The 57,671-nt window shown below is 40.8% G+C and carries 52 protein-coding genes, 15 tRNA genes, 4 pseudogenes and 1 riboswitch (1 of these 72 running past the window's edge); of the genes and pseudogenes, 60 read left to right on the forward strand and 11 right to left on the reverse strand.

From position 1 onward, the window contains the following. Positions 1-41 precede the first annotated feature (41 nt). The 15 genes from HT711_RS01860 to HT711_RS01930 all read left to right on the forward strand — a co-directional run bounded on the left by HT711_RS01860 (position 42) and on the right by HT711_RS01930 (position 1,370). Positions 42-114 (forward strand) — tRNA-Lys (locus HT711_RS01860). Between the two features lie 5 nt (positions 115-119). Then, positions 120-201: transfer RNA gene (locus HT711_RS01865), tRNA-Leu, on the forward strand. A gap of 18 nt (positions 202-219) precedes the next feature. Beyond that, positions 220-292, forward strand: a tRNA-Thr gene (locus tag HT711_RS01870). A gap of 22 nt (positions 293-314) precedes the next feature. After that, positions 315-386 (forward strand) — tRNA-Gly (locus tag HT711_RS01875). A 7-nt stretch (positions 387-393) separates the two neighbouring features. After that, positions 394-479, forward strand: a tRNA-Leu gene (locus tag HT711_RS01880). Positions 480-488: 9 nt separating this feature from the next. Further along, positions 489-562, forward strand: a tRNA-Arg gene (locus HT711_RS01885). Between the two features lie 15 nt (positions 563-577). After that, positions 578-651 (forward strand) — tRNA-Pro (locus HT711_RS01890). A 5-nt stretch (positions 652-656) separates the two neighbouring features. Further along, positions 657-730 (forward strand) — tRNA-Met (locus HT711_RS01895). A gap of 13 nt (positions 731-743) precedes the next feature. Next, positions 744-817 (forward strand) — tRNA-Ile (locus HT711_RS01900). Positions 818-827: 10 nt separating this feature from the next. Continuing rightward, positions 828-917 (forward strand) — tRNA-Ser (locus HT711_RS01905). Positions 918-927: 10 nt separating this feature from the next. Further along, positions 928-1,001: transfer RNA gene (locus HT711_RS01910), tRNA-Met, on the forward strand. Between the two features lie 3 nt (positions 1,002-1,004). After that, positions 1,005-1,077 (forward strand) — tRNA-Phe (locus HT711_RS01915). A gap of 19 nt (positions 1,078-1,096) precedes the next feature. Further along, positions 1,097-1,167: transfer RNA gene (locus HT711_RS01920), tRNA-Gly, on the forward strand. A 35-nt stretch (positions 1,168-1,202) separates the two neighbouring features. Beyond that, positions 1,203-1,276 (forward strand) — tRNA-Ile (locus tag HT711_RS01925). A gap of 6 nt (positions 1,277-1,282) precedes the next feature. Then, positions 1,283-1,370: transfer RNA gene (locus HT711_RS01930), tRNA-Ser, on the forward strand. A 125-nt stretch (positions 1,371-1,495) separates the two neighbouring features. Here HT711_RS01930 and birA read toward each other — a convergent pair. After that, positions 1,496-2,431 carry a bifunctional biotin--[acetyl-CoA-carboxylase] ligase/biotin operon repressor BirA gene (birA, locus tag HT711_RS01935; protein ID WP_173233281.1) on the reverse strand — a complete coding sequence of 312 codons (936 nt, stop codon included), beginning with the start codon at positions 2,429-2,431 and terminating at the stop codon, positions 1,496-1,498. Further along, positions 2,428-3,288 (reverse strand): AraC family transcriptional regulator, encoded by an 861-nt coding sequence (locus tag HT711_RS01940; RefSeq protein ID WP_112445783.1) that lies wholly within the window; start codon positions 3,286-3,288, stop codon positions 2,428-2,430. The genes birA and HT711_RS01940 overlap by 4 nt, the downstream gene beginning before the upstream one ends. A gap of 107 nt (positions 3,289-3,395) precedes the next feature. Between HT711_RS01940 and HT711_RS01945 the strand changes: the two genes are divergently transcribed. From HT711_RS01945 to HT711_RS01995, 11 genes are all read left to right on the forward strand, one after another. Further along, positions 3,396-5,558, forward strand: coding sequence for an alpha-galactosidase (locus tag HT711_RS01945; protein WP_173233279.1), 2,163 nt, complete (start codon positions 3,396-3,398; stop codon positions 5,556-5,558). Positions 5,559-5,592: 34 nt separating this feature from the next. Continuing rightward, complete coding sequence (locus tag HT711_RS01950; RefSeq protein ID WP_173233277.1) at positions 5,593-6,852, forward strand: extracellular solute-binding protein; 1,260 nt, start codon at positions 5,593-5,595, stop codon at positions 6,850-6,852. Positions 6,853-6,865: 13 nt separating this feature from the next. Next, entirely contained in the window at positions 6,866-7,732 is an 867-nt protein-coding gene (locus tag HT711_RS01955) for a sugar ABC transporter permease (protein ID WP_173218721.1), read from the forward strand. A gap of 13 nt (positions 7,733-7,745) precedes the next feature. Beyond that, the gene (locus tag HT711_RS01960; protein ID WP_112445791.1) at positions 7,746-8,579 is read left to right on the forward strand and encodes a carbohydrate ABC transporter permease; all 834 of its coding nucleotides are present in this window, start codon (positions 7,746-7,748) and stop codon (positions 8,577-8,579) included. Between the two features lie 319 nt (positions 8,580-8,898). Further along, positions 8,899-10,341, forward strand: coding sequence for a sucrose phosphorylase (gtfA, locus tag HT711_RS01965; RefSeq protein ID WP_173233274.1), 1,443 nt, complete (start codon positions 8,899-8,901; stop codon positions 10,339-10,341). A 137-nt stretch (positions 10,342-10,478) separates the two neighbouring features. Next, positions 10,479-11,672: an O-antigen ligase gene (locus tag HT711_RS01970; protein WP_173233271.1), complete on the forward strand. Its 1,194-nt coding sequence runs from the start codon at positions 10,479-10,481 to the stop codon at positions 11,670-11,672. A gap of 682 nt (positions 11,673-12,354) precedes the next feature. Beyond that, entirely contained in the window at positions 12,355-14,343 is a 1,989-nt protein-coding gene (locus HT711_RS01975) for a peptide ABC transporter substrate-binding protein (protein WP_173233269.1), read from the forward strand. Positions 14,344-14,409: 66 nt separating this feature from the next. Beyond that, the gene (locus HT711_RS01980; protein ID WP_112443790.1) at positions 14,410-15,906 is read left to right on the forward strand and encodes an ABC transporter permease; all 1,497 of its coding nucleotides are present in this window, start codon (positions 14,410-14,412) and stop codon (positions 15,904-15,906) included. Continuing rightward, positions 15,906-16,832, forward strand: coding sequence for an oligopeptide ABC transporter permease OppC (gene oppC, locus HT711_RS01985; protein ID WP_000103703.1), 927 nt, complete (start codon positions 15,906-15,908; stop codon positions 16,830-16,832). The genes HT711_RS01980 and oppC overlap by 1 nt, the downstream gene beginning before the upstream one ends. 8 nt (positions 16,833-16,840) lie before the next feature. Beyond that, entirely contained in the window at positions 16,841-17,908 is a 1,068-nt protein-coding gene (locus HT711_RS01990; RefSeq protein WP_000159551.1) for an ABC transporter ATP-binding protein, read from the forward strand. Positions 17,909-17,918: 10 nt separating this feature from the next. Further along, positions 17,919-18,845 (forward strand): ATP-binding cassette domain-containing protein, encoded by a 927-nt coding sequence (locus HT711_RS01995; protein ID WP_173233264.1) that lies wholly within the window; start codon positions 17,919-17,921, stop codon positions 18,843-18,845. A 414-nt stretch (positions 18,846-19,259) separates the two neighbouring features. On the opposite strand, the gene HT711_RS02000 is transcribed toward HT711_RS01995, so the two are convergent. Both HT711_RS02000 and HT711_RS02005 read right to left on the reverse strand, forming a co-directional pair. Next, complete coding sequence (locus tag HT711_RS02000) at positions 19,260-20,138, reverse strand: LysR family transcriptional regulator (RefSeq protein WP_164226982.1); 879 nt, start codon at positions 20,136-20,138, stop codon at positions 19,260-19,262. A gap of 127 nt (positions 20,139-20,265) precedes the next feature. Continuing rightward, positions 20,266-20,616, reverse strand: a complete 351-nt coding sequence (locus HT711_RS02005) for a helix-turn-helix transcriptional regulator (protein WP_164226984.1) — start codon at positions 20,614-20,616, stop codon at positions 20,266-20,268. 358 nt (positions 20,617-20,974) lie between these two features. Here HT711_RS02005 and HT711_RS02010 point away from each other — a divergent pair, with 358 nt between their 5' ends. The 19 genes and pseudogenes from HT711_RS02010 to HT711_RS11195 all read left to right on the forward strand — a co-directional run bounded on the left by HT711_RS02010 (position 20,975) and on the right by HT711_RS11195 (position 35,952). After that, a complete protein-coding gene (locus HT711_RS02010) occupies positions 20,975-22,600 on the forward strand; it encodes a malolactic enzyme (protein ID WP_173219688.1) in 1,626 nt (541 codons plus the stop codon). A gap of 76 nt (positions 22,601-22,676) precedes the next feature. Beyond that, positions 22,677-23,624, forward strand: coding sequence for an AEC family transporter (locus HT711_RS02015; RefSeq protein ID WP_173219685.1), 948 nt, complete (start codon positions 22,677-22,679; stop codon positions 23,622-23,624). A 33-nt stretch (positions 23,625-23,657) separates the two neighbouring features. Next, the gene (gene mprF / locus HT711_RS02020) at positions 23,658-26,171 is read left to right on the forward strand and encodes a bifunctional lysylphosphatidylglycerol flippase/synthetase MprF (RefSeq protein WP_188111561.1); all 2,514 of its coding nucleotides are present in this window, start codon (positions 23,658-23,660) and stop codon (positions 26,169-26,171) included. Between the two features lie 103 nt (positions 26,172-26,274). Then, a pseudogene (locus tag HT711_RS02025) lies at positions 26,275-26,394 on the forward strand (IS630 family transposase); the annotation flags it as partial. Positions 26,395-26,785: 391 nt separating this feature from the next. Continuing rightward, positions 26,786-27,763 carry an ABC transporter substrate-binding protein gene (locus HT711_RS02030; RefSeq protein ID WP_173233259.1) on the forward strand — a complete coding sequence of 326 codons (978 nt, stop codon included), beginning with the start codon at positions 26,786-26,788 and terminating at the stop codon, positions 27,761-27,763. An 11-nt stretch (positions 27,764-27,774) separates the two neighbouring features. Next, positions 27,775-28,504 (forward strand): annotated as a pseudogene (locus tag HT711_RS02035) (ABC transporter permease). Positions 28,505-28,516: 12 nt separating this feature from the next. After that, positions 28,517-29,320 carry an ATP-binding cassette domain-containing protein gene (locus HT711_RS02040; protein ID WP_000157661.1) on the forward strand — a complete coding sequence of 268 codons (804 nt, stop codon included), beginning with the start codon at positions 28,517-28,519 and terminating at the stop codon, positions 29,318-29,320. Positions 29,321-29,334: 14 nt separating this feature from the next. After that, positions 29,335-29,490 (forward strand): annotated as a pseudogene (locus tag HT711_RS02045) (alpha,alpha-phosphotrehalase); the annotation flags it as partial. Positions 29,491-29,630: 140 nt separating this feature from the next. After that, positions 29,631-29,879: a YneF family protein gene (locus HT711_RS02050; RefSeq protein ID WP_000364990.1), complete on the forward strand. Its 249-nt coding sequence runs from the start codon at positions 29,631-29,633 to the stop codon at positions 29,877-29,879. Positions 29,880-30,077: 198 nt separating this feature from the next. After that, on the forward strand, positions 30,078-30,872 hold the full coding sequence (gene racE, locus HT711_RS02055) for a glutamate racemase (protein ID WP_000370371.1): 795 nt from the start codon (positions 30,078-30,080) through the stop codon (positions 30,870-30,872). After that, the gene (locus HT711_RS02060) at positions 30,869-31,840 is read left to right on the forward strand and encodes a nucleoside-triphosphate diphosphatase (RefSeq protein ID WP_164226032.1); all 972 of its coding nucleotides are present in this window, start codon (positions 30,869-30,871) and stop codon (positions 31,838-31,840) included. The genes racE and HT711_RS02060 overlap by 4 nt, the downstream gene beginning before the upstream one ends. Beyond that, positions 31,816-32,337: a metallophosphoesterase gene (locus HT711_RS02065; RefSeq protein ID WP_164226033.1), complete on the forward strand. Its 522-nt coding sequence runs from the start codon at positions 31,816-31,818 to the stop codon at positions 32,335-32,337. Before HT711_RS02060 ends, HT711_RS02065 begins: the two co-directional genes overlap by 25 nt. Further along, entirely contained in the window at positions 32,334-32,795 is a 462-nt protein-coding gene (gene cbpB, locus HT711_RS02070; protein WP_004260968.1) for a cyclic-di-AMP-binding protein CbpB, read from the forward strand. Before HT711_RS02065 ends, cbpB begins: the two co-directional genes overlap by 4 nt. Next, positions 32,792-33,526, forward strand: coding sequence for a site-specific tyrosine recombinase XerD (gene xerD / locus HT711_RS02075; protein WP_316043873.1), 735 nt, complete (start codon positions 32,792-32,794; stop codon positions 33,524-33,526). The genes cbpB and xerD overlap by 4 nt, the downstream gene beginning before the upstream one ends. Next, entirely contained in the window at positions 33,526-34,254 is a 729-nt protein-coding gene (locus HT711_RS02080; RefSeq protein ID WP_173219670.1) for a segregation/condensation protein A, read from the forward strand. Before xerD ends, HT711_RS02080 begins: the two co-directional genes overlap by 1 nt. An 18-nt stretch (positions 34,255-34,272) precedes the next feature. After that, entirely contained in the window at positions 34,273-34,842 is a 570-nt protein-coding gene (scpB, locus tag HT711_RS02085; protein WP_064275926.1) for an SMC-Scp complex subunit ScpB, read from the forward strand. After that, positions 34,829-35,551 carry a pseudouridine synthase gene (locus tag HT711_RS02090; protein ID WP_001222230.1) on the forward strand — a complete coding sequence of 241 codons (723 nt, stop codon included), beginning with the start codon at positions 34,829-34,831 and terminating at the stop codon, positions 35,549-35,551. The genes scpB and HT711_RS02090 overlap by 14 nt, the downstream gene beginning before the upstream one ends. Next, positions 35,551-35,787, forward strand: coding sequence for a membrane protein insertion efficiency factor YidD (gene yidD / locus HT711_RS02095; protein WP_049512981.1), 237 nt, complete (start codon positions 35,551-35,553; stop codon positions 35,785-35,787). The genes HT711_RS02090 and yidD overlap by 1 nt, the downstream gene beginning before the upstream one ends. Before the next feature lie 6 nt (positions 35,788-35,793). Continuing rightward, positions 35,794-35,952, forward strand: coding sequence for a chlorohydrolase (locus HT711_RS11195; protein ID WP_240148979.1), 159 nt, complete (start codon positions 35,794-35,796; stop codon positions 35,950-35,952). Positions 35,953-36,079: 127 nt separating this feature from the next. Here HT711_RS11195 and galE read toward each other — a convergent pair whose 3' ends face one another. Then, positions 36,080-37,078, reverse strand: a complete 999-nt coding sequence (gene galE, locus HT711_RS02100; RefSeq protein ID WP_173219667.1) for a UDP-glucose 4-epimerase GalE — start codon at positions 37,076-37,078, stop codon at positions 36,080-36,082. 293 nt (positions 37,079-37,371) lie between these two features. Between galE and pepA the strand changes: the two genes are divergently transcribed. The 6 genes and pseudogenes from pepA to HT711_RS02130 all read left to right on the forward strand — a co-directional run bounded on the left by pepA (position 37,372) and on the right by HT711_RS02130 (position 42,362). Next, on the forward strand, positions 37,372-38,436 hold the full coding sequence (gene pepA, locus HT711_RS02105; RefSeq protein ID WP_173233253.1) for a glutamyl aminopeptidase: 1,065 nt from the start codon (positions 37,372-37,374) through the stop codon (positions 38,434-38,436). Between the two features lie 19 nt (positions 38,437-38,455). After that, on the forward strand, positions 38,456-38,752 hold the full coding sequence (locus HT711_RS02110; RefSeq protein WP_057487917.1) for an enterocin immunity protein: 297 nt from the start codon (positions 38,456-38,458) through the stop codon (positions 38,750-38,752). A 685-nt stretch (positions 38,753-39,437) separates the two neighbouring features. Then, a complete protein-coding gene (locus HT711_RS02115) occupies positions 39,438-39,881 on the forward strand; it encodes a MarR family transcriptional regulator (protein ID WP_173233251.1) in 444 nt (147 codons plus the stop codon). Positions 39,882-39,915: 34 nt separating this feature from the next. Next, positions 39,916-40,107 (forward strand): annotated as a pseudogene (locus tag HT711_RS02120) (polyketide cyclase); the annotation flags it as partial. Between the two features lie 13 nt (positions 40,108-40,120). Continuing rightward, on the forward strand, positions 40,121-40,849 hold the full coding sequence (locus tag HT711_RS02125) for an ABC transporter ATP-binding protein (protein WP_112443807.1): 729 nt from the start codon (positions 40,121-40,123) through the stop codon (positions 40,847-40,849). Next, entirely contained in the window at positions 40,842-42,362 is a 1,521-nt protein-coding gene (locus tag HT711_RS02130; RefSeq protein ID WP_112443808.1) for an ABC transporter permease/substrate-binding protein, read from the forward strand. Before HT711_RS02125 ends, HT711_RS02130 begins: the two co-directional genes overlap by 8 nt. A 149-nt stretch (positions 42,363-42,511) precedes the next feature. Here the strand turns inward: HT711_RS02130 and HT711_RS02135 are convergent, their stop codons facing one another. Beyond that, entirely contained in the window at positions 42,512-43,048 is a 537-nt protein-coding gene (locus HT711_RS02135; RefSeq protein ID WP_173219655.1) for a TetR/AcrR family transcriptional regulator, read from the reverse strand. A gap of 132 nt (positions 43,049-43,180) precedes the next feature. Here HT711_RS02135 and HT711_RS02140 point away from each other — a divergent pair, with 132 nt between their 5' ends. Then, entirely contained in the window at positions 43,181-44,038 is an 858-nt protein-coding gene (locus HT711_RS02140) for a cation diffusion facilitator family transporter (protein WP_173213145.1), read from the forward strand. A gap of 61 nt (positions 44,039-44,099) precedes the next feature. On the opposite strand, the gene galR is transcribed toward HT711_RS02140, so the two are convergent. Then, on the reverse strand, positions 44,100-45,104 hold the full coding sequence (galR, locus tag HT711_RS02145; RefSeq protein ID WP_173219652.1) for a DNA-binding transcriptional regulator GalR: 1,005 nt from the start codon (positions 45,102-45,104) through the stop codon (positions 44,100-44,102). 163 nt (positions 45,105-45,267) lie between these two features. Between galR and HT711_RS02150 the strand changes: the two genes are divergently transcribed. The 3 genes from HT711_RS02150 to HT711_RS02160 all read left to right on the forward strand — a co-directional run bounded on the left by HT711_RS02150 (position 45,268) and on the right by HT711_RS02160 (position 48,420). Further along, on the forward strand, positions 45,268-46,446 hold the full coding sequence (locus tag HT711_RS02150) for a galactokinase (RefSeq protein WP_173219649.1): 1,179 nt from the start codon (positions 45,268-45,270) through the stop codon (positions 46,444-46,446). 18 nt (positions 46,447-46,464) lie between these two features. Then, entirely contained in the window at positions 46,465-47,946 is a 1,482-nt protein-coding gene (locus HT711_RS02155; protein WP_173233291.1) for a UDP-glucose--hexose-1-phosphate uridylyltransferase, read from the forward strand. A 69-nt stretch (positions 47,947-48,015) separates the two neighbouring features. Beyond that, complete coding sequence (locus tag HT711_RS02160) at positions 48,016-48,420, forward strand: PaaI family thioesterase (RefSeq protein ID WP_173233247.1); 405 nt, start codon at positions 48,016-48,018, stop codon at positions 48,418-48,420. A 32-nt stretch (positions 48,421-48,452) separates the two neighbouring features. Here the strand turns inward: HT711_RS02160 and HT711_RS02165 are convergent, their stop codons facing one another. The 4 genes from HT711_RS02165 to HT711_RS02180 form a co-directional block, all read right to left on the reverse strand. Continuing rightward, positions 48,453-49,715, reverse strand: coding sequence for a nucleobase:cation symporter-2 family protein (locus tag HT711_RS02165; RefSeq protein WP_004256021.1), 1,263 nt, complete (start codon positions 49,713-49,715; stop codon positions 48,453-48,455). Beyond that, complete coding sequence (locus HT711_RS02170) at positions 49,715-50,296, reverse strand: xanthine phosphoribosyltransferase (protein ID WP_000770415.1); 582 nt, start codon at positions 50,294-50,296, stop codon at positions 49,715-49,717. The genes HT711_RS02165 and HT711_RS02170 overlap by 1 nt, the downstream gene beginning before the upstream one ends. Positions 50,297-50,622: 326 nt before the next feature. Continuing rightward, positions 50,623-50,718, reverse strand: a riboswitch (purine riboswitch). A 215-nt stretch (positions 50,719-50,933) separates the two neighbouring features. Continuing rightward, entirely contained in the window at positions 50,934-51,320 is a 387-nt protein-coding gene (locus HT711_RS02175; protein ID WP_112443817.1) for a VOC family protein, read from the reverse strand. An 11-nt stretch (positions 51,321-51,331) separates the two neighbouring features. Further along, positions 51,332-52,159 carry an exodeoxyribonuclease III gene (locus HT711_RS02180; RefSeq protein WP_173233245.1) on the reverse strand — a complete coding sequence of 276 codons (828 nt, stop codon included), beginning with the start codon at positions 52,157-52,159 and terminating at the stop codon, positions 51,332-51,334. Between the two features lie 133 nt (positions 52,160-52,292). Here HT711_RS02180 and HT711_RS02185 point away from each other — a divergent pair, with 133 nt between their 5' ends. From HT711_RS02185 to HT711_RS02205, 5 genes are all read left to right on the forward strand, one after another. Continuing rightward, positions 52,293-52,748, forward strand: coding sequence for a DUF3290 family protein (locus HT711_RS02185; protein ID WP_173233243.1), 456 nt, complete (start codon positions 52,293-52,295; stop codon positions 52,746-52,748). Next, positions 52,745-53,380 (forward strand): DUF421 domain-containing protein, encoded by a 636-nt coding sequence (locus HT711_RS02190; protein WP_173233241.1) that lies wholly within the window; start codon positions 52,745-52,747, stop codon positions 53,378-53,380. The genes HT711_RS02185 and HT711_RS02190 overlap by 4 nt, the downstream gene beginning before the upstream one ends. Positions 53,381-53,587: 207 nt before the next feature. Next, positions 53,588-55,333 (forward strand): ABC transporter transmembrane domain-containing protein, encoded by a 1,746-nt coding sequence (locus HT711_RS02195; RefSeq protein WP_173233239.1) that lies wholly within the window; start codon positions 53,588-53,590, stop codon positions 55,331-55,333. Then, positions 55,323-57,065, forward strand: coding sequence for an ABC transporter ATP-binding protein (locus HT711_RS02200; RefSeq protein ID WP_173249711.1), 1,743 nt, complete (start codon positions 55,323-55,325; stop codon positions 57,063-57,065). Before HT711_RS02195 ends, HT711_RS02200 begins: the two co-directional genes overlap by 11 nt. Before the next feature lie 183 nt (positions 57,066-57,248). After that, a protein-coding gene (locus HT711_RS02205) for a sugar transferase (protein WP_000922211.1) crosses the window boundary here: on the forward strand, positions 57,249-57,671 show its 5' portion. Its footprint extends 270 nt past the window's final position; 423 of the gene's 693 nt are visible here — the first part of the coding sequence; the start codon lies at positions 57,249-57,251; its stop codon lies off the right edge, out of view.

Genomic DNA, 57,671 nt, shown 5'->3' on the forward strand with positions numbered 1-57,671 from the left:
GATTCCCGTCGGGACCGTTTAAGATAACAGAAGTTATTTTAGACTCGTTAGCTCAGTTGGTAGAGCAATTGACTTTTAATCAATGGGTCACTGGTTCGAGCCCAGTACGGGTCATATCTGCGGGTTTGGCGGAATTGGCAGACGCACCAGATTTAGGATCTGGCGCTTAACGGCGTGGGGGTTCAAGTCCCTTAACCCGCATTAAGATATAATAAATGAGCCGGCTTAGCTCAGTTGGTAGAGCATCTGATTTGTAATCAGAGGGTCGCGTGTTCAAGTCATGTAGCCGGCATTTTTAGATAGAAGAAAACAGTGCGAACGTAGTTCAGTGGTAGAACACCACCTTGCCAAGGTGGGGGTCGCGGGTTCGAATCCCGTCGTTCGCTTAGAGAGGCCGGGGTGGCGGAACTGGCAGACGCACAGGACTTAAAATCCTGCGATTGGTAACGATCGTACCGGTTCGATTCCGGTCCTCGGCATAATATGGAGCACCCTTAGCTCAACTGGATAGAGTACCTGACTACGAATCAGGCGGTTAGAGGTTCGACTCCTCTAGGGTGCATTTTTCTATTTAACTCGGGAAGTAGCTCAGCTTGGTAGAGTACTTGGTTTGGGACCAAGGTGTCGCAGGTTCGAATCCTGTCTTCCCGATACATGGCGGTGTAGCTCAGCTGGCTAGAGCGTCCGGTTCATACCCGGGAGGTCGGGGGTTCGATCCCCTTCGCCGCTATAATGATCTTGTTGGACCTTTAGCTCAGCTGGTTAGAGCTCTCGGCTCATAACCGAGTGGTCGTAGGTTCAAGTCCTACAAGGTCCATTTGAATATTGGAGGATTACCCAAGTCCGGCTGAAGGGAACGGTCTTGAAAACCGTCAGGCGTGTAAAAGCGTGCGTGGGTTCGAATCCCACATCCTCCTTTTATATTAACGCGGGATGGAGCAGCTCGGTAGCTCGTCGGGCTCATAACCCGAAGGTCGTAGGTTCAAATCCTGCTCCCGCAATAAGGCTCGGTAGCTCAGTTGGTAGAGCAATGGATTGAAGCTCCATGTGTCGGCGGTTCGATTCCGTCTCGCGCCATTTTATTGATAGTATTTATGCGGGTGTAGTTTAGTGGTAAAACTACAGCCTTCCAAGCTGTTGTCGCGAGTTCGATTCTCGTCACCCGCTTTGAACTTTGTTCAAATTACCAAGTTTTTTAACTTGGGCGCGTAGCTCAGGTGGTTAGAGCGCACGCCTGATAAGCGTGAGGTCGGTGGTTCGAGTCCACTCGTGCCCATTAATTGGAGAATTACTCAAGAGGCTGAAGAGGACGGTTTGCTAAATCGTTAGGTCGGGTAACTGGCGCAAGGGTTCGAATCCCTTATTCTCCGTTTTAATGAGAGTTTGTAACTCTCTTTTTTACTTTTAGAAACAATAAAACTTCAGATCTGTAAAACTTAATTGAATTACTAATCTGAAGTTATTTTTATATCGTTTATATTATAATTGTGTTATTTTACTTCCAACTATTGAGAGAAATTTCTCCGCTATTGAGCCAGATTTCTTTTCCATTATCACATTGAATTAAAAGTTTTCCATTTTCTGAGATGTCTTTAGCAAGTCCCTTGTGGTCTTTTTGATCTAGTGTGAAAGTAACTTCTTTTCCTAGAACGAATGACTGTTTTTTATATAGGTATAATAGCTCCTCTGCTGGTGTTTCGAAGAAAGCACGCCAGATTTCTATGATCAATTCATTCCTTGTTATAGGAGCTGTAGTTTTAAATAAGCTAGCAGCTTTTTCTTTTAATTCCTGAGGGAAGTCTTTAATGGTGAAATTGATACCTACTCCAATAATGATATCTGTGACTAAGCCTGTTTCTACAGAGGTCATTGCTTCAGTGAGAATTCCTCCAATTTTATGATTGCTTAGATAGATATCATTGACCCATTTTATGTCGACATCTATTAAAGTTAGGTTCTTAATGGCTTTGTAGATAGCTCCAGCTACAAGTAGTGTGTAGGATGGTAATTTGTCATAGGGGAGATTTGGTTTAAGATGGAGTGTCATATAAATACCACCTTGCGGTGAGTAGAAGGAACGTTGAAAACGGCCTCGGCCTGCTGTTTGATAGGAAGCTAGATAGAGGGTATTTGCTTCATGGCCTAAATCAATTGCTTCTTTTGCATCTAGTTGTGTTGATTTTGTTTCGGGTTTAAAGCTGACTTTAATTGGAAGGTTTTCTTCTAGAATCTCTGGAAGAATAAGGTCACCATTCATCAGTTTATATCCTTTGTTTTTGATACTATCAATTTCAATGCCTTCTTGTTCTAGCCGCTTGATGGCTTTCCAAATTGATGTTCGACTGAGGGATAGTTCTTCTGCGATTTTTTCTCCGCTGATATAATCGGTTTCTTTAGCTAGAATTTGGTAGACAGCTTGGTAGGATTTCATAGTGTTTCCTTTCTCACTAGTTGGTGTTGAGAATATTCTTTTCTTGTTTGACTTGGAGTCTGATTAAAGTATTGTTTATAAGCTTTAGAAAAATGTAGTGGATCTGAAAAACCTACCGAATATGCAATTACCTTGATAGACTCTTGGGTATTTTCGAGAAGTTGTTTAGCTCGGTGCATTCGAACGTAAAGTAGGTATTCTTTGGGTGATAAGGTGTTAAATTCTTTGAATACACTTGATAAGTAGCTTCTGTGAACGGATAGTTCTTTTGCTAAATCTTGAATTGTAAGTGATTGAGGATAGTGGCTATCAATTAATCGTTTGCATTCAAGATAGAGTTGGTGGGTTGATGAAATATTCTTTTTTTTCTGATTGGGAGCAATAGTTCCCAGATGAAACATCAGTTCATGGAGTTGTCCCATGATATGGAGTTGAGCTAATTCATTTGATTTGGTAATCTGAGCGAAGCGGACAATGTCTGAGATGAGTCTTGCAGTAGTCTGGGTATGACAAGTTTCAGATTGGATGAGATAGGATTGATTAGAAATTTGAGAAAGAGCAAAATAATCAGGAGCTTTCCCTCCAGTGATTCCTAACCAGTAGTAGGCCCAAGGCTCTTTACTATCTGCTTGATAAAAGGTTAATTCATCTGGTTTTAATAGAAAGAAATCTCCTTCTTTTAAATCAACAATTTTACCATTGTAATGAAATTTTCCTTGTCCTTTACTAATGTAATGTAGAACGTATGTATCACGAATGGCTGGACCAAAAGAGTAATTAGGTGTGCATTCCTCATATCCATAAAAGCTTAGGGAAAGGTCGATTGTTCCAGTCTGGTATTCTGAAAAAACTAACATGTGCTACCTCCTACCTAACATTTTACCATATTCTTGAGACATTTTTCTATTTCGGAAAGCGATTTCAGATGATAAAATAGAATCATTAAAGTGATGAGGTGAAGTAAATGGGAGTTAGGATAGAGAATAATCTATTTTATGTTGAGAGTAAAAATTTAAGTTTGATTATTGAAAATCGAAATGGGTACTTACTTTTGAAACATTTAGGAAAGACTATTAAGAACTATAAAGGTTGCAATAGTGTTTATGAACGAGACCATGCCTTTTCAGGAAATCCAACGGCTCATAATCGAACCTTTAGTTTAGATACTCAGCGACAGATTTTTGGGCAACATGGCTTAGGAGATTTTAGGAAACCAACTATACAGGTTCAGCAGGATGCAACTGAGGTAACAGATTTTCGTTTTATAGAAGCAAAGATTTTAAAAGGTCAAAATGGTCCACAGGGTTTACCTTCCCCACATAGCATGGATGGTACAGAGACTCTTGCCTTGATTTTAGAAGATTCTAAGGCTCAACTTAGTCTGACTTTATATTATACTGCTTTTGATAATGATGCGACAATTGCTAGCTACAGTAAATTGGAGAATAAGAGTAATCAGGAAGTTATCATCCATAAGGACTTTTCTTTTATGGCTGATGTTCCAGCTGCAGATTACGAAATCGTAACTTTTCAGGGAGCTTATGCTCGTGAAAAGACTGTCAGACGTCAACAGGTAGAACAAGGAATCTTTTCGATTAGTTCGAACCGTGGAGCTTCTGGTCATGCTCAAACACCAGCTCTTCTACTATGTGATCAAGGAGTCACAGAGGATGCTGGGAATGTGTTTGCTATTCAATTAATGTATAGTGGAAACTTTGAAGCTTTTGTTCAAAAGAATCAATTGAATGAAGTTCGGCTGGCTATTGGGATTAATCCGGAAAACTTTTCTTGGAAGTTAGACCCTGAGGAATACTTCGAAACACCGGTAGCTTTAATGACCTATTCAGATAAGGGATTAACTGGTATTAGTCATGAAAGTCAGAATTTTGTACTGAAGCACATTATGCCAAGTAAATTTTCTACAAAAGAACGCCCAATTCTAATCAATAACTGGGAAGCTACTTACTTTGACTTTCAGAGAGAAAAACTGTTAGAGCTAGCTGATGAAGCTAAGAAAGTTGGTATTGAACTTTTTGTATTAGATGATGGGTGGTTTGGTAATCGCTTTGATGATAATCGGGCTTTAGGTGATTGGGTTGTTAATGAGGAAAAACTGGGTGGAAGTCTTGAAAGTCTGATTTCAGCTATCCACGAAAGAGGTTTGCAGTTTGGGCTTTGGTTAGAACCTGAAATGATTTCTGTAGATAGCGATTTGTATCGTAAACATCCTGACTGGGCTATTCAGATTTCAGGATATGAGCATACCTATTCTAGAAATCAATTAGTACTTAATCTTGCCAATCCTCAGGTAGTAGAATACTTGAAAAATGTCTTAGATCAACTCCTATCTTATCATGCGATTGATTACATTAAATGGGATATGAATCGTAATATGACTAACCTGGGGAATGGATCGAACTATCTAGAGACACAGATGCAATCTCATCAGTACATGCTGGGGCTTTACGAACTCGTTTCTTATCTGACAGAGAAGCACAGCCATATTCTCTTTGAGTCCTGCTCTGGTGGCGGTGGACGAAATGATCTTGGTATGATGCGTTATTTCCCACAAGTCTGGGCTAGTGATAATACTGATGCTATTGCACGTTTACCAATTCAATACGGTTCATCCTATCTCTATCCAACCATTTCTATGGGGGCTCATGTTTCAGCAGTACCGAATCATCAGATGAGACGAACGACACCATTAGAAACACGTGGCCATGTAGCAATGATGGGAAATTTGGGCTATGAGCTTGATTTGACAAGTTTATCCGATGAAGAGAAAGCTGAGATTGCTAATCAGGTGAACTTGTATAAAGAATTACGACCAGTAGTTCAGTTAGGACAACAGTATAGACTCATTAACCCTGATACTGAATCCAATGAAGCAGCTGTACAATTTAATTACAAAAATCAAACGATTGTAACCTACGTTCGCGTTTTATCAGTTGTAGAGACCATGGAAACAACTTTAAAGTTAAAAGATTTGGTTGAAGAGGGACTGTATGAATTGCAGGAAAATGGAGTAGTTTACTCAGGTGCAGAACTCATGTATGCAGGTTTAACTGTTATCTTATCTCAAGGAGATTTTTTGAGTAAACAGTATATTTTTAAAAGACTATAATAAAAGTGTATAAATTTATAAAGGAGGCTTTCCAATGAAATGGTATAAAAAAATCGGACTTCTTGCAACTACAGGTTTAGCTTTGTTTGGGCTCGGCGCTTGCTCCAACTATGGTAAATCTGCGGATGGCACAGTGACCATCGAGTATTTCAACCAGAAAAAAGAAATGACCAAAACCTTGGAAGAAATCGCTCGTGATTTTGAGAAGGAAAACCCTAAGATCAAGGTCAAAGTCGTCAATGTACCAAATGCTGGTGAAGTATTGAAGACACGTGTTCTAGCAGGAGATGTGCCTGATGTGGTCAATATTTACCCACAGTCCATCGAACTGCAAGAATGGGCAAAAGCAGGTGTCTTTGAAGATTTGAGCAACAAAGACTACCTGAAACGCGTGAAAAATGGCTACGCTGAAAAATATGCTGTAAACGAAAAAGTTTACAACGTTCCTTTTACAGCTAATGCTTATGGAATTTACTACAACAAAGATAAATTCGAAGAGCTGGGCTTGAAGGTTCCTGAAACCTGGGATGAATTTGAACAGTTAGTCAAAGACATCGTTACTAAAGGACAAACACCATTTGGAATTGCAGGTGCAGATGCTTGGACACTCAATGGTTACAATCAATTAGCCTTTGCGACAGCAACAGGTGGAGGAAAAGAAGCCAATCAATACCTTCGTTATTCTCAACCAAATGCCATTAAATTGTCGGATTCGATTATGAAAGATGACATCAAGGTCATGGACATCCTTCGCATCAATGGCTCTAAGCAAAAGAACTGGGAAGGTGCTGGCTATACCGATGTTATCGGAGCCTTCGCACGTGGGGATGTCCTCATGACACCAAATGGGTCTTGGGCGATCACAGCGATTAATGAACAAAAACCGAACTTTAAGATTGGGACCTTCATGATTCCAGGAAAAGAAAAAGGACAAAGCTTAACCGTTGGTGCGGGAGACTTGGCATGGTCTATCTCAGCCGCCACCAAACATCCAAAAGAAGCCAATGCCTTTGTGGAATATATGACCCGTCCAGAGGTTATGCAAAAATACTACGATGTGGACGGATCTCCAACAGCGATCGAAGGGGTCAAACAAGCAGGAGAAGATTCACCGCTTGCTGGTATGACCGAATATGCCTTTACTGATCGTCACTTGGTCTGGTTGCAACAATACTGGACCAGTGAATCAGACTTCCATACCTTGACCATGAACTATGTCTTGACCGGTGATAAACAAGGCATGGTCAATGATTTGAATGCCTTCTTTAACCCGATGAAAGCGGATGTGGATTAGGAGTAGAGAGACTATGAAAAAAGTATTACAAAAATATTGGGCATGGGCTTTTGTGGTCATCCCTCTCTTGTTACAAGCAATTTTCTTCTATGTGCCGATGTTTCAAGGAGCCTTTTACAGTTTTACTAACTGGACAGGATTGACTTATAACTACAAATTTGTCGGCTTAAACAACTTTAAGCTCCTCTTCATGGATCCAAAATTCATGAATGCGATTGGCTTTACCGCAATCATTACGATTGCCATGGTGGTTGGTGAGATTGCACTCGGGATCTTCATTGCGCGTGTCTTGAACTCTAAAATCAAAGCCCAAACCTTCTTCCGTGCTTGGTTCTTCTTCCCAGCTGTTTTGTCTGGTTTGACAGTGGCTTTGATCTTCAAGCAAGTCTTCAACTACGGTCTTCCAGCGATTGGGCATGCCCTTCATATTGAATTTTTCCAAACCAGTCTTTTAGGGACTAAGTGGGGAGCGATCTTTGCGGCTGTCTTTGTCCTTCTTTGGCAAGGGGTGGCTATGCCCATCATCATCTTCCTAGCTGGTTTGCAATCTATTCCAACTGAGATTACAGAGGCAGCAAGGATTGATGGCGCGACTAGCAAGCAAGTTTTCTGGAACATTGAATTGCCTTACTTGCTACCAAGTGTCTCTATGGTCTTTATCCTATCCCTAAAAGGTGGGCTGACTGCTTTTGACCAAGTCTTTGCCATGACCGGTGGTGGTCCAAACAATGCCACAACTTCACTTGGGCTTTTGGTTTATAACTATGCCTTTAAAAACAACCAATTCGGTTATGCCAATGCCATTGCCGTAATCTTGTTCTTCTTAATTGTAGTGATTTCGATCATCCAATTGAGAGTATCTAAGAAATTTGAAATTTAAGAGGAGAAGCATGATGAAACAAGATGAAAGAAAAGACCTGATTGGCAAATACATTCTATTGATTCTAGGATCGGTTCTGATTTTAGTGCCGCTCCTTGCTACCCTCTTTAGTTCCTTCAAACCCACTAAGGATATTGTAGACAATTTCTTTGGCTTTCCAACCAACTTCACATGGGACAACTTTAGCCGTCTCTTAGCTGATGGGATCGGAGGCTATTATTGGAACTCTGTCGTCATCACTGTCTTGTCTTTACTTGCAGTAATGATCTTTATTCCGATGGCAGCCTACTCCATCGCTCGCAATATGAGTAAAAGAAAAGCCTTTACCATCATGTATATCCTCTTAATCCTCGGAATCTTCGTACCTTTCCAAGTCATCATGATTCCGATTACGGTTATGATGAGTAAACTCGGTTTGGCTAATACCTTTGGTTTGATCTTGCTCTACTTGACCTATGCGATTCCACAGACCCTCTTTCTCTATGTTGGCTATATCAAAATCTCGATCCCAGAAAGTCTGGATGAAGCAGCAGAGATCGATGGGGCTAATCAATTTACAACTTATTTCCGCATCATCTTCCCAATGATGAAACCGATGCATGCGACAACCATGATCATCAATGCCCTTTGGTTCTGGAATGACTTCATGTTGCCACTCCTTGTCTTGAACCGGGATTCAAAAATGTGGACTCTGCCTTTGTTCCAATACAACTACGCAGGCCAATACTTCAACGACTACGGGCCAAGCTTTGCCTCATACGTTGTCGGCATTATCAGTATCACCATTGTCTATCTCTTCTTCCAACGCCATATAATCGCAGGAATGAGCAACGGGGCAGTGAAGTAAGAAGAGACTAGAGAAGCTATAATTCCTGATACAGGGGAATAGTTCAGCTAGTTGACAATTTTATGTGAAAACAAGAAAGTAGTACTTAGTTTATTGAAGTCTATATTTAGTACGAGTTTGATGATAAACAGAGATTTAATACTCAATGAAAATCAAAGAGCAAACTAGGAAGCTAGTCACAGGTTGCTCAAAACACTGTTTTGAGGTTGCAGATAGAGCTGACGTGGTTTGAAGAGATTTTCGAAGAGTATAACATGAATTTGATTTACGAAGCCAAGTCATATGAGACTTGGCTTCAATTAGAAAAAGGAGAGTAATGATGCCAATTCAAAATAAAACCATGTTGATTACCTATTCAGATAGTCTGGGAAATAATCTTAAAGACTTATATGATAATTTGGAAGAGCATTTTGGAGATGCTATTGGGGGAGTTCACCTTCTACCATTTTTCCCATCAACAGGTGATCGTGGATTTGCGCCAGTTGACTACGACGAAGTGGACTCAGCTTTTGGTGATTGGGAGGATGTTAAGCGTTTAGGTGAGAAATATTATCTTATGTTTAACTTTATGATTAACCATATTTCTCGTCAATCTAAGTATTATAAGGACTATCAAGAAAAACATGAAGCCAGTGAATTTAAAGATCTCTTTTTAAACTGGGATAAGTTTTGGCCGGAAAATCGTCCGACACAAGCTGATGTAGACTTAATTTACAAGCGTAAGGATCGTGCACCAAAGCAAGAGATTGTCTTTGCAGATGGGTCAGTGGAACATTTGTGGAATACCTTTGGTGAGGAGCAGATTGATCTTGATGTGACCAAAGAAGTAACGATGGAATTTATCCGTAAGACCATTCAGCACTTGGCAAGTAATGGGTGTGATTTGATTCGCTTAGATGCCTTTGCTTATGCAGTGAAGAAATTGGATACCAATGATTTCTTTGTGGAACCAGATATTTGGGATTTATTGGACAAAGTTCGAGACATCGCTGCTGAGTATGGAACAGAGCTCTTACCTGAGATTCATGAACATTATTCGATTCAGTTTAAAATAGCGGATCACGATTACTATGTTTATGATTTTGCTCTTCCAATGGTGACACTTTATACTCTTTACAGTTCCAGAACAGAGCGTTTGGCTAAGTGGTTAAAGATGAGCCCAATGAAGCAATTTACGACGCTAGACACCCATGATGGGATTGGAGTAGTAGATGTCAAGGATATCCTGACTGATGAGGAAATTGACTATGCTTCAAATGAACTCTATAAGGTTGGAGCGAATGTCAAACGTAAGTACTCTAGTGCCGAGTATAACAATTTAGATATCTACCAAATCAATTCAACCTACTATTCTGCGCTTGGAGACGATGATGTCAAGTATTTTCTCGCTCGTCTAATTCAAGCTTTTGCCCCAGGTATTCCTCAGATTTACTATGTAGGTCTATTAGCAGGCAAGAATGACTTGAAATTGTTAGAAGAAACTAAAGAAGGTCGAAATATTAATCGTCATTACTATAGCAATGAGGAAATATCAGAAGAGGTCCAACGTCCTGTAGTGAAGGCCCTTCTCAATCTATTTTCTTTCCGTAACCGTTTAGAAGCCTTTGATCTAGGAGGGACTATTGACGTTGAAACACCAACAGCTCAAAGCATTGTAATCAAACGTCAAAATAAAGATAAGTCCGTAACAGCAGTAGCAGAAATTGATTTGCAAAATCAGACTTATCGGGTAATTGAGAATGGAGTTGAAGTAACATTTTGAAGCCTTGATATGGTTGATAAAATAGTTTTTTTATTTTAGTAAACGTTTCCCTTGTTTTCAAATTGCTAAAAAAGTGGTACAATATAGGATAGCTTACTATTATCTGAATCAACTGATTTGGAGAGAAAGGATTCATTTTGAAATCAATAGGCTTTATTGAAAAGCTGAAAGGGTTGTCTAGTAAAGAGCTGATTTTATTGGGAATTATCCTGAGTATCTTTTTGCCCTTTTATCTTTTTGTAGTTGTATTCTGTTTATATATTATCAGTTTGATTTTTACAGGAGACATGAAAAGTATTCTTCAGAAAATGGGGGAGCATCCGATGCTGCTTCTTTTTCTTGGCTATAGTACTGTTATATCCATTCTTGCACAAAATTGGATGGGGCTTGTGGCTTCAGTAGGAATGTTTCTATTTACTATTTTCTTTTTGTATTATCAGTCGATTTTATCCCATAAATTCTTTCGCTTGATTTTGCAGCTCGTCTTATTTGGTAGCGTCTTGTCAGCTGTTTTTGCGAGTTTAGAGCATTTCCAAATTGTGAAGAAATTCAACTATGCTTTTCTTTCACCTAACATGCAGGTGTGGCATCAGAATCGTGCAGAAGTGACCTTCTTTAATCCTAATTATTATGGAATTATTTGTTGTTTCTGTATCATGATTGCCTTCTATCTGTTTACAACGACCAAGTTGAATTGGTTGAAAGTATTCTGTGTGATTGCAGGCTTTGTGAATCTCTTTGGTTTGAATTTTACGCAAAATCGAACTGCCTTTCCTGCTATTATCGCTGGAGCCATTATTTATCTCTTTACGACCATTAAAAACTGGAAGGCCTTTTGGCTTAGTATTGGGGTCTTCGCAATCGGCTTGAGCTTCCTCTTTTCTAGTGATTTGGGAGTTCGGATGGGGACTTTAGACTCTTCTATGGAAGAACGCATTTCTATCTGGGATGCTGGGATGGCTTTGTTTAAGCAAAATCCTTTTTGGGGTGAAGGGCCATTGACTTATATGCACTCTTATCCTAGAATAAATGCTCCTTATCATGAACATGCTCACAGTCTATATATCGATACGATTCTGAGTTACGGAATTGTGGGGACTATTTTATTAGTTTTGTCTTCTGTTGCTCCTGTTCGCTTGATGATGGATATGAGTCAGGAGTCGGGGAAACGCCCGATTATCGGCCTTTATCTATCTTTCCTTACAGTGGTTGCTGTGCACGGAATCTTTGACTTGGCCCTCTTCTGGATTCAGTCAGGTTTCATTTTCTTGTTAGTTATGTGCAGTATTCCATTGGAGCATCGAACGTTGGTATCGGACATGACGGATTAAGTATATAAGATTACAATCTTCTACCTTGGGTGGGAGATTTTTATATACACTGGACATGTCGTGCATCTGAGGTGTAAGTCCTCTGTAGGGCTCCACTATCGGTGAATACAATAGCTCTCCCCAAGCCTGACTATCGTGAGGTAGTGGATTAAAATGGTCTGGGGATAGATCGTTTTAAGTCTGACGCAGGAAATAAGAATTGTCAAAGGAAGGGATAGCGAAATCGTGGCACTACTAACAGGAACGTGATAGCAAGGCGTATATAGTGGATAAGGTAGCGAGAAATTTTAAAGTATAAAAGATAGTCTTAATCTATATGTGTAAATCACGAAAGTAATTGAATTTGGAATAAGGTTGGTGTGAAAAAGATATAGTAAATTGAATCTTGAATACTAGAATGATACTTCTACAATATTATTATAATTTAATTTAAATTCCAAAATCACATTGTTCAGTCCGTATTTCATTTTACTATAGGTCTTTCTAAGCTCCAAAGTTTCTGCGTCAAATTTCCTATTTTCGCTGTAGCCTTTGATACTTCGAACGACAATTTGAATCATATATTCAGAAAAAATGAAAAATTTGTGTTAATAAGCCTAAATATTCTGAAAATTCGTTTACTTTTCTTGAAATCTATGATATAATTGATAATGACCTATACTTTATTACGAGGAGTGAAGAAATGAAAAAAAGTCAAGTGCTTGCTGTAGCAGGAGCTACCTTATTAGCGTCAGGAGTTCTAGCTGCGTGTTCAAACACTAGTTCAAATAATGCGAAACTAGCAAAAGATTACCAATATGTTTATCAAACAGATCCAGAAACCTTGGATTATATCGTCAGCAATATCGATTCAACATCATTCATCACAACAAATGCTGTAGATGGTTTGTTGGCTAACGATAAATATGGTAATCTGGTTCCTTCTATTGCTGAATCATGGACAGTTTCAAAAGATGGTTTGACGTATACCTATAAAATCCGTAAGGATGCTAAATGGGTGACAGCAGAGGGAGAAGAGTACGCTCCTGTCACTGCTAAAGACTTCGTTACTGGTTTGAAACATGCGGTAGATGGGAAATCAAAAGGACTTTCAATCGTTAGCTCTTCTATTAAGGGATTAGAAGCATATATTAAGGGTGAAACAAGCGATTTTTCAACCGTCGGAGTAAAAGCACTCGATGACCAAACACTAGAGTATACCTTGAACCAGCCAGAAACTTTCTGGAATGACAAGACTACTAGTGGTGTTTTGATGCCAGTTAATGAAGAATTCTTAGCTTCAAAAGGGGAAGGTTTTGGTTCTCCAACAGATGCTAACTCTATTCTTTATAACGGTCCATTTGTCTTGAAGGCTGTAACTCCTAAATCATCTATCGAGATGGCTAAAAATGATGCTTACTGGGACAAAGAAAATGTAAAAATTGAGAACGTTAAGTTCACTTTCTGGGATGGTAAGGATCAAGATGTAATTGCCAAAGGTTTTTCTGATGGTCAATATAGCAAGGCTCGTATCTTCCCTACAAGTTCTACATATGAAAAATATGCAGCTGACTTCAAAGATAACATTTACTTTAATGAACCAGGTGCGGGTGTTGCAACTGTCAGCTTGAACTATGGCCGTACAACTTATAACCACACTGCCAAAACAAGTGATGCCCAAAAGACATCTACTCAAAAAGCTTTGCTAAATAAGGAGTTCCGTCAAGCCTTGAACTTTGCGGTCGATCGCAATTCTTACTCAGCTCAAACAAATGGTACTGATGGAGCTGCAGTAGCCATCCGTAATACATTCGCACCATATAATCTTCAAGTTGGTAAGAAAACATTTGGTGAATTGGTACAAGATAGCTTGGCTAAGACAAATTCTTCTACTTGGTCAAACGTATCTCTAGCAGATTCTCAAAATGGACTTTACAATGAAGAAAAAGCGAAAGAAGTCTTTGCTAAAGCTAAATCAAGCCTACAAGCTGAAGGTGTTGAATTCCCAATCCACTTGGATGCCTTGGTTATCCAAGAATCAACAGCGGTTGTAAACCGTGTTCAATCATTGAAACAATCAATTGAAAAAGTATTGGGTTCAGATAATGTTGTTGTAGACTTGCAACAAATGACTCAAGCAGAAGCTTTACCAATTTCATTTAGTGCTCCAACAGCTAAAGAGCAAGATTGGGATATCCACACCTTGCTAGGATGGAACCCTGACTATCAAGATCCTTCTACTTTCTTGGATCAGTTTGTCATCAAGGGAGGAAACACTCGCCTTTACCTTGGTATTGACCAAAACACGGATGCATCAGTAGTAAGCAAACTTGCTTTAGCTGACTATGGAAAATTACTTGATGATGCAAATAGCGAAAACCAAGATGTTCAAAAACGTTATGAAAAATACGCGGTAGCACAAGCTTGGTTGACTGACAATGCTTTGACAATTCCAGTAATGGCTTCTCCTAAAGAAACAGCCGTTTCATATGTTTCAAAAGTTCTACCATTTAGCTCATCATATTCTGAATCTGGTCTTAAAGGTGAAAATTCAGGATACTTGAAGTACACTGAAGTTAGTGAAAAAGCAATCACCAAAGAAGAGTATGAAAAAGCTCGTGAAAAATGGTTGAAAGAAAAAGCTGAATCAAACGAGAAAGCTCAAAAAGAATTGGCAAGTCATGTGAAGTAAATAATTTCTAATAGAACTTTCTCTCCATGAGGAGAAGGTTCTTTTGGGATTTTTAAAGGAAATAATATGAAAAAATATATTTTTATGCGTGTTTTGCGGTCATTGGTTTCGATTTTCTTAGTAACGACTTTGACCTACACGATTATCTATACCTTGGTTCCTCGAAAATTGATTTTCAAGCAGGATCCTAACTATAATAAAATCGCAACAACGGCTGATAAACGTGATAACTATGAAAATACTGTGTTTGAGCGTATGGGCTACATTGAGTATTACGATACTAAAGAGTTGCAAGAAAAGGCAAGTAGCATGGATTCTTCTGTAACAGTAGAGGCAAATGCGACCAATAAAGCTATTTATGAAAAGTACATCAATCAATTAGGTCATGGTTGGACTTTGGGAGAATTTACTGAAAGTGGTCAATTTTATGCTACTCGTGAAATTCCAATTTTTGAACGTGTTTTTCACTTCTATGCTAACTTGATTGATATTGATCATACAAATAAAATTCAAGACCCTGAAAATCCAGACTTGAAACGCTACCTTCGTTTCGAAAATGATCCAGCTATCGGATGGTCATTGGTCGGTTCAGGTACTAAACATAAATATCTCTTGTACTTTAACAGTCAGTTCCCATTTGTGCATCAAAACTTTGTTAATATCAATTTAGGTGACTCTTATCCAACCTATGCTAATACACCAGTTCTTCAGGTTATTACTCAAGGTCAAGGACAAACCAAAACTGCTCAAGTTCAGTTCCCAACAGGTAAGAAAACGTCTTCTGTAAATATTTACTCAAGAACCTACAAGTCACCTAGTCAGGCTGACTCTCGTGAAGTAGCTAGCTATGGGAAAGATGATCCTTATACAGCGACTGAAAGTAATTACCAATATCCATCTATGATTGTCAGCTCTGCTATTGCTGGTTTGATTGGTTTGGTGATTTCTTATGCGATTGCCGTGCCACTTGGTTCAGCCATGGCTCGTTTCAAGAACACTTGGATTGATAGCTTCTCAACAGGGGCTTTGACCTTCTTGATGGCACTTCCAACAATCGCCCTTGTTTATATTGTTCGATTGCTTGGTTCCTCAATTGGTTTACCAGATTCATTCCCTATCTTAGGGGCTGGAGATTGGCGTTCGTACGTTTTACCAGCAGTAATCCTTGGTTTGTTGGGTGCTCCTGGTACAGCTATTTGGATTCGTCGTTACATGATTGACTTGCAATCACAAGACTTTGTTCGTTTCGCTCGTGCAAAAGGTTTGTCTGAAAAAGAAATTTCAAACAAACACATCTTTAAAAATGCCATGGTTCCGCTGGTTTCAGGAATTCCTGGTGCCGTTATTGGGGTTATCGGTGGTGCAACCCTTACTGAAACAGTCTTCGCCTTCCCAGGTATGGGTAAAATGTTGATTGACTCTGTAAAAGCATCCAATAACTCTATGGTCGTTGGTCTTGTCTTCATTTTTACATGTATTTCTATCTTCTCCCTTCTTTTAGGAGATATTTGGATGACCATTATTGACCCACGTATTAAATTGACTGAGAAAGGAGGCAAATAATGTCTACAATCGATAAAGAAAAATTTCAGTTTGTAAAACGTGACGATTTTGCCTCTGAAACCATTGATGCGCCAGCATATTCTTACTGGAAATCAGTGTTTAGACAATTTATGAAGAAAAAATCAACTGTAGTCATGTTGGGAATCTTGGTAGCCATCATTTTGATGAGTTTCATCTACCCAATGTTTTCTAAGTTTGATTTCAATGATGTCAGCAAGGTAAACGACTTTAGTGCTCGTTATATCAAGCCAAATGCGGAGCATTGGTTCGGTACAGACAGTAACGGTAAATCGCTCTTTGACGGTGTCTGGTTCGGAGCGCGTAACTCTATCCTCATTTCTGTGATTGCGACAGTGATTAACTTGGTTATCGGTGTTTTTGTCGGTGGTATTTGGGGAATTTCAAAATCAGTTGACCGCGTGATGATGGAAGTTTATAATGTCATCTCAAACATCCCATCTCTTTTGATTGTCATTGTCTTGACTTACTCAATCGGAGCTGGATTCTGGAATTTGATTTTTGCCATGAGTGTAACAACATGGATTGGAATTGCCTTCATGATTCGTGTGCAAATCTTGCGTTATCGTGACTTGGAATACAACTTGGCGTCACGTACTTTGGGAACACCAACCTTGAAGATTGTTGCCAAAAACATTATGCCACAATTGGTATCTGTTATTGTGACAACCATGACTCAAATGCTTCCAAGCTTTATCTCATACGAAGCCTTCTTGTCTTTCTTCGGTCTTGGATTGCCGATTACAGTGCCAAGTTTGGGTCGTTTGATTTCGGATTATTCACAAAACGTAACAACCAATGCTTACTTGTTCTGGATTCCATTGACAACCCTTGTTTTGGTATCCTTGTCCCTTTTCGTAGTTGGTCAAAACTTAGCGGATGCTAGTGATCCACGTACACATAGATAGGAGTAGAAATGACAAAAGAAAAAAATGTAATTTTGACTGCTCGCGATATTGTCGTGGAATTTGACGTTCGTGACAAAGTATTGACAGCCATTCGCGGCGTTTCTCTTGAACTAGTTGAAGGAGAAGTATTAGCCTTGGTAGGTGAGTCAGGATCAGGTAAATCTGTTTTGACAAAGACTTTTACAGGTATGCTTGAAGAAAATGGTCGTATTGCCCAAGGTAGCATTGACTACCGTGGTCAAGATTTAACAGCCTTGTCTTCTCACAAGGATTGGGAACAAATTCGTGGTGCTAAGATTGCGACTATCTTCCAGGATCCAATGACTAGTTTGGACCCAATTAAAACAATTGGTAGTCAGATTACAGAAGTTATTGTAAAACACCAAGGAAAAACAGCCAAAGAAGCAAAAGAATTGGCCATTGACTACATGAATAAGGTTGGGATTCCAGACGCAGATAGACGTTTTGATGAATACCCATTCCAATATTCTGGAGGGATGCGTCAACGTATCGTAATTGCGATTGCCCTTGCCTGCCGACCTGATGTCTTGATTTGTGATGAGCCAACGACTGCCTTGGATGTGACTATCCAAGCACAGATTATTGATTTGCTAAAATCTTTACAAAACGAGTACCATTTCACAACAATCTTTATAACTCACGACCTTGGTGTGGTAGCAAGTATTGCGGATAAGGTAGCGGTTATGTATGCAGGAGAAATTGTTGAGTATGGAACTGTTGAGGAAGTCTTCTATGACCCTCGCCATCCATATACATGGAGTCTCTTGTCTAGCTTGCCTCAGCTTGCTGATGATAAAGGAGATCTTTACTCAATCCCAGGAACACCTCCGTCACTTTATACTGATCTGAAAGGGGATGCCTTTGCCTTGCGTTCTGACTATGCAATGCAGATTGACTTCGAACAAAAAGCTCCTCAATTCTCAGTATCAGAGACACATTGGGCTAAAACTTGGCTTCTTCATGAGGATGCTCCAAAAGTAGAAAAACCAGCTGTGATTGCAAATCTCCACGATAAAATCCGTGAAAAAATGGGATTTGCCCATCTGGAAGACTAGGAGGAAGGAAATGTTTGAAAAATTAGTAGAAATCAAAGATTTAGAAATTTCCTTCGGTGAAGGAAGTAAGAAGTTTGTCGCGGTTAAAAATGCTAACTTCTTTATCAACAAGGGAGAAACGTTCTCGCTTGTTGGTGAGTCAGGTAGTGGGAAAACAACTATTGGTCGTGCGATAATCGGTCTCAATGATACAAGTAATGGTGATATTATTTTTGAGGGTCAAAAGATTAATGGTAAGAAATCGCGTGAACAAGCTGCAGAATTGATTCGTCGTATCCAGATGATTTTCCAAGACCCTGCCGCAAGTTTGAATGAACGTGCGACTGTTGATTATATTATTTCTGAAGGTCTTTACAATCATCATCTGTTCAAAGATGACGAAGAACGTAAAGAGAAAGTTAAAAATATTATCCGTGAAGTGGGTCTTCTTGCTGAGCACTTGACTCGTTACCCTCATGAATTCTCAGGTGGTCAACGTCAACGTATCGGTATTGCCCGTGCCTTGGTGATGCAACCAGATTTTGTTATTGCGGATGAGCCCATTTCAGCCTTGGACGTTTCTGTGCGTGCCCAAGTCTTGAACTTGCTCAAAAAATTCCAAAAAGAGCTCGGTTTGACCTATCTCTTTATCGCCCATGATTTGTCGGTCGTTCGCTTTATTTCAGATCGTATCGCAGTTATTTACAAGGGTGTTATTGTAGAGGTTGCAGAAACAGAAGAATTGTTTAACAATCCAATTCACCCATATACTCAGGCCTTGCTTTCAGCGGTACCGATTCCAGACCCAATCTTGGAACGCAAGAAGGTCTTGAAGGTTTATGACCCAAGTCAACACGACTATGAGACTGATAAGCCGTCTATGGTTGAAATCCGTCCAGGTCACTATGTTTGGGCTAACCAAGCCGAATTGGCGCGTTACCAACAAGGGTTAAACTAATAATGGTTTTATAATTTCCATGTCAACTTTTATGGAAATTATAAACCTTTTTTTGTTGGACTGATTTAAAAAACTTTGGAAGCGTTTTGAAAGAATTTTCGAAAGAAATAGAATTCTTAGAAAATCATTGAATTATAGTGAGATGAAATAAAATCTGAACAACTTTATTAGGAAAGTCAAATTCATTTCTAGAAAAGTTTTAGAAGTCGCGGCGTATTACTCTAGTTTCAATCTACTATAGTCTAATACTCTTCGAAAATCTCTTCAAACCACGTCAGCTCTATCTGCCACCTCAAAACAGTGTTTTGAGCAACCTGAGGTTAGCTTCCTAGTTTGCTTTTTGATTTTCATTGAGTCTAATATCTACAATGTAAAAAACTCTAGCTATCAGTTCATTGATAGTTAGAGTTTTTTCTATTCATATGATTTAAGGAGATTAAATAAGGCTTCTACTTCTGATGACGGTGTAGCTGATTTAAGGTAAGCGTAATAAACTGTAAAAGTTATCTTATCCTTCGGTATAAGAGGAATTTTTATTAAATCATCATCTTCATCAGAAAGTGCGATATCAGCCAGTAAACTAAGGCCGATCCCTTTCTTTAAAAGTTCTTTAAGGATGGCAATGTCATCAGTCTTAAAGAATATTTCTGCCTTGTTTTGATACTTTTGATTAAGCATTTCAAAAGCTTTCAGGTGAACAAAGTGTTCATCTAAGAGTATAAAGGATTGATCTGCTAATTCTTCAAAAGCGAGGGAAGGAGCAGTGGCAAAAGGATGGTTCTTAGATAAAACGACATACAGTTCTTTATGAAATAGCTCGTGTGACTCTATTGAAGGATAGTTGAGAAGTTCAATCAAACCGAGTAGGCTTGCATCAAGGTCTCCTTTGATGAGAAGGTTTAATAACTCCACGGAGCCACCGCGGATAGGGCGTACCTTTTTTAAAAAATCGAATTTATCTTTTTCGTTTAAGGCAGCAAAGAGATACTGAATGATAATAGGAGGGAATCCTACAGTAGAGTATTGTGCCAAGGAGCGATTAATTTCTTTGCGAGTAGAAATGACCTCAGGTAAAATCAGTTCTGTATGCTTTAGAAGGATTTGTCCTTGAGGAGTTAGCTTGAAGGAACGATGCGAGGGGTCATGGTGAATCAATTTGCAGTTAAAGGATTCCTCTAAGCGCTTGATAGCATAAGAAATAGATGGTTGGCTGACTTTATGTTGTTTTGCTACTTCCGTATAGGATTGAAGCTGGCAGAGGTCATAAAAATATTGTAGATCTTTTAAATTCATATGGGCTCACTTTCATTAGTTGGAGAAGGAAAATAAGTGGAAAACAGCAGATAAATAATTTTTATCCGTATCCTACAATTTGACTATACGAGTATTCACCAGTTAAAATGTAAGTGAGTCAGGAATCTCAAAGATTATCTAAGATACTCTCAAAAATGACCAACATCTTTTCTCGTTTATCAATAGGGAGCTGTTTAATCTTCATGTTGATTCTTTTGAGTGAAAGATTGCCACTCTTATCAGAGGTTGATTCAAGGCTATCAAAATTGAAAAATTCCTCTGGGGTCATTTCTAGGGCGTCAATCACTTTTTCAAGACTGTGAATGGTCAGATTCACATTTTGGTTTTCAAGTTGATTGATATATTTAAGCCCGAGTCCTGCTTGTTCCGAAAGTTCTTCCTGGCTCATTTTATTCTGTGTTCGAAAATATTTCACTTTTTGGGAAATATATTGTTGTAAATAGTTTTTAGTTGTCATATAAATAGAATACAAGTTTTATATGACAAAAAAACACCTTAAAAAATACAAAGTACTACATAGCGAACTTATATGATATTTATTTTAATTAGGATTGTCAATTTGTATGATTGGTTTATTTTACTCGAAACTTTTAGTAAAGAGTGATCATCGAGAGTTTGATGAGTTCAGAAATTTATAAAATATAACAACTTAAAGTATTATCAATAATAGTGTTTTAAGTATAAAAGAGCCTATTAGAAATTGTTCTCGTAGACTCATTATAACATATGCGTATACAATTGTATTATTTAAACAACAACGTTTCATGAACAATTCGTTTCATGTGGTATAATATAAGTAAAAAGGAGGTTGCACTATGACTGCACATGATATTTTAAACAATCCTTTCCTCAATAAAGGTACTGCCTTTACCTTAGAGGAGCGAAAGGAACTAGGCCTTATTGGTTTACTGCCACCGTATGTTCAAACGATTGAAGAACAAGCGGCGCAAACTTATGCACAAATGCAAACAAAAGCCAATGATCTGGAAAAACGTCTTTTCCTAATGGAAATTTTTAATACCAACAGGACTCTTTTTTATTACCTCTTTTCTCAACATTTGGAAGAATTCAATCCAATTGTATATGATCCAACCATTGCAGATACCATTGAAGGCTATAGTGATCTTTTTGTAGATCCCCAATATGCGGGATATCTTGATATCAATCATCCTGAAAATATTGAAGCCACTTTGAAAAACGCTGCCGGGGGTCGCGAGATTCGTCTCATTGTTGTAACAGATGCAGAAGGAATCCTTGGAATTGGCGACTGGGGAACAAATGGTGTCGATATTTCTGTTGGGAAATTGATGGTCTATACGGCTGCTGCTGGAATCGATCCTTCAATGGTCCTTCCTTTAGTCATTGATGCAGGGACTAACCGTGAAGAACTTCGTAACAATCCTAATTACTTAGGAAATCGTCACGAACGGGTCCGCGGAGATCGTTACTACGACTTCATTGACCAATTTGTTCAAACAGCAGAACGTCTCTTTCCTAAACTTTACCTTCACTGGGAAGATTTTGGTCGCTTGAATGCTGCCAATATTCTTGAAAAATACCGGAAACAAATTCCGACCTTTAATGATGATATTCAAGGTACGGGAATCGTTACCTTGGGTGGTATCTTTGGTTCGCTGGATATTAGTGGTGAAAAATTAACAGATCAAGTTTATCTCTGCTATGGTGGTGGTACTGCGGGTGCAGGAATTGCCTCTCGTGTTCTTCGTGAAATGGTAAGTGAAGGTCTTTCTGAAGAAGAAGCCTATAAACGTTTCTTTATGGTTGATAAACAAGGTCTTCTCTTTGATGACATGGATGACTTGACACCAGAGCAAAAACCATTTGCTAAGAAACGTGCTGATTTTAGTAACGCAGATAAGTTGACTGACCTGCTTGAAGTAGTGAAGACTGTGAAGCCAACTATTCTTGTAGGAACTTCAACTCAGCCTAATACCTTCACTAAAGAAATAGTAGAAGCTATGTGTGAAAACACAGAACGTCCAATGATTTTCCCTTTGTCAAATCCAACTAAATTGGCAGAAGCTAGTGCCAAAGATTTGATTGAATGGTCAGATGGCAAAGCTTTTGTCGCAACAGGAATTCCTGCTGATACGGTTTCTTATAAAGGTGTAGACTATGTGATTGGTCAAGCAAACAATGCCCTGATTTACCCAGGTCTTGGTCTAGGTATGCTGGCTTCTGAAGCAAGTCTTTTGACTGATGAAATGATTGGAGCAGCGGCGCATTCATTAAGTGGTATTGTCAATCCAGGCCAGCCAGGAACTCCTGTCTTGCCGCCATTCAAGTATGTAGCAGATGTTTCTATTAAAGTAGCAGAAGCAGTCGCTGAAAAAGCACAAGAGCAAGATCTTGCACGCGCTAAGGAAACAGATATGGCCAAAGCAGTTCGTGATTTGAAGTGGTATCCAGAGTATAAATAATTCATTTCTGCTGCTATCCTTCTATAGTGGCAGATTTGTATGGGCTGTGGACTTAAGTAATTTAGAAAGGACACCTATGTCACTCTTTTTAACTTCGATTACGAGTATCATTCCGATTATTGCTATTATTGTTTTGGGGTATATTCTTCAGGTGAGGGGATGGTTTGGGGATGCCTTTGGACCTAACCTGTCTCGTTTAATCATGAATGTAGCCTTGCCAGCGTCAATCTTTGTGTCGGTGATGAAATACCTAACGCTAGATAAACTAATCAGTCTTTCTGGAGGACTCTTTTATACTTTTGTAGCATTTAAATTGGGCTATATCGTAGCTTATATTGCAGTTAGGCTTTTCAAGGTTCGTCCAGGACGGCGAGGGACCATGATTAATACCTTTGTGAATGCCAATACTATTTTTATCGGTCTACCATTAAACGTTGCTCTTTTTGGTAATCAGGCTCTTCCATATTTCTTAATTTACTATATCACCAACACGATTTCTACCTGGACATTAGGCGTGTATGTGATGACGAGCGATAGTAAATCGGGTCAAAGCAAGAAGAAAACTAAATTTGACTGGAAGAAATTGCTTCCAGCTCCGCTTGTAGGTTTTCTTGTCGCTCTACTATTTTTGATTCTCCGAATCTCCATTCCAGATTTCGCAACGAATACCTTAACTTATGTAGGAAATATCGTCACTCCCTTATCTCTGATTTATATTGGTATCGTTCTTGCAAAGGCAGGCTTGAATACTATTACTTTTGATAAGGATACAATTGTCACTTTAGTTGGACGCTTTATCCTAGCTCCTCTGATTATGCTTCTTGTATTGAAGTTCTCTGCACCAAATATGGCGACAGTAGAATTTAAGACCTTTATGATTCAGTCCGCTACACCAGCTCTAGCTGTTCTCCCAATCCTTGCTAATCAGGGAAAAGGAGACGTGGAATTCTCTACGAATGTGGTGACTCTAAGTACGGTTCTATTTATCGTTGTTATTCCAATATTACAAACTTTATTAGGATAAGAGGATGAGCTTGTGAGAACAATTTTGAATTGCATGAAAAAATGGCAGACACTCATCAAGATTACCTTATTTTTATCTATTGTTAGTCTCGTTATTGTAGAGATAATCAGACTTTTTAAGACAATTTCGTTTGATAAGGTTGGAGCAATCTTGGGGGAACTCTCTCCAATAAAACTGATTTGTTTAGTTTTCTTTGGTTCTATGGCTGTTGCGCCAATGATGCTCTATGATAGAATCCTAAATAAAGAACTTAATCAGAAACAAAAATTATCTTACTTACTAGAAACAAGTTGGACTATAAATAGCTTGAATAATATGATTGGCTTTGCCGGTTTGGTGGATGTTGGTTTACGCTATTCTTTCTATGGAGATGAAGAACGCTCTGAAAAAAGTATGCAAGGAATTTCTCGTGTCATCCCTTATTTTATGAGTGGTTTCTCACTGTTTGCACTGATAAGTTTAATTTTCACAATTATATTTCCTATTTCAATGGGGATTAAACAATATTGGCCAGCTCTTTTGGGAGCTTGTCTCTATCTTCCAATTATTTTATTTGTTTCAAATAGAAAAAAATGGGTCTATTTTGGTCAATTGAGTGGAAGGACAATTTTATCTTTAGTGCTAACTTCTGCCCTTGATTGGGCTAGTGTATTAAGTTTTTTCCTTTTGGTTGGGTATGTTTTAGGCTACAATTTACCAATTTATGATGTAATCCCCCTCTTTATGATTGCTATTACAATTGGCATTATATCGATGATTCCTGGTAGCCTAGGTAGTTTCGATTTAATTATGGTATCTGGTTTAGTTGCCCTTGGTATTGATAAAGATCAGGCGCTAAGTTGGTTACTAGTATTTCGTTTATTCTATTATATTCTTCCTTTCTGTTTAGGAGTTGTTTTATTCTTTAAAAATATGGGTGGCCGACTTAATGAGAAATATTTGGGAATTCCCCAAAAGGTTATTGAATCACTATCCACTATAGTATTGGTTTGGGGGTTGCGACTTTTTGCTTTCTTCCTCGTGGTGTCAGCTATAGTTCCTCAAGAATTAGGACATCTTCCTTTGTTTAAAGAACTTTCACCTAGCACTGGACAGTTTGTTTTTCAACTTCCTAGTATCATTCTCGGCGTTCACTTCTTCCTTCTTGCAAGACTAGTTAAACGACGTTTAAAATTTACATTACCATTAGCTACTGTACTAGGTCTAGTAAGCCTTGTTTATTTGAATATTGGTAGTTTTTCATTAGCAAGTAGTTTTTTTCTAATCATTATTTTGTCTATCATATGGTGGATTAGAAATACATTTGTTCGCAGTCATTATATTTATGCTTGGGAAGATTGTTGTAAGGATATATCGTATATTGGTGGAAGTTTCTTCTTGACCCTTGTTTTGTTAGGACATTTGAACCCTCATCATGTATTTGAAGTTAAACATCTTCCTCATTTGATTACACACTGGATTCATCTTTTTGGCTCGTCTCTGATATTGGTGATTTCGTATGTTTTGGTACTCCGTGAGAGTAATCAAACCAAAGAGAATTTTGGAGAAGTTTTCGATAAGCAACGTTATCAAGACTTTATTGCAACAATACCAAATATAAATTTAGATGCTGCCCTGGCTTATTTAGATGACAAATACCTTTATTGGTACCAAGAGGATGGTCAAGACAAGGTTGTTTTCCAATTTGCAATTGAAAATAATAAATGTGTCGTTATGTCGGATCCACTGGCACAGTCAGGATACTTAGAAAAAGGCTTATCGAAGTTTTTAGAGGATGCGGAGGACACAAATGTCTCTGTTATTTTCTACGAAATTAATCAAGAAACCACCCTATTACTTCATGAATATGGGTACGACTTTATGAAATTTGGGGAGACTGCTCAGGTATTACTCGATAGATTTACAACCGAAGGAAAACAAGGAAAGAAATTTAGAACAGTTGTTAATCGATTAGAAAGCAAGGGGTATCAATTCCAAGTATTACAACCACCTTTTGATAAGAAGTTGCTTAACACCCTTAAAGAAATATCGTATAATTGGCTAGATGGTCGTCAAGAAAAAGGGTTTTCACTTGGATTTTTTGATGAGAAGTACATTCAATTAGCACCAATAGCCCTTGTAAGGGATAAGGAAGATAAGGTTCAGGCTTTTGTTACCTTTTTAGCTTGTAATGGTCCTGAAGAAGCTAGCATCGATTTGATGCGCTACCACTTAAGGACAGTACCCAATGGTATTATGGATTATCTCTTTGTGAAATTATTACTTCATTTTAAAGAAGAAGGAGTTAGTTTATTTGAATTAGGTATGGCGCCGTTGTCAAATGTAGGAACTGAGAAACATAGCTTTCTACAAGAAAAAGTAGCCTATCTCATCTATGCCTTCACTAATCGATTCTATTCATTTAGTGGTCTTAGACAGTATAAACAAAAGTTTAATCCTATTTGGACACCTAGATATGTTGCCTATCCTCGGGATACTTGGCTTATTTTGGATATGTTAGCAATCTACAGAGTTGATAACCGAAAAGTAAAGAGATTGTCGTATTGACTATTGGTTTTAAACAGTATAAAATAACTGTCGATTTTTTGTTCGACTGCTAAGAGTCAGTTTAATACTATACTAAAATCAAAACGCATTATATAATAGTGATATGAAATCAACCAAAGAAGAAATACAAGCCATCAAAACACTTTTAAAAGGCTCTAGTACAACTAAATACCATAAAAGTCTTCAAATCTTTCTATTTTGTCTAATGGGCAAATCTTTGAAATTATCCTAAAAGAATTGAAAGCTCCTTGAAAGAATTTTCAAAAAATTTTAAAAAATTCTGAAATATTCTTGACAGCTAATGAAAAAGGTGGTAAGATAGGAAACATCAAAAAAGAAAGCAGAAAAAGAAATGAATAAAAGACAAGCTGTAACGATGAATCAAAACTTTTACTTTAGCTACTTTAGATAGTGTTTGTAGACATGTCACCATGGATGCAAACAGTTCAAGCAATTTGTTTGTATCTATGTGGCTAAGATTTTTGATTGTGGTCCATATAGATGAATATCTAAATGGACTAGCTAAGTTGTAACTTGTTAGATTATTTCAAGCATCCGTTTAGATAGTATCTAGGCGGTTTTTTGTTTTATCTTTTCTGAGAAGGAGTTTCATTATGAAAGTTGTTCGAAAATTACTAGCACCCCTCTTGGTAGTGGGAATTCTCTTGACCTCTCTGATCAGTTTGCATCAGTTGAAGGCAGATAAGAAAAAAGATGTGTTTCGTATCGGTATTTCGCAATTTATTACCCACCAGTCTCTAGATGCTACTAGAGAAGGCTTTGTAGATGAACTGGCTAAACAAGGCTATGTTAAGGGGGAAAATATTGAGATTGATTTGCAAAATGCACAGGGAGAACAACGAAATCTAAAAACGATTTCCCAGCAACTAGCAGAATCTAGTGATGTCGTTCTAGCTATCGCAACGCCTTCTGCTCAGAGCTTGGCCAATACAACACAAGCGACACCTGTTATCTTTTCAGCGGTAACAGATCCTGTCAGTGCCAAGTTGGTTAAGTCAAGAGAGCATCCTGGGAGCAATGTAACTGGGACAAGCGATCAGTCATCAGATGCCATTTCAACCCAAATCAATTTGATAAAGAAAGTGTTACCAAGGGCTAAAACGATTGGAATTCTCTATACTCAGAGCGAGCCAAACTCAGTTGTCCAAAAGGATGAAGCTAAGCGCCTTCTGGAGGAAAAAGGCTTTACCGTTGTTGAAAAAACAATCTTGGACAGTAACAACGTCAAGGCGGTTGCAGAAAGCTTGATGGCAGAGGTGGATATGGTTTTTGTACCAACGGATAATATCATTTCATCAACCATGGAAACAGTCAAGCAGGTTTCTATTAAACACAAGGTTCCAGTATTTGGTGGTTCAACAGAAATGGTTGCGGTTGGTGGCTTGTATAACTACGGAACAAATTATGAAGAATTGGGACGTCAGACAGCACGAATGCTGGTTCGTGTTTTAAAAGGTGAGAATCCAGAAAATATAGCAGTTGAGTTGCCTGAAAAACTGGAATTGCATACCAATCAAGAAATGGCAGACGCATTGGGAATTGATATTAGTAAGTTAGAAGGCAAGGAATAAGGAGGTTTGAGATGAATTTTGTATTATCTAGTTTATCAGAAGGTTTGTTGTGGTCGATTATGGCGATTGGGGTCTACTTGACTTTCCGTATTTTGGATATTGCGGATATGACTGCTGAGGGGGCCTTTCCACTGGGGGCGGCTGTCGTCGTATCTCAGATACAGGCAGGGACAAATTCTTGGATTGCGACTTTACTTGCTTTGTTCGCAGGTATGGTAGCAGGTCTAGTATCAGGAATGCTCCACACCAAGATGAAAATTCCAGCTCTCTTGACAGGGATTGTGACCTTGACAGGGCTTTATTCCATCAATATTAAAATCATGGGAAGTGTGCCTAATCTTTCCTTGGGAGATTCTGCAACCATCTTTAAACAATTGGCAAGCTTGGGTCTAACAAATGAAGAAGCTGTTTTCTCTTTCAGTTTAGCTTGTCTCTTCCTTGTTTGCCCAAAATGATGGATTTTCAGATGTGACTTCTGGGACAGGAACCATCGTTGTTGGTTTGAGTGCAGTTATTATTGCGGAAGTTTTGATACACGATTTGACCATTGGAGGCCGCTTGTTATCCATCGGAATCGGTGCTATTGTTTACCGTTTGATTATTTTAAATATCTATGAAATTCCAAATCTAGATCAAAATTTGGTACGTCTCTTTAATGCAATTTTGTTAGCCTTGGTTTTATTTGCACCAGAATTACAAAAGAGATTAAAGATTCGTGGTCTGAAATTGAGAAATGAATAGGAGGAGAAAGTTATGGCAAGTTTGTTAACACTTGAAAATATTCACAAAACCTTTGAAGCAGGGACGGTCAATGAGAACCATGTCCTCAAAGGATTAGATTTAGAAGTTGAAGAGGGAGATTTTATCTCTGTGATTGGTGGAAATGGAGCAGGAAAATCCACTTTGATGAATATCTTGGCTGGCAATCTATCGGTGGACGAAGGGGACCTTTTATTGGCAGGGAAATCCATTAAAAATCTGAGTGTAAGAAAGAGAGCCAAGGATATCGCCCGTGTTTTTCAAGATCCTAAGATGGGAACAGCCTCTCGTTTGACGATTGAGGAGAATATGGCTATTGCCTTGAGACGTGGACAAAAAAGAGGACTTGGCTGGGGCGTGAAGGAGAAGGACAGAATCCAGTTCCAAGAGGCCTTGAAGGAGTTGAATATTGGTCTTGAAAACCGCTTGAAAGTGGATACTCAATACCTCTCAGGAGGACAAAGACAGGCCTTGACCCTAGTCATGGCAGCTCTGGTGAAACCCAAACTTTTGCTTTTGGATGAACATACTGCGGCACTTGACCCGAAAACGAGTCAAATGGTGATGGATTTGACGCAAAAGATTGTGGAACACCATCAGTTGACGACTTTGATGATTACCCACGATATGAACCATGCGATTGAGTATGGTAATCGTCTCATTATGCTCTATCAAGGCAAGATAGTGGTAGATGTCAAAGGAGAAGAGAAAAAGCATCTGACAGTTGAAGATCTCATGCATCTTTTCCAGAAAAATAGTGGCCAAAGTCTGGTCAGTGATGAATTAGTTTTGGGATAAAGAAAAAGGCTGAGATGTGGCTCAATAATTTTTATGCCACAGAAGTGGAAATCGATTTACCAGTAGCCTACCAAAATGGACAGATTTTGCTTTCAAACTATGAAGATGCAGAAGTGTCTGAAAAAATTCTACTCAAACCGTATCAAACGCTGGCTATCTATGTAAATTAAACTCAGCAAGGAACCCTCTTTCGCAGAAAAGCAGGGTTTTTTTGCTGTCTATTCCATCTATGAAAGCGTAAAACAAACTAGTCAGGGTGGCTAGTTTGTGGTATAATGAAAGAGACTCAAAAAGAAACAGGAGAAAAATGATGGATTTACTTTTAGCAATTGTATTGATTGTGCTAGCTTTTCTAGGAGGAGCTCTTGGAGGAATGTACTTGGTTCGTAAGCAAATAGAAAAAGAATTTGCTGACAACCCACGTTTGAATGCTGAAGCAGTTCGTACTCTTTTGAGTGCAAATGGTCAAAAACCAAGCGAAGCTAAGGTACAACAAGTTTACCACCAAATCATTCGCCAACAAAAAGCAGCCCTTGCCAACAATAAAAAGAAAAAATAAATAAGGAAAAGTCTGGGATGAAAGTTCCAGACTTCTCACTATGTTGGTTATGTTTAGGGATGAGACTTTTTCCTTGCATTCTATTGATATTTGATTATGATTAAGAGAGATAGTTATTGATTAGACTGTCATTCAGTTCATAAGGATAAATAATCATAATGAACTATCAATCAGAAAAAAGACTAGAAAGAAGACTGTATGGATAATCGACCAATTGGTTTTTTGGATTCGGGTGTCGGGGGCTTGACCGTTGTGCGCGAGCTCATGCGCCAGCTTCCCCATGAAGAAATCGTCTATATTGGAGATTCGGCACGGGCGCCCTATGGTCCCCGTCCTGCTGAGCAAATTCGTGAATATACTTGGCAGTTGGTCAACTTTCTCTTGACCAAGGATGTCAAGATGATTGTCATTGCTTGTAACACTGCGACTGCGGTCGTCTGGGAAGAAATCAAGGCTCAACTAGATATTCCTGTCTTGGGTGTGATTTTGCCAGGAGCTTCAGCAGCCATCAAGTCCAGCCAAGGTGGGAAAATCGGAGTGATTGGAACGCCCATGACTGTACACTCAGACATTTACCGTCAGAAAATCCATGATCTGGATCCGGACTTACAGGTGGAGAGTTTGGCCTGTCCCAAGTTTGCTCCCTTGGTGGAGTCGGGTGCCCTGTCAACCAGTGTTACCAAGAAAGTGGTCTATGAAACCCTGCGTCCCTTGGTTGGAAAGGTGGATAGCTTGATTTTGGGCTGTACCCATTATCCACTGCTCAGACCCATTATTCAAAATGTCATGGGGCCAAAGGTTCAGCTCATCGATAGTGGGGCAGAGTGTGTACGGGACATTTCAGTCTTACTTAATTATTTTGAAATCAATCGTGGTCGCGATGCTGGACCACTCCATCACCGTTTTTACACAACAGCCAGCAGCCAAAGTTTTGCACAAATTGGTGAAGAATGGCTGGAAAAAGAAATTCATGTGGAGCATGTAGAATTATGACAAATAAAATTTATGAATACAAGGATGACCAGGACTGGTATGTTGGGTCCTATAGCATTTTTGGTGGTGTCCGGACTTTGACTGATGAAGACTTGGATTTTCCTCTAGTTGGATTGGCCAAAATCTTTCGAGACGAGGAACGAGGTTTTCCACTTTCAGTTATTGTTTTACGCTATGGTTCTCCCTACCGTTTATTGTCTTTTGTAGTAGATATCCTTAACCAAGAAATGGGACGAAATTTGGAAGTTATTCAACGTCAGGGAGCCCTGCTCTTGGTTGAAAATGGGCAGCTCTTGTATGTAGAATTGCCTAAAGAAGGGGTCAATGTTCATGATTTCTTTGAGACAAGCAAGGTCAGAGAAACCTTATTGATTGCGACTCGTAACGAGGGCAAGACCAAGGAATTCCGAGCTATCTTTGACAAGCTAGGCTACGATGTGGAAAATCTTAATGATTATCCAGACCTGCCTGAAGTAGCAGAAACAGGTATGACCTTTGAAGAAAATGCCCGCCTCAAGGCAGAAACCATTTCCCAATTAACGGGCAAGATGGTTCTGGCAGATGACTCAGGTCTCAAAGTCGATGTCCTTGGTGGCTTGCCAGGTGTCTGGTCAGCTCGTTTCGCAGGAGTGGGAGCTACTGACCGTGAAAACAATGCTAAACTCTTGCACGAATTGGCCATGGTCTTTGAACTCAAGGACCGCTCGGCTCAATTCCATACAACCCTAGTCGTAGCCAGTCCCAACAAGGAAAGTTTGGTTGTTGAAGCAGACTGGCCAGGCTACATTAACTTTGAACCTAAGGGTGAAAATGGCTTCGGCTATGACCCTCTCTTCCTTGTAGGAGAGACAGGCAAGTCCTCAGCTGAATTAACCCTTGAAGAAAAAAATAGTCAATCTCACCGTGCCTTAGCCGTTAAGAAACTTTTGGAGGTATTTCCATCATGGCAAAGCAAACCATCATTGTAATGAGCGATTCCCATGGCGATAGCTTGATTGTGGAAGAAATCCGTGATCGTTATGTGGGCAAAGTTGACGCCGTTTTTCATAACGGCGATTCTGAACTGCGTCCAGATTCTCCCCTTTGGGAAGGCATACGCGTTGTTAAAGGGAACATGGACTTCTACGCCGGCTACCCAGAACGTTTGGTGACTGAGCTTGGTTCGACCAAGATTATCCAAACCCATGGTCACTTGTTTGACATCAATTTCAACTTTCAAAAGTTGGACTACTGGGCTCAGGAAGAAGAGGCCGATATCTGCCTTTATGGTCACTTGCATGTGCCAAGCGCTTGGATGGAAGGCAAGACCCTCTTTCTAAATCCAGGTTCCATCAGTCAACCACGTGGGACCATCAGAGAGTGTCTCTATGCTCGTGTGGAGATTGATGACAGTTATTTTAAAGTGGACTTTTTGACACGAGTCCATGAGGTGTATCCGGGCTTGTCCAAGGAGTTTAGCCGATGATTGCCAAGGAGTTTGAGACTTTCTTGTTGGGGCAGGAGGAAACTTTTTTGACCCCTGCTGAAAATCTAGCCGTGTTGATTGATACTCACAATGCGGATCATGCAACCCTCTTGCTCAGTCAGATGACCTATACCCGTGTTCCCGTTGTGACAGATGAAAAACAGTTTGTTGGGACGATTGGGCTCAGAGATATTATGGCTTATCAGATGGAGCATGATTTGAGTCAAGAAATCATGGCAGATACGGATATCGTTCATATGACGAGAACGGACGTAGCGGTCGTCTCGCCTGATTTTACCATTACGGAGGTCTTGCACAAGCTGGTAGATGAGTCCTTCTTGCCGGTTGTGGATGCGTCTGGTATTTTCCAAGGAATTATCACGCGCAAGTCTATCCTCAAGGCAGTCAATGCCCTCTTGCATGACTTTAGTAAGGAATATGAGATTCGATGCAAATAAAAGACAGGATTTCAGACTTTTTAGAGGAAAAGCAGGGTCTGTCTGCCAATTCCAAGCAGTCCTATAGGTATGATTTGGAGCAATTTTTAGACATTGTAGGCGAGCGGATTTCTGAGACCAGTCTCAAGATTTACCAAGCCCAGCTAGTCAATCTAAAAATCAGCGCTCAGAAGCGAAAGACTTCGACCTGTAACCAATTTCTCTACTTTCTCTATCAAAAAGGAGAAGTGGATAGCTTTTACCGCTTGGAATTAGCTAAACAAGCTGAAAAGAAGACCGAAAAGCCAGAACTGTTAGACTTAGACTCTTTTTGGCAGGAAAGCGACTATCCAGAGGGCCGCTTACTGGCTCTCCTGATTTTGGAAATGGGGCTCTTGCCCAGTGAGATTTTAGCCATCAAGGTTGCAGATATCAATCTGGATTTTCAGGTGTTGCGAATCAAGAAGGCTTCCCAACAGAGGATTGTCACCATTCCCACGACCTTGCTTTCAGAATTAGAACCCTTGATGGGGCAGACTTATCTCTTTGAAAGGGGAGGGAAAGCCTATTCTCGTCAGTGGGCCTTTCGTCAGCTAGAATCCTTTGTCAAGGAGAAAGGTTTTCCGGCCTTATCAGCCCAAGCCTTGCGGGAACAGTTCATTCTACGACAAATAGAAAACAAGGTCGATTTGTACGAAATTGCAAAAAAATTAGGATTAAAAACAGTCCTGACTTTAGAAAAATATAGATAATGGATATTAAACTAAAAGATTTTGAAGGGCCTCTGGACTTGCTCTTGCACCTGGTTTCTAAGTACCAGATGGATATCTACGATGTGCCTATCACAGAAGTCATCGAACAGTATCTAGCCTATGTCTCAACCCTGCAGGCCATGCGTCTGGAAGTGACGGGGGAGTACATGGTCATGGCCAGTCAGCTCATGCTGATCAAGAGTCGCAAACTACTTCCAAAGGTAGCAGAAGTGACAGACTTGGAGGATGACCTAGAGCAGGATCTTCTCTCTCAAATCGAAGAATACCGCAAATTCAAGCTCTTAGGGGAGCGCTTGGAAGCCAAGCACCAAGAACGGGCCCAGTACTATTCCAAAGCACCGACAGAGTTGATTTACGAAGATGCGGAGCTTGTGCATGACAAGACGACCATTGACCTCTTTTTGGCTTTTTCAAATATCCTAGCCAAGAAAAAAGAGGAGTTTACTCAGAACCACACGACCATCTTGCGGGATGAGTATAAGATTGAGGACATGATGATTATCGTGAAAGAGTCCTTGACTGGACGAGACCAGTTGCGCTTGCAGGATTTGTTTAAGGAAGCCCAGAATCTCCAAGAGGTCATTACCCTCTTTTTGGCAACCCTAGAGTTAATCAAAACCCAGGAGCTGATCCTCGTGCAAGAGGAAAGTTTCGGAGATATTTATCTCATGGAAAAGAAGGAAGAAAGTCAAGTGGCCCAAAGCTAGACTTGATAGAGAGGAAAGATGAGTACTTTAGCAAAAATAGAAGCGCTCTTGTTTGTAGCGGGTGAAGATGGGATTAGAGTCCGCCAGTTAGCTGAACTTCTCTCTCTGCCACCGACAGGCATCCAACAGAGTTTAGAAAAATTAGCCCAGAAGTATGAAAAGGACCCAGATTCCAGTTTGGCTCTGATTGAGACAGGGGGCGCTTATAGATTGGTGACCAAGCCTCAATTTGCAGAGATTTTGAAGGAATACTCTAAGGCACCTATCAACCAGAGTTTATCTCGGGCTGCCCTTGAGACCTTGTCCATTATTGCCTACAAACAGCCCATCACACGGATAGAGATTGATGCCATCCGTGGGGTCAACTCGAGTGGGGCTTTGGCAAAGTTGCAGGTCTTTGACTTGATACGAGAAGACGGGAAAAAAGAAGTGTTGGGTCGTCCCAACCTCTATGTGACTACGGATTATTTCCTAGATTACATGGGGATAAACCATTTAGAAGAATTACCAGTGATTGATGAGCTTGAGATTCAAGCCCAAGAAAGCCAATTATTTGGTGAAAGGATAGAAGAAGATGAGAATCAATAAGTATATTGCCCACGCAGGTGTGGCCAGTAGGAGAAAAGCAGAAGAGTTGATCAAGCAAGGCTTGGTGACGGTCAACGGCCAAGTAGTGCGTGAACTCGCAACCACTATCAAGTCAGGCGACAAGGTCGAAGTTGAAGGTCAACCTATCTACAACGAAGAAAAGGTCTATTATCTGCTTAATAAACCACGCGGTGTCATTTCCAGTGTGACAGATGACAAGGGCCGCAAGACGGTTGTCGACCTCTTGCCCAACGTGAAGGAGCGCATCTACCCTGTAGGTCGTTTGGACTGGGATACATCAGGAGTCTTGATTTTGACCAATGATGGGGATTTTACGGATGAGATGATTCACCCTCGTAATGAGATTGACAAGGTTTATGTCGCGCGTGTTAAAGGTGTGGCCAACAAAGAAAACCTCCGCCCTTTGACGCGTGGTCTTGAGATTGATGGCAAGAAAACCAAGCCTGCTGTCTATGAGATTCTCAAAGTGGACCCAGTCAAAAATCGCTCAGTAGTGCAGTTGACCATCCATGAAGGGCGCAACCATCAGGTTAAAAAAATGTTTGAAGCTGTCGGTCTTCAAGTGGACAAGTTATCACGGACTCGTTTCGGACATCTAGACTTGACAGGTCTTCGTCCAGGAGAATCCCGTCGTCTTAATAAAAAAGAAATCAGCCAACTACACACCATGGCTGTAACCAAGAAATAATGAAACGAATTTTAATAGCGCCTGTGCGCTTTTACCAACGGTTTATCTCACCAGCCTTTCCCCCCTCTTGTCGCTTTGAGCCGACTTGTTCAAACTACATGATTGAGGCTATTGAGAAACATGGCTTCAAGGGTGTCTTGATGGGTTTGACACGGATTTTACGTTGCCATCCTTGGTCGAAACCAGGTAAGGACCCTGTCCCAGACCATTTTTCTTTAAAGAGAAATGCAAAATAATACTCAATGAAAATCAAAGAGCAAACTAGGAAACTAGCCGCAGGCTGCTCAAAACAGTGTTTTGAGGTGGTGGATAGAACTGACGAAGTCAGCTCAAAATACTATTTTGAGGTTGCAGATAGAACTGACGAAGTCAGTAACATCTATACGGCAAGGCGGCGTTGATGTGGTTTGAAGAGATTTTCGAAGAGTATAAATTGGATTCTAATGTATAAAACACAGATAGATGATACTTGGTATTTATCAAGTGCCATCTATCTGTGTTTTTATTTATGATTGATGTTTCTGCTATTTATTCCAAAATGTTTTTGTCTTCTTTAACACGCCAATGATAATCCGATAAAATAATATCTTCGAGGGAGTAGCTAGCTTGCCAGTCAAGATATTGTTTAGCTTTTGATGCGTCTGCTAGGACGCTAGCTGGGTCACCAGCACGGCGATCAACAATTTCGTGTGGTATTTTTTGATTCAGTAGTTCTTCAGCAGTTTTAAAGATTTCTTTGACGGTATAGCCTTTTTCAGTTCCTAAGTTAAAGATTTGAGAAGAACTGTTTTCTTGAAAGAGGTAATTCATCCCTTTAACGTGGGCTTGTGCAAGGTCTAAGACATGAATGTAATCTCGAATACATGATCCATCACGTGTATCGTAGTCATCTCCAAATATTTTCAGGCTATCATTTTGTCCCAATGCGGTCTTGTTGATATTTGGAATGATATGAGTTGGATTTTTCACGCGCAGACCGTTTGAAGCATCCATTTCAGCCCCAGCAACATTAAAGTAACGGAAAATGACATATTTCCAGTCGTAGCGATTGGCCATCCAGTAAATCATTCGTTCACCCATCAGTTTTGTTTCTGCATAAGGGTTGACAGGGTCGAGCAGGGTATCTTCAGTTGCAGGCTTGTCAATACAGTTATTACCATAGAGGGAAGCAGTCGAAGAGAACATGATTTTTTGAATGCCAACTTCAGATAAGACTTTGAGAACTTGATTCATACCAGCAACATTGGCAGTGAAGTATTTGCTTGGATTTTCAATACTTTCGCTCACAACAATTTCACCTGCACAATGGAGAACAGCGTCAATCTTGTTTTCTTCCAAGTAAGCCTTTAAGGCGCTAGCATCATAAACATCCAGTTGTTTAAAGCTAGCACGACTATCCACAGCTGAACGATTTCCTGTAGAGAGATTATCTAGAACATGTACCTGATAGCCAGCATTTAAAAGAGCTTTAACGGTATGGGAGCCAATGTAGCCAGCTCCACCTGTAACAAGGATTGTTTTGGTCATGATTTTTTCCTTTTCCTAGTTTTGTACTATTTTAAAGAAAGAGGGAAGGAAAGTCAACTATTTTCTGGAAATTTCATGAAAAACTGAACAAATATAGCATCGAATTGTTTTGTGTTTGGGAATTAATAGTTTGGTTGGTCTTGGAATAGTTCTTAGATTTCACCTCACATGCAAGAAAATACAAGCTTTTTCTAAGATAGAGCAGGACTAAGATACTAATTTAGAAATCCACCTTCCCGCTATTATTCTCCTATAAAAAGTGGTAAAATGGATGAAAGAAAGAAGGAACTAAAATGACAACATTATTTTCAAAAATCAAAGAAGTAACAGAACTTGCTGCGATCTCAGGTCATGAAGCACCTGTCCGTGCTTATCTTCGTGAAAAGTTGACACCGCACGTGGATGAAGTAGTGACAGATGGCTTGGGTGGTATTTTCGGAATTAAACATTCAGAAGCTGCAGATGCGCCGCGCGTCTTGGTCGCTTCTCATATGGATGAAGTTGGTTTTATGGTCAGCGAGATTAAGCCAGATGGTACCTTCCGTGTCGTAGAAATCGGTGGTTGGAATCCTATGGTAGTTAGTAGCCAACGTTTCAAACTCCTGACTCGTCACGGTCGTGAAATTCCTGTGATTTCAGGCTCTGTTCCTCCACATTTGACTCGTGGAAAGGGTGGACCAACAATGCCTGCTATTGCAGATATCGTCTTTGATGCCGGTTTTGCGGATAAGGCTGAGGCAGAAAGCTTTGGCATCCGTCCTGGCGACACCATCGTACCAGATAGTTCTGCAATCTTGACAGCCAATGAGAAAAATATCATCTCAAAAGCTTGGGACAACCGCTACGGTGTTCTTATGGTTAGCGAGTTGGCGGAAGCTCTGTCAGGTCAAAAACTCGGAAATGAACTCTATCTTGGCTCTAACGTCCAAGAAGAAGTTGGTCTTCGTGGTGCTCATACATCTACAACCAAGTTTGATCCAGAAGTCTTCCTCGCAGTTGATTGCTCCCCAGCAGGTGATGTTTATGGCGGTCAAGGCAAGATTGGAGATGGAACCTTGATTCGTTTCTACGACCCAGGTCACTTGCTTCTCCCAGGTATGAAGGATTTCCTTTTGACAACAGCTGAAGAAGCTGGTATCAAGTACCAATACTATTGTGGTAAAGGCGGAACAGACGCTGGCGCAGCTCATCTGAAAAATGGTGGTGTCCCATCTACAACAATCGGAGTCTGTGCTCGTTATATCCATTCTCACCAAACACTTTATGCAATGGATGACTTCCTAGAAGCGCAAGCCTTCTTACAAGCCTTGGTGAAAAAATTGGATCGTTCAACGGTTGACTTGATTAAAAATTATTAAACTTAAGGAGGTGGTAGGGATGGTAGAACCAAACCTAGAAAGCCTTGTAAAAGATCTTTACAATCATGCTCGACATGATTTGAGTGAAGATTTAGTTGCTGCTCTCCTAGAGACTGCTAAAAAACTGCCTACTACAAATGAGCAATTGCTGGCAGTTCGTCTCTCAGGTCTGGTCAATCGTGAATTGCTCAAGAATCCCAGACATCCGGCACCTGAGTTGCTCAACTTGGCCCGCTTTATCAAAAGAGAAGAAGCTAAGTACAGAGGAACCGCAGCTTCTGCGCTTATGTATGGGGAGATTTTTAAAATGCTTTGATTCCATTGTGGATCAAAGCATTTTTTATAAGACCTATCTCGTGAGCGCTCAGATAGTAGTAACAAGGAATCATGAGAAGTTAGCTGAAGCAATAGTAGTGAAGAAACTTCTGTAATGGAAGTGGAGCGAAGTGAGGAATCGTCAAACGGTAGGGTATAGGCGGTTTGAAGGGTGCTATGAGAAAGATAGGGTAAGGTGAAATTAATACTCTTCGAAAATCTCTTCAAACCACGTCAGCGTCGCCTTACCGTATATATGTGACTGACTTNNAGCAACCTGCGGCTAGTTTGCTCTTTGATTTTCATTGAGTATAAATACGAACAAATTGATTGGGAAATTCAAATCGCTTTCTATCAATGTTTTAGAAGATACAGTGCCCTAGTCCAACTTCAATATACTATAAAAGAACAGATGGAAGCAATTATGATTTACTTCTATCTTTAAAATAAATTGTCTGATAGGAAAAACGTGTCCCCTCATAAAATATAGGATAGTACGGATGAAAGGCTTTTGTAGACTGGAGGACGAGGGAGTTTAGAAACTCTCGTTAAAAGTTAGTTGAGCCGGAGTATGGTGGTGTGAATCATTAACAAAAATTATTTCTATATCGAAATAGTTGACAGTTGAAAGAACAAGTGTTACAATTATTCTATTCATTTCGATATGGAAATAAATTGGAGGTGTTATGAAAGATAGTCATTTGCTAGCCCATCATATTCGTTTGTTGAATGGGCGGATTTTTCAAAAGTTACTGAGTCAAGACCCTGAAGCTCTTTATAGGGGTGAACAGGGCAAGATTTTAGCGGTTTTATGGAATAGTGAAACTGGCTGTGCAACTGCGACAGATATTGCGCTTGCGACTGGGCTTGCGAATAATACGCTGACGACTATGATAAAAAAGCTAGAGGAACAAAAACTTGTAATTGTTAGTCCGTGTGGAAAAGACAAGCGTAAGAAGTATTTAGTTTTAACGGAGTTGGGCAAGTCCCAGAAAGAAGTGGGACATCGTGTCAGTCAGAAATTGGATACGGTTTTTTACAAAGGTTTTTCAGAGGAAGAAATTCGGCAATTTGAATCCTTTCAAGAAAGAATTTTGGCTAATCTGAAAGAGAAGGCAAATGAGGATTAAAATAGATCAAATTAGCTGTTTATAAGTAAATGCCACTTTTGACTTTGTTTTCCAACTCTTAGGACAAGGAAACTATGTGGTTAGCTATGGTCAGACTCAGATTGATTGCCTTGCCTATGCCCAGTACGATATCTTCCGTCTAGAAAACGGGAAAATTGTGGAGCATTGGGACAATAAGGAAGTCATGCCTAAGGTAGAAGACTTGACCAATCGAGGGAAGTTTTAAATGAGGACAAAGAATGATTGAATACAAAAATGTAGCTTTACGTTACACAGAAAAAGATGTCTTGAGAGATGTCAATTTACGGATTGAGAATGGGGAATTTATGGTTTTAGTTGGTCCATCTGGCTCAGGTAAGACGACCATGATTAAGATGATTAACCGTCTCTTGGAACCGACTGATGGAAATATTTATATGGATGGCAAGCGCATCAAAGACTATGATGAGCGTGAACTTCGTCTTTCTACTGGTTATGTTTTACAGGCTATTGCTCTCTTTCCCAATCTAACGGTCGCGGAAAATATTGCCCTGATTCCTGAGATGAAGGGCTGGACTAAGGAAGAAATTGCTCAGAAAACAGAAGAGCTTTTGGCAAAGGTTGGTTTACCAGTAGCTGAGTATGGGCATCGTTTGCCTAGTGAATTATCTGGTGGAGAACAGCAACGGGTCGGTATTGTTCGTGCTATGATTGGTCAGCCTAAGATTCTCCTCATGGATGAACCTTTTTCAGCCTTGGATGCTATTTCGAGAAAACAGTTGCAGATTCTGACAAAAGAATTGCATAAAGAGTTTGGAATGACAACTATTTTTGTAACCCATGATACGGATGAAGCTCTGAAATTGGCGGACCGTATTGCTGTCTTGCAGGATGGAGAGATTCGTCAGGTGGCGAATCCCGAGACGATTTTAAAAGCTCCTGCCACAGAATTTGTAGCAGACTTGTTTGGAGGTAGTGTTCATGACTAATTTAATTGCAACTTTTCAGGATCGTTTTAGTGATTGGTTGACAGCTCTATCTCAACATTTGCAGTTGTCACTTTTGACCTTGTTGCTGGCTATCTTTATAGCGATTCCCTTGGCTGTTTATCTTCGTTATCATGAGAAATTGGCGGATTGGGTCTTGCAGCTTGCAGGGATTTTCCAGACTATCCCGTCACTGGCCTTGTTGGGGCTCTTTATCCCCTTGATGGGAATTGGAACCTTGCCGGCTTTGACAGCTCTGGTGATCTATGCGATTTTCCCGATTTTGCAAAATACCATCACTGGACTCAAGGGAATTGATCCGAGTCTGCAAGAGGCTGGGATTGCCTTTGGGATGACTAGATGGGAACGTCTCAAGAAGTTTGAAATTCCACTTGCCATGCCTGTTATCATGTCTGGGATTCGGACAGCAGCAGTATTGGTTATCGGTACAGCAACCTTGGCGGCCTTGATTGGTGCAGGGGGGCTGGGTTCCTTTATCCTTTTGGGAATTGACCGTAATAATGCCAGTCTAATTTTGATTGGGGCACTTTCTTCTGCAGTGCTGGCCATTGCCTTTAACTTCCTACTAAAAGTGATGGAAAAAGCAAAATTGCGGATGATTTTTTCTGGTTTTGCCTTGGTGGCAATATTGCTCGGTCTATCTTATAGTCCAGCCCTCTTAGTTCAAAAAGAGAAAGAGAACTTGATCATTGCTGGGAAATTGGGACCGGAACCAGAAATTTTGGCCAATATGTATAAGTTGCTGATTGAAGAAAATACCAGTATGACCGCGACTGTTAAACCGAATTTTGGGAAGACAAGTTTCCTTTATGAAGCTCTGAAAAAAGGTGATATTGACATCTATCCTGAATTTACTGGTACGGTGACTGAAAGTTTACTTCAACCATCACCGAAAGTAAGTCATGAGCCAGAGCAGGTTTATAATGTGGCGCGTGATGGCATTGCCAAACAGGATCATCTAGCCTATCTCAAACCCATGTCTTATCAAAATACCTATGCTGTAGCTGTTCCGAAAAAGATTGCTCAAGAATATGGCTTGAAGACCATTTCGGACTTGAAAAAAGTGGAAGGGCAGTTGAAGGCAGGCTTTACACTTGAGTTTAATGACCGTGAAGATGGAAATAAGGGCTTGCAATCAATGTATGGTCTCAAGCTTAATGTAGCGACCATGGAGCCAGCCCTTCGCTATCAGGCAATTCAGTCAGGTGATATTCAAATCACGGATGCCTATTCGACTGATGCGGAATTGGCACGTTATGATTTACAGGTATTGGAAGATGACAAACAACTCTTCCCACCTTATCAAGGGGCTCCACTAATGAAAGAAGCTCTTCTCAAGAAACATCCAGAGTTGGAAACGGTTCTCAATAAATTGGCTGGTAAAATTACTGAAAGCCAGATGAGCCAGCTCAACTACCAAGTCGGTGTTGAAGGCAAGTCAGCAGAACAAGTAGCCAAGGAATTTCTACAAGAACAAGGTTTGTTGAAGAAATGATGGGGCAGAGACTTTAAGCATACTGAACTAAACTTCCTTAAACGACTATAGAAAAGAATGCTCAGACAATGTCGTCTGGGCTTTTTGATTATTGAAAAGATAAGAAACTCAGTAGCCTAGAAATAAGGCAACCGAGCTTTAATCTGTATTCAATTTTTAGGAATGAGAAGGTCTAGATAAAATTGGACAACTTCCTGTTCTGTGAAATCTTGCCCTTTTTTGAGCCACCAGGTCAATGTCTCGATAAAGTTGGATACGATTAAGTGTTGGAGGTAAGAAGTAGGCAGACTCGGGTGAGATTCTTTTAAATCATCAGCCATCACGGAATAGACATGGTGTTCTAGCTCTTTATGGAGTTGACGGAGGAAGTAGTCATTTTTGGAAAATAGCAGACTGGTGATATGGTCTTGGTTTTTCTGAAAATGCAGAAAGAGGTGGGCGAGATAGTCCACGGTAGAAACGGATTGCTCTCTTTCAAAGAGGTGATGGAAGAGGTGGCGGCAAAGCTCGTCCAGAAGTAGTTCCTTACTCTCATAGTGACAGTAAAAGGTGGAACGTCCTACATCTGCGAGATCAATGATATCCTGAACTGTAGTGGCTTCGTACCCCTTATCGTTCAAAAGTTGTAGAAAAGCTTGATAGATGGCTTTTTTGGTTTTGCTGATACGGCGGTCAATGTTAGTCATATGGACACTTGAGGCAAATTGTTCAGAACTGAATAAAGCTGACGTTTTGCTTCTATCCTTTCTTTGAATTTTAGTGGATAATGATAATGAACAAGGTGTTCATAAATTTATTATAACAAAGGAATGAGAAAGATGAAGGCAAAATATACTGTTTGGGTAGCTTTTTTCTTAAATTTAAGCTATGCCATTGTTGAGTTTATCGCAGGAGGAATCTTTGGTTCGAGTGCTGTTCTTGCTGATTCTGTCCATGACTTGGGAGATGCTATAGCCATTGGCATATCGGCCTTTTTAGAAACAATCTCTAATCGTGAAGAAGACAGCCACTATACCTTGGGCTACAAGCGTTTTAGCCTTTTAGGGGCCATGGTAACGGCTGTGATTCTTATGACAGGGTCCGTTTTGGTCATTTTGGAAAATATAGCGAAAATCTTTCATCCACAACCGGTCAATGATGAGGGGATTCTCTGGTTAGGAATTATTGCGATTACTATCAATGTGCTAGCGAGTCTCGTCATTCGCAAAGGACAAACCAAGAACGAATCCATTCTCAGCCTGCACTTTCTGGAAGATACCTTGGGTTGGGTGACTGTCATCCTGATGGGCATTGTTCTTCGATTTACCGATTGGTATATCTTGGATCCGCTCTTGTCTCTTGTTATTTCCTTCTTTATTCTGTCAAAAGCCCTTCCACGTTTTTGGAGAACGCTCAAGATATTCCTCGATGCAGTGCCAGAAGGAGTAGATATCCAGAAGATCAAGACGGATTTAGCAGAATTGGACCATGTCGCTAGTATCAATCAGCTTAATCTCTGGACTATGGATGGTTTGGAAAAAAATGCCATTGTCCATGTTTGTTTAAAAGAGATGGAGCATATGGAAACTTGTAAAGAATCTATTCGAATTTTCCTCAAAGATTGTGGCTTTCAAAATATTACCATTGAAGTTGATGCAGACCTAGAAAGTCACCAAGCACATAAGCGAAAGGTGTGAGTTGGAGCGGAATCATAGAGATTATTAGAGAAACAGCCTTGCTAGAGGTCGTTTTGTAATCCTAATCATTCTTTGTACTCTCTCTCAATGTCAGTCTGGTTCCCAGCATGGTTAGGCTAGGGATTTTGCGACCGTGGAGTACTTCCTTATTAAGAATATCCATACCTGCTCGGCCCATTTCTTCGGTATAGACGGTGATGCTAGATAGGGGAGGATAGACCTGTTTGGTCAGGCTAGTGTCGTTGAATGAAATAAGGCTGACGCGGTCTGGCAGGCTGATTCCAGCTTCTTGGAGAGCACGGAGGGCACCGATAGCTAAACTATCGCTAGCTGCAAAAAATGCTGGTGGGAGTTGATCTCCTAAGCTCTGAATGGCCTCCTTCATCAAGTCATAACCAGACTGGGCAGTAAAGCTTCCTTGAAAGACCAGTTCATCATGATAGATTCCTTTTGCTTGACTGTAGTTTCTGAAATTTTCCAGCCGCTTGTCCTCAATGATTTCTTCTTGGTCAGTTGTTTCTTCAAGGCCTGTTAGAATCCCAATGCGATTCAACCCTTGACTGAGGAAATAATCGACAACCTGTTTCATGGCAGTGTAAAAGTCCGTGATAATGCAGGTATGTCCTAGTGAAAGAGTATCACTGTCTAGAAAGACAAGAGGCTTTTGGTATTCTTCAAAGGCAGAAATCTGAGCTCGACTAAACTTTCCGATGCAGAGAATCCCAATCACTTCCTCGCTTAGTGTAAAAGGATGGTCATTAAAATAGCGCAAGATATCATAGTCCAACTCTTGGGCTCTTTTTTCAATACCCAAGCGAATCTGGTAGTAGTAGAGGTCGTCCAGCTCTCCTTGTTCACTGACCCATTGGATAATGGCAATCTTTTGCTTGGGTTTGTGGGACTCGCCTGTCTTGAGGTGCTTGGTGTAGCCCAGCTCTTCAGCAACGGTTAAAATACGGTGCCTGGTTTCTTCTGTAACAGATAGGCTCTGGTCGCGGTTTAGGACACGGGATACGGTCGCGATAGAGACAGAGGCTAGCTGTGCAATGTCTTTTAAGGTAGCCATAAATCCTCCTTTTTAAGGTTAGTATATCATATTTTTCTGCCTTTTACTGATATTTTAGTAAAATTTTAGTAAAAAGGATTGACCTTGGGAAATCCCTTGGATACAATAGAAGAAAACGATTACACGTTAAGGTGACTTAACGGACAGTCAAAGGAGAATTCATATGACACAAGATCTTACTGCTGAAGCTCTTCGTAAAGACTTTCTTGCTGTTTTTGGTCAAGAAGCAGACCAAACCTTCTTTTCACCAGGTCGTATCAACTTGATTGGTGAACATACAGACTACAACGGTGGACACGTTTTTCCAGCTGCTATTTCCTTAGGAACTTATGGGGCTGCTCGCAAACGTGATGATCAAGTCTTGCGTTTCTACTCAGCTAACTTTGAGGACAAGGGTATTATCGAAGTGCCTCTCGCTGACCTCAAGTTTGAAAAAGAGCACAACTGGACCAACTATCCAAAAGGGGTCCTTCATTTCTTGCAAGAAGCTGGACATGTGATTGACAAAGGTTTTGATTTTTATGTTTATGGGAATATCCCAAATGGTGCTGGATTATCTTCTTCAGCATCATTGGAACTCTTGACAGGAGTCGTGGCAGAGCATCTCTTTGATTTAAAATTAGAGCGTCTCGATTTGGTTAAAATTGGAAAACAAACAGAAAATAACTTTATCGGAGTGAATTCTGGTATTATGGACCAGTTTGCTATCGGTATGGGGGCTGACCAACGTGCTATTTACTTAGACACTAACACTTTAGAGTATGACTTGGTGCCACTTGATTTGAAGGACAATGTCGTTGTTATCATGAACACCAATAAACGCCGTGAATTGGCGGATTCTAAATACAATGAACGTCGTGCTGAATGTGAAAAAGCAGTGGAAGAATTGCAAGCAGCCTTAGATATTCAGACCTTGGGTGAATTGGATGAGTGGGCCTTTGACCAATATAGCTATCTGATTAAAGATGAAAATCGTTTGAAACGTGCTCGTCATGCAGTGCTTGAAAACCAACGTACCCTCAAAGCTCAAGCAGCCCTCCAAGCAGGAGATTTGGAAACATTTGGTCGCTTGATGAATGCGTCACACGTTTCCCTAGAGTATGACTATGAAGTAACTGGCGTGGAATTAGATACCCTTGTTCACACAGCTTGGGCTCAAGCAGGTGTTCTCGGTGCTCGTATGACAGGGGCAGGTTTTGGCGGATGTGCCATTGCCTTGGTGCAAAAAGATGCTGTTGATGCCTTTAAGGAAGCTGTAGGCAAACACTACGAGGAAGTAGTTGGATACGCTCCAAGTTTCTATATCGCTGAAGTTGCAGGTGGCACTCGCGTCCTTGACTAGTCAAAAGGAGGCTTTATGGTGACCTTAGTAGATAAATTTGTAACACATGTCATTTCTGAAAGTTCATTTGAGGAAATGGATCGAATCTACCTGACCAATCGTGTCTTGGCACGAGTGGGAGACGGTGTTTTGGAAGTTGAGACGGATCTGGATAAAGTGATTGACCTCAAGGACCAGCTGGTTGAGGAAGCCGTTCGATTAGAGACGATTGAAGATAGTCAGACTGCGCGTGAAATCCTTGGTGCTGAACTGATGGATTTGGTGACTCCTTGTCCGAGTCAGGTCAATCTTGACTTTTGGACAACCTATGCCCACTCTCCTGAGCAAGCGATAGCGGATTTCTACCAACTCAGTCAGAAGAATGACTACATCAAACTCAAGGCCATTGCTAAGAACATTGCTTATCGTGTTCCATCTGATTACGGTGAACTTGAAATTACCATCAACCTCTCTAAGCCTGAAAAGGATCCTAAAGAGATTGCGGCAGCCAAGTTGGTGCAAGCTAGTAATTATCCTCAGTGTCAACTTTGTTTAGAGAATGAGGGCTACCATGGTCGGGTCAACCACCCAGCCCGCAGCAACCACCGGATTATCCGTTTTGAAATGGCTGGTCAGGAATGGGGCTTCCAGTATTCGCCCTATGCTTACTTTAATGAGCATTGTATTTTCTTAGATGGCCAGCATCGTCCCATGGCCATTAGTCGTCAGAGTTTTGAACGTCTTCTTGCTATCGTAGAGCAGTTTCCAGGATATTTTGCTGGCTCTAATGCCGACCTGCCGATTGTTGGGGGCTCCATTTTAACTCATGATCATTATCAGGGAGGCCGTCACGTATTTCCTATGGAATTGGCTCCCTTGCAAAAGACTTTCTCTTTTACTGGTTTTGAGCAGGTCAAGGCTGGGATTGTCAAGTGGCCAATGTCAGTGTTGCGTTTGACTTCGGCTTCCAAAGAAGATTTGATCAACTTAGCTGACAAGATTTTGCAGGAATGGCGCCAGTATTCAGATCCAAGGGTGCAAGTCTTGGCAGAAAGTAATGGAACACCACACCATACAATTACACCCATTGCCCGCAAACGCGATGGACAGTTTGAGTTGGACTTGGTCTTGCGGGACAATCAGACTTCTGCAGAACATCCTGATGGCATCTATCATCCTCACAAGGATGTCCAACATATCAAGAAGGAAAATATCGGCTTGATTGAGGTCATGGGCTTGGCAATCTTGCCACCACGTCTGAAAGAAGAAGTGGAGCAAGTCGCTAGCTATCTTGTAGGAGAAACTGTTACAGTTGCCGATTATCATCAGGAATGGGCAGACCAACTTAGAGCCCAATATCCAGACATAACAGATAAAGAAAAAGCCCTTGAAATCGTCAAGGACTCTGTTGGTGCTATCTTTGCACGTGTGCTTGAGGACGCAGGAGTCTACAAGCAGACAGAACAAGGACAGGCAGCCTTTATGCGCTTTGTGGAGCAGGTCGGAATTTTGTCAGACTAGGAGCTTTCTCCTTGCACAGTCCTATAAAAAGTAGTATCATAGTGTCGTTTGAAATATCAGGAGGAAACGATGAAAGACTTTCATTTTGACGCTATATCTGCCTTTGAAAATTACGAAATTGAACAAATGAGAGATGGTCACGTTGTGGTGACGACCAAAGTAGTGGACTCGTCGCTCAACTACTATGGCTATGCCCATGGTGGCTATCTCTTTACCCTTTGCGACCAGATTAGTGGTTTGGTGCTCATCTCGCTAGGACTAGACGTAGTGACGCTTCAATCCTCTATCAACTATCTCAAGGCAGGAAAACTCGACGATGTGCTGACTATTAAAGGAAAGTGTGTCCATCAAGGTCGCACAACCTGTGTCGTGGATGTGGATATCACCAATCAAGAGGGCAGAAATGTCTGCAAAGCAACATTTACCATGTTTGTCACAGGCCAGCGGTCAGAAGATAGACAGGTAAGGATATAGAGAAACAAAAAAGAGGCTTACACCTCTTTTTCTTATTTCTTTTTATGATTTAATACGGCATTGAGGACAATGGCGAGGAGGCTGGCTACGACGATTCCGTTTGAGAAGAACATTTGGAAGGCTGTCGGCATGCTGACAAAGAGATTACTGTTGTTGAGTCCGACACCTGCAGCGATGGATACAGCTGCGATAAGGAAGTTGTGTTCATTGTTAGCAAAGTCAACACGAGCGAGGATTTGCATCCCTTGAATAGATACAAAACCAAACATCACCAGCATAGCACCACCGAGGACAGGGCTTGGAATGATTTGGGCAAGGGCGCCAAACTTAGGAAGGAGTCCAAGGAGAACTAGGAAACCAGCTGCGTAGTAGATTGGCAGGCGAGTTTTAATGCCTGACAATTTAACCAAACCAACGTTTTGTGAAAATCCTGTGTACGGGAAGGTGTTAAAGATTCCTCCGAGAAGTACGGCCAAGCCTTCTGCGCGGTAACCGTTGCGCAGGCGCGTGCTGTCGATTGGGTCTTTTGTGATATCAGATAAGGCCAGATAAACACCAGTCGACTCAACCATAGACACCGTTGCGATGATACACATCATGACAATAGATGAGATTTCAAAGGTTGGCATCCCAAAGTAGAGTGGAGTTGGGACATGGACAAGTGGTGCTGCTGCAACAGGAGAGAAGTCAACCAAGCCCATGCTAGCAGCAATGGCAGTTCCAACAACTAGACCAATCAAAATAGAGATAGACTTGATAAATCCTTTGGTAAAGATGTTAATCAAGAGAATAATCAAGACAGTGATAGCTGCAAGCAAGAGACTTTGACCAGTTGGCTCTGGAACGTTATTTCCCATATTTCCAATAGCAACAGGAATCAAGGTTAAACCAATAGTGGTAATAACAGATCCTGTTACGATAGATGGGAAGAGATTGGCAACTTTTGAGAAGATACCTGAAACAAGAACCACGTAAATCCCTGATGCGATAAGGGCACCAAACATAGCGCCACTACCATGGCTTTGTCCAATCATAATCAAGGGAGCGACTGATTGGAAGGCAACTCCGAGAACGACTGGTAGCCCAATCCCAAAGTATTTGTTGAGTTGGAGTTGGAGGAAAGTTGCCACCCCACACATGAAGATATCTGTAGAAATCAGGTAGGTCAATTGCTCAGTTGAATAGCCAAGGGCTGTCGCAATCATGATGGGAACCAGGATAGATCCTGAGTACATGGCTAGTAAGTGCTGCAAGCCAAGAACGGCTGCTTGTGAATGTTTTTCTTGAGTTTGCATTAGAGATCTGCCTCCTTAAATACGACTTGACCATTTTCAAAACGATCCAAACGAGCGAGTGATAGAACAGGGTAGCCTGCTTTTTCAAGCAAATCACGGCCATCTTGGAAGGATTTTTCAATCACAATACCGATAGCTTCGACTGTGGCACCAGCTTGTTCGATGATTTGAATCAAGCCTTTAGCAGCTTGGCCATTAGCAAGGAAGTCGTCGATAATCAAAACCTTGTCCTCTGGTGAGAGGAATTTTCCAGCGATAGAAACGGTGCTGGTTACCTGCTTGGTAAAGGAGTAAACTTCGGCAGTTAAGATTCCTTCGTTCATAGTGATGTTTTTAGCTTTTTTAGCGAAAATCATGGGAACGTTTAAGGCTTCAGCTGTAAAAACGGCTGGGGCAATACCAGACGCTTCAATGGTTACGACCTTGGTAATGCCAGCAGAAGCAAATTTTTCCGCAAAAACCTTACCAATCTCTCTCATCAAGCTAAAGTCAACTTGGTGGGTTAAAAAGGAATCCACCTTGAGGATGTTATCACCCAAGATATGCCCATCCTTGAGGATGCGCTCTTCTAATAATTTCATAAGACCTCCTAAAGTCTAAAAGCCAGTTTACTTGTTGGTTAAATGTTTCTATGGGGATCCAGTTTGCTAGTACTATATATTTGATAAAACTAGTACGAGCGAAGCGAGTCTTATCAAATATTTCCCGTTGTAGTGGTATCATAGACAATAAGTTTGTTATTGTCTATGACGGAATTTTTGAGACTTTTGGCTCAAAAATTAGGGATGAAATTCCGAAGGAAGTTGCTCCCGTCCGCACTAATTAAGGGAAATATTAAAAATATTCAAAAAGGACCTACTTAATCTCTAAGTAAGTCCCCCAAATAGGCATGGCAAAAACGACCATACCTCACTTCTGACTTACTTATTGTTAGGTGTTCCGGCACCTTGTAGAAACGTCGTGCCAATTCACGACATAAACAAGTAAAATGATATTCAATTTCAAATAGGCTTGAGCCAATGTTTTTATTTTACACTAAATAACTTTAGAAATCAAATATTTTGTTAGTGTTTTGGTTTGAAAAACGAACAAATATAATAAAAAAAGGCAAGAATTAACTTATTGACTAACATTTAGAAGGTTTTTCCATCATAAAAGGCATATTATCAAGATTTTTCAAGACTTGACAATATGCCTTTTTCTTCAGTCTTTATGTTTCTACTCGCTAAATCTTAAAAAATAGCCATCTGGATCCAAAACTGCAAATTCATGAGGATAGATATATTGTTCGCCAACTCGAAATTCTCTTTTAGTCAAAGGACGATGAATAGGATAGTTAGACTCGATTACTTTCTGATAGAGTCGAGGAACATCTGCAATGCCAAAGGAAATATTGACACCGCGCCCGAAAGGATAGGTCAGCTGAGCTAATTCTTCTGCGCTGCCTTCTTCTAGCATAAGTTGGCAGTCTTCAAGCGAGAGGAAGAGAAATTTCTCCTCTGGACGCTCGTATTCGACAGAAAATCCCAGCAAGTCGCAGTAGAAGTGGCGTGATTTTTCGATGTCAGATACTACAAATTCAGGAATGACGGCTTGATAGTCCATTCGTTTTCTCCTTAGAGTTCAATCTCCAAGACAATGGGTGTATGGTCTTGACGAGCTCCTGAGTCAATCATATCAGACTTGGTCACCTTGTCAGCCACGCGGTTGCTTGTCAGCCAGTAGTCGATTCTCCAGCCTGTATTGTTGATTTTAGAAGTCTTACTGCGTTGTGCCCACCAAGTGTAGCGTTCTGGAACATCGCCGTGAATATGGCGGAAGGTGTCGGTAAATCCAGTTGCCAAGAGGTTGGTAAATCCAGCACGTTCCTCGTCGGTAAATCCTGGTGAACGGCGGTTGCTAGCAGGATTTGCAAGGTCGATTTCATTGTGGGCAACGTTGTAATCACCGGTCGCAAGAACTGGTTTTTCTTTGTCTAGTTCAGCCAAGTACTCAGCATATTTGACATCCCAGACTTGGCGTTCTTCCAAGCGTTTGAGACCATCACCAGCATTTGGTGTGTAAACCTGGGTCACGAAAAATTTATCAAATTCCAAAGTGATGATGCGGCCTTCCAAGTCCATGGTAGAAGGGGCACCGATTTCTGGGAAAGTGACAGTAGGTGTGAGTTCTTTCTTATAGAGGAACATAGTACCAGCATAGCCTTTGCGGGCAGGTTCTTGAGAAGAGCGCCACGTGTTTTCGTAGCCTGGGAAGAGTTCTTCTAAAATTTCCAAGTGTTTCTTTGTAGGCCCTTTGGCAGAAAGCTTGGTTTCTTGGATAGCGATAATATCAGCATTTTCAGCGACCAAGGTTTGTAGGACTTCTTGGGACAATTTGGCACGAGCTGAATCACTAGTTAGGGCAGCGTTTAGGGAATCAATATTCCATGAGATAAGTTTCATAAAGTTACCTTTTTCATTCAGATTATAGATTTTATTATACCAAAAAAAGGTCTATTTCCCCAACGTATGGTTTGAAAAATCACCCTCTTTCGTTTATAATGAAGAATGATTTTATGAAAAGGAGTGAAAATAAATGAAATTTTACTCATATGACTATGTGCTTAGCCAAATCAGTCAACAAAATGGAATCATGATTGGCTTTGGGATTGTGCTCCTAGCTATCACAGGATTTTTTGCTTTTAAGGCTTATCGTGATAAAAAGGGAACTAAATTTCGTGAATTGGTCATGATTTTGGCCTTGACTTTAGTAGCCATGCTTTTGGTGACGATTTCAAAATATCAGACCGATCAAGCCTCTAACACTCAATTTCAAACTTCACTTCATTTCATAGAGGTTGTTTCCAAAGACTTGGGAGTGGATAAATCAGAAGTTTACGTCAATACTTCAGCTGCCACTGATGGAGCGCTTGTCAAGGTCGGTTCAAATTTCTACCGTGCTATAAACGGAAGTGACCCAGACAAGTATCTTTTAGAAAAATTAGAATTGAATCAAACAGACGCTATTGAATTGGTGGAGGTAAACAAATGACACTCAACTATTTGGAAATTTTAATCAAACTGGCCTTGGGTCTTTTCTCGCTTGTTTTTGTTATCAATGTGACAGGAAAGGGGAATCTAGCACCTAACTCTGCGACAGACCAAATTCAGAACTATGTTCTTGGTGGTATCATCGGTGGGGTGATTTACAATAGTTCAATTAGTATTCTCCAGTACGCAGTGATTTTGATGATGTGGACGATTTTGGTTTTGACACTCAAGTGGCTCAATAACAATGTTCGTTTTGTCAAACACTTGATTGATGGAAAACCAACTCTCCTCATCAAAAATGGGCAGATTGACCCAGAAGCCTGTCGTTCAGTTGGCTTGTCTGCGGCAGATGTTGCTCTCAAACTTCGTAGCCAAGGGATTTTCCAGATGAAACAGGTCAAACGAGCTGTGCAGGAGCAAAATGGCCAACTCATCGTGGTCCAAATGGGAGATGAAAATCCTAAGTATCCAGTTGTAACTGACGGTGTGATCCAAGTGGACGTCTTGGAAACGATTGGCCGTAGCGAAGAGTGGTTGCTTGATAACCTCAACAAGCAAGGACATGACAATGTAGCCAATATCTTTATCGCTGAGTATGACAAGGGTGCTGTTACAGTTGTAACCTATGAATAAGAAAAACCTGGGGTCTTGTACTCTTCAAAAATCTCTTCAAACTGCGTCAACGTCGCCTTGCCGTATGTATATGTTACTGACTTCGTCAGTTCTATCTACAACCTCAAAGCAGTGCTTTGAGCAGCCTGCGGCTAGTTTCCTAGTTTGCTCTTTGATTTTTATTGAGTATTGGCCTCAGGTTTCCATTTGCAATCAGAAAGGGATTTTATGTCCATTATTCAAAAACTTTGGTGGTTTTTCAAGTTAGAAAAACGCCGTTATCTAGTCGGAATTGTGGCCCTGGTCTTGGTTTCCGTCCTCAATCTCATTCCACCTATGGTTATGGGGCGGGTTATTGATGCCATTACTTCGGAGCAATTAACTCAGCAGGACCTCCTTCTTGACCTATTTTATTTGCTACTTGCGGCCTTTGGGATGTACTATCTGCGCTATGTTTGGCGTATGTATATCCTCGGGACTTCCTACCGTTTGGGACAGATTATGCGGTCTCGCTTGTTTGAGCATTTCACTAAGATGTCTCCAGCCTTTTATCAGACCTATCGGACAGGGGACTTGATGGCACACGCAACCAATGATATCAATGCCCTAACGCGTCTGGCAGGGGGTGGTGTTATGTCAGCGGTGGATGCCTCTATCACGGCGCTGGTGACTTTGCTGACCATGCTCTTTAGCATTTCATGGCAGATGACCTTGGTTGCCATTCTTCCCCTGCCTTTCATGGCTTATGCGACCAGTCGTCTAGGGAGAAAGACCCACAAGGCCTTTGGCGAATCCCAAGCTGCCTTTTCCGAACTTAATAACAAGGTACAGGAGTCCGTATCAGGTATCAAAGTGACCAAGTCCTTCGGTTATCAGGTGGACGAGTTGAAATCCTTTCAGGCAGTCAATGAATTGACCTTCCAAAAGAACCTCCAAACCATGAAATACGATAGTCTCTTTGACCCCATGGTTCTCTTGTTTGTTGGTTCCTCCTATGTGTTAACGCTCTTGGTCGGCTCCTTGATGGTTCAGGAAGGGCAGATTACAGTTGGGAATTTAGTTACCTTTATCAGTTATTTGGATATGTTGGTCTGGCCTCTTATGGCTATTGGTTTCCTCTTTAATATCACTCAGCGAGGGAAGGTTTCTTATCAGCGGATTGAGGAACTTTTGTATCAGGAATCACCTGTACAAGACCCTGAGTTACCTTTAGATGGTATCGAAAATGGGCGTTTGGAGTACGCTATTGACAGCTTTGCCTTTGAAAATGAGGAAACACTGACGGATATTCACTTTAGTTTGGAAAAAGGGCAAACTCTGGGCTTGGTTGGTCAGACAGGCTCTGGAAAAACGTCCTTGATCAAACTTCTCTTGCGTGAATATGATGTGGACAAGGGAGCCATTTATCTAAATGGCCACGATATTCGTGACTATCGTCTGACAGTTCTTCGTAGTCTCATGGGCTATGTTCCTCAGGATCAGTTTCTCTTTGCGACTTCTATCTTAGACAATATCCGCTTTGGCAATCCTAACTTGTCCCTTTCAGCAGTCGAGGAGGCGACGAAGCTAGCCCAAGTTTACCAAGACATTGTAGCCATGCCTCAGGGATTTGATACGTTGATTGGTGAAAAAGGAGTCAGTCTTTCTGGAGGTCAAAAGCAGCGTCTGGCCATGAGTCGAGCTATGATTTTAGACCCTGACATTTTGATTTTGGATGATTCTTTGTCCGCCGTGGATGCCAAGACAGAGTATGCCATCATCGACAACCTCAAGGAGACGCGAAAGGACAAAACAACCATTATCACTGCCCATCGCCTCAGTGCAGTTGTTCATGCAGATCTGATATTGGTTCTGCAAAATGGTCAAATTATCGAACGTGGTACGCACAAAGACTTGCTAGCCCTAGATGGCTGGTATGCCCAAACCTACCAGTCTCAGCAGTTGGAAATGAAAGGAGAAGAAGATGCAGAATAAACAAGAACAATGGGCTGTATTGAAGCGCTTGATGTCCTATCTCAAGCCTTATGGACTCCTTACCTTTTTGGCACTCAGTTTTCTCCTAGCGACTACGGTCATCAAAAGTGTCATTCCCCTTGTGGCTTCCCACTTTATCGACCAGTATCTCAGCAATCTCAACCACCTCGCCGTGACCGTTTTGCTGGCCTACTATGGCCTTTATATCCTACAAACTCTGGTCCAGTATGTCGGCAATCTTCTCTTTGCGCGCGTGTCTTACAGTATTGTTAGGGATATTCGTAGCGATGCCTTTGCCAATATGGAGAAGCTGGGCATGTCTTATTTTGACAAGACGCCAGCAGGCTCCATTGTCTCTCGTTTGACAAATGACACCGAGACCATCAGTGATATGTTTTCGGGGATTTTATCTAGCTTTATCTCAGCAGTTTTCATCTTTCTGACAACTCTTTATACCATGTTGGTGTTGGATTTTCGTTTGACAGCATTAGTCTTGCTCTTTCTCCCCTTGATTTTCCTTTTGGTCAATCTCTATCGGAAAAAATCAGTGAAAATCATTGAGAAAACCAGAAGTCTCTTGTCAGATATCAACAGCAAGCTGGCTGAAAACATCGAGGGAATCAGAATAATCCAGGCCTTTAATCAAGAGAAGCGCCTGCAGGCAGAATTTGATGAGATCAACCAAGAACACTTGGTCTATGCCTACCGTTCTGTAGCCTTGGATGCCCTCTTTTTGCGCCCTGCCATGAGTTTACTGAAACTCCTAGGATATGCAGTTTTAATGGCCTATTTTGGCTATCGTGGACTTTATTTGGGAATAACAGCAGGAACCATGTATGCCTTTATCCAGTATATCAATCGTCTCTTTGACCCCTTGATTGAAGTAACGCAAAACTTTTCAACCCTGCAAACGTCTATGGTGTCTGCAGGCCGTGTCTTTGCCCTGATAGACGAGAGTACCTATGAACCTCTCCAAGAAAATGGGCAGGCTAAAGTCAAAGAAGGCAATATCCGTTTTGAACATGTGTGTTTTTCTTATGATGGGAAACATCCGATTCTGGATGATATTTCCTTCTCCGTTAATAAGGGTGAGACCATTGCCTTTGTGGGGCATACAGGTTCTGGGAAATCTTCTATTATCAATGTCCTCATGCGCTTTTATGAATTCCAGTCAGGGCGAATTCTCTTGGATGATGTGGATATCAGGGATTTCAGTCAGGAAGAGCTGAGAAAAAACATTGGTCTGGTCTTGCAGGAACCCTTTCTTTATCACGGGACTATCAAGTCCAATATCGCCATGTACCAAGAGATCAGTGATGAGCAGGTCCAGGATGCGGCAGCCTTCGTGGATGCAGATTCCTTTATTCAGGAACTTCCTTTGGGTTATGATTCCCCTGTTTCTGAGCGTGGCTCCAGTTTTTCAACTGGACAGCGCCAGCTTCTTGCCTTTGCTAGAACAGTCGCCAGTCAGCCTAAAATTCTGATTTTGGATGAAGCGACAGCCAATATTGACTCTGAAACAGAAAGTTTGGTTCAAGCTTCTCTGGCTAAGATGAGACAGGGACGGACAACCATTGCCATCGCTCACCGCCTTTCGACCATCCAAGACGCCAACTGTATTTATGTTTTGGATAAGGGACGCATTATCGAGAGTGGAACTCATGAGGAACTCTTGGCTTTGGGAGGAACCTACCACAAGATGTATAGCTTGCAGGCAGGGGCCATGGCCTAATACTCTTTGAAAATCTCTTCAAACTAGGTCATCTTTATCTGCAACCTAAAAGCTGTACTTTGATTTTCATTGAGTAAAAGAAGGAAATCCTTCAAATTACAGATTTCTTTCACCGCCTTTTCCATTTTGTGGTATAATGAAAAATGTTGACAAATAGTATAATAAAAACAAAGGAGAAACAGCATGCTGAAATGGGAAGACTTGCCCGTGGAAATGAAATCAAGCGAGGTTGAGTCTTACTACCAGCTTGTCTCTAAAAGGAAGGGTTCGCTGATTTTCAAACGTTGCTTGGACTGGGTTTTAGCCTTGGTTGTACTGGTTCTGACCTCTCCCATCTTTCTCATTTTGAGCATTTGGATCAAGTTGGATAGCAAGGGGCCAGTGATTTATAAGCAAGAGCGCGTGACCCAGTACAATCGATCTTTCAAGATTTGGAAGTTCCGTACCATGGTGACGGATGCGGATAAAAAAGGCAGTCTGGTGACTTCTGCTAACGATAGTCGCATTACCAAGGTTGGCAATTTCATCCGCCGTGTGCGTTTGGACGAACTGCCTCAGCTGGTCAATGTCCTTAAAGGCGAAATGTCCTTTGTCGGTACACGACCT

It is taken from the genome of Streptococcus sp. 1032 (genome assembly GCF_013277015.1).
Lineage (GTDB): Bacteria > Bacillota > Bacilli > Lactobacillales > Streptococcaceae > Streptococcus.

Coding starts and splice junctions, on each gene's coding strand:
- birA (WP_173233281.1), bottom strand. CDS start 2,431: ATGAAATCCTACCAAGCTGTCTACCAAATTCTAGCTAAAGAAACCGAT.
- HT711_RS01940 (WP_112445783.1), bottom strand. CDS start 3,288: ATGTTAGTTTTTTCAGAATACCAGACTGGAACAATCGACCTTTCCCTA.
- HT711_RS01945 (WP_173233279.1), top strand. CDS start 3,396: ATGGGAGTTAGGATAGAGAATAATCTATTTTATGTTGAGAGTAAAAAT.
- HT711_RS01950 (WP_173233277.1), top strand. CDS start 5,593: ATGAAATGGTATAAAAAAATCGGACTTCTTGCAACTACAGGTTTAGCT.
- HT711_RS01955 (WP_173218721.1), top strand. CDS start 6,866: ATGAAAAAAGTATTACAAAAATATTGGGCATGGGCTTTTGTGGTCATC.
- HT711_RS01960 (WP_112445791.1), top strand. CDS start 7,746: ATGAAACAAGATGAAAGAAAAGACCTGATTGGCAAATACATTCTATTG.
- gtfA (WP_173233274.1), top strand. CDS start 8,899: ATGCCAATTCAAAATAAAACCATGTTGATTACCTATTCAGATAGTCTG.
- HT711_RS01975 (WP_173233269.1), top strand. CDS start 12,355: ATGAAAAAAAGTCAAGTGCTTGCTGTAGCAGGAGCTACCTTATTAGCG.
- HT711_RS01980 (WP_112443790.1), top strand. CDS start 14,410: ATGAAAAAATATATTTTTATGCGTGTTTTGCGGTCATTGGTTTCGATT.
- oppC (WP_000103703.1), top strand. CDS start 15,906: ATGTCTACAATCGATAAAGAAAAATTTCAGTTTGTAAAACGTGACGAT.
- HT711_RS01990 (WP_000159551.1), top strand. CDS start 16,841: ATGACAAAAGAAAAAAATGTAATTTTGACTGCTCGCGATATTGTCGTG.
- HT711_RS01995 (WP_173233264.1), top strand. CDS start 17,919: ATGTTTGAAAAATTAGTAGAAATCAAAGATTTAGAAATTTCCTTCGGT.
- HT711_RS02000 (WP_164226982.1), bottom strand. CDS start 20,138: ATGAATTTAAAAGATCTACAATATTTTTATGACCTCTGCCAGCTTCAA.
- HT711_RS02005 (WP_164226984.1), bottom strand. CDS start 20,616: ATGACAACTAAAAACTATTTACAACAATATATTTCCCAAAAAGTGAAA.
- HT711_RS02010 (WP_173219688.1), top strand. CDS start 20,975: ATGACTGCACATGATATTTTAAACAATCCTTTCCTCAATAAAGGTACT.
- HT711_RS02015 (WP_173219685.1), top strand. CDS start 22,677: ATGTCACTCTTTTTAACTTCGATTACGAGTATCATTCCGATTATTGCT.
- mprF (WP_188111561.1), top strand. CDS start 23,658: ATGAAAAAATGGCAGACACTCATCAAGATTACCTTATTTTTATCTATT.
- HT711_RS02030 (WP_173233259.1), top strand. CDS start 26,786: ATGAAAGTTGTTCGAAAATTACTAGCACCCCTCTTGGTAGTGGGAATT.
- HT711_RS02040 (WP_000157661.1), top strand. CDS start 28,517: ATGGCAAGTTTGTTAACACTTGAAAATATTCACAAAACCTTTGAAGCA.
- HT711_RS02050 (WP_000364990.1), top strand. CDS start 29,631: ATGGATTTACTTTTAGCAATTGTATTGATTGTGCTAGCTTTTCTAGGA.
- racE (WP_000370371.1), top strand. CDS start 30,078: ATGGATAATCGACCAATTGGTTTTTTGGATTCGGGTGTCGGGGGCTTG.
- HT711_RS02060 (WP_164226032.1), top strand. CDS start 30,869: ATGACAAATAAAATTTATGAATACAAGGATGACCAGGACTGGTATGTT.
- HT711_RS02065 (WP_164226033.1), top strand. CDS start 31,816: ATGGCAAAGCAAACCATCATTGTAATGAGCGATTCCCATGGCGATAGC.
- cbpB (WP_004260968.1), top strand. CDS start 32,334: ATGATTGCCAAGGAGTTTGAGACTTTCTTGTTGGGGCAGGAGGAAACT.
- HT711_RS02080 (WP_173219670.1), top strand. CDS start 33,526: ATGGATATTAAACTAAAAGATTTTGAAGGGCCTCTGGACTTGCTCTTG.
- scpB (WP_064275926.1), top strand. CDS start 34,273: ATGAGTACTTTAGCAAAAATAGAAGCGCTCTTGTTTGTAGCGGGTGAA.
- HT711_RS02090 (WP_001222230.1), top strand. CDS start 34,829: ATGAGAATCAATAAGTATATTGCCCACGCAGGTGTGGCCAGTAGGAGA.
- yidD (WP_049512981.1), top strand. CDS start 35,551: ATGAAACGAATTTTAATAGCGCCTGTGCGCTTTTACCAACGGTTTATC.
- HT711_RS11195 (WP_240148979.1), top strand. CDS start 35,794: ATGAAAATCAAAGAGCAAACTAGGAAACTAGCCGCAGGCTGCTCAAAA.
- galE (WP_173219667.1), bottom strand. CDS start 37,078: ATGACCAAAACAATCCTTGTTACAGGTGGAGCTGGCTACATTGGCTCC.
- pepA (WP_173233253.1), top strand. CDS start 37,372: ATGACAACATTATTTTCAAAAATCAAAGAAGTAACAGAACTTGCTGCG.
- HT711_RS02110 (WP_057487917.1), top strand. CDS start 38,456: ATGGTAGAACCAAACCTAGAAAGCCTTGTAAAAGATCTTTACAATCAT.
- HT711_RS02115 (WP_173233251.1), top strand. CDS start 39,438: ATGAAAGATAGTCATTTGCTAGCCCATCATATTCGTTTGTTGAATGGG.
- HT711_RS02125 (WP_112443807.1), top strand. CDS start 40,121: ATGATTGAATACAAAAATGTAGCTTTACGTTACACAGAAAAAGATGTC.
- HT711_RS02130 (WP_112443808.1), top strand. CDS start 40,842: ATGACTAATTTAATTGCAACTTTTCAGGATCGTTTTAGTGATTGGTTG.
- HT711_RS02135 (WP_173219655.1), bottom strand. CDS start 43,048: ATGACTAACATTGACCGCCGTATCAGCAAAACCAAAAAAGCCATCTAT.
- HT711_RS02140 (WP_173213145.1), top strand. CDS start 43,181: ATGAAGGCAAAATATACTGTTTGGGTAGCTTTTTTCTTAAATTTAAGC.
- galR (WP_173219652.1), bottom strand. CDS start 45,104: ATGGCTACCTTAAAAGACATTGCACAGCTAGCCTCTGTCTCTATCGCG.
- HT711_RS02150 (WP_173219649.1), top strand. CDS start 45,268: ATGACACAAGATCTTACTGCTGAAGCTCTTCGTAAAGACTTTCTTGCT.
- HT711_RS02160 (WP_173233247.1), top strand. CDS start 48,016: ATGAAAGACTTTCATTTTGACGCTATATCTGCCTTTGAAAATTACGAA.
- HT711_RS02165 (WP_004256021.1), bottom strand. CDS start 49,715: ATGCAAACTCAAGAAAAACATTCACAAGCAGCCGTTCTTGGCTTGCAG.
- HT711_RS02170 (WP_000770415.1), bottom strand. CDS start 50,296: ATGAAATTATTAGAAGAGCGCATCCTCAAGGATGGGCATATCTTGGGT.
- HT711_RS02175 (WP_112443817.1), bottom strand. CDS start 51,320: ATGGACTATCAAGCCGTCATTCCTGAATTTGTAGTATCTGACATCGAA.
- HT711_RS02180 (WP_173233245.1), bottom strand. CDS start 52,159: ATGAAACTTATCTCATGGAATATTGATTCCCTAAACGCTGCCCTAACT.
- HT711_RS02185 (WP_173233243.1), top strand. CDS start 52,293: ATGAAATTTTACTCATATGACTATGTGCTTAGCCAAATCAGTCAACAA.
- HT711_RS02190 (WP_173233241.1), top strand. CDS start 52,745: ATGACACTCAACTATTTGGAAATTTTAATCAAACTGGCCTTGGGTCTT.
- HT711_RS02195 (WP_173233239.1), top strand. CDS start 53,588: ATGTCCATTATTCAAAAACTTTGGTGGTTTTTCAAGTTAGAAAAACGC.
- HT711_RS02200 (WP_173249711.1), top strand. CDS start 55,323: ATGCAGAATAAACAAGAACAATGGGCTGTATTGAAGCGCTTGATGTCC.